Source organism: Chitinophaga rupis (assembly GCF_900109685.1).
GTDB lineage: Bacteria > Bacteroidota > Bacteroidia > Chitinophagales > Chitinophagaceae > Chitinophaga > Chitinophaga rupis.
This window is the reverse complement of sequence record NZ_FOBB01000001.1, coordinates 692,056-749,726: the sequence shown is the minus strand read 5'-3', so window position 1 is coordinate 749,726 and position 57,671 is coordinate 692,056. Positions and strand designations below refer to the sequence as shown.

General features: G+C 47.4%; 54 protein-coding genes and 1 pseudogene (2 of these 55 only partly in view). 31 read left to right on the top strand and 24 right to left on the bottom strand.

Translation table 11 applies throughout. The features are described from left to right. A protein-coding gene (locus tag BMZ54_RS02930; RefSeq protein WP_089906645.1) for a mechanosensitive ion channel family protein crosses the window boundary here: on the bottom strand, positions 1-548 show its 5' portion. Its footprint begins 547 nt before the window's first position; only the first 548 of its 1,095 coding nucleotides appear in the window; the start codon lies at positions 546-548; the stop codon falls past the left edge of the window. Positions 549-907: 359 nt separating this feature from the next. Then, complete coding sequence (locus BMZ54_RS02925) at positions 908-2,071, bottom strand: amidohydrolase family protein (RefSeq protein ID WP_089906644.1); 1,164 nt, start codon at positions 2,069-2,071, stop codon at positions 908-910. Positions 2,072-2,137: 66 nt separating this feature from the next. Between BMZ54_RS02925 and prfA the strand changes: the two genes are divergently transcribed. From prfA to BMZ54_RS02910, 3 genes are all read left to right on the top strand, one after another. Beyond that, positions 2,138-3,205, top strand: coding sequence for a peptide chain release factor 1 (gene prfA / locus BMZ54_RS02920; protein ID WP_089906643.1), 1,068 nt, complete (start codon positions 2,138-2,140; stop codon positions 3,203-3,205). A gap of 69 nt (positions 3,206-3,274) precedes the next feature. After that, on the top strand, positions 3,275-3,862 hold the full coding sequence (locus tag BMZ54_RS02915) for a hypothetical protein (protein ID WP_089906642.1): 588 nt from the start codon (positions 3,275-3,277) through the stop codon (positions 3,860-3,862). A 288-nt stretch (positions 3,863-4,150) separates the two neighbouring features. Continuing rightward, entirely contained in the window at positions 4,151-4,831 is a 681-nt protein-coding gene (locus BMZ54_RS02910) for a YiaD family glycine zipper/OmpA-like lipoprotein (protein WP_089906641.1), read from the top strand. 199 nt (positions 4,832-5,030) lie between these two features. Here the strand turns inward: BMZ54_RS02910 and BMZ54_RS02905 are convergent, their stop codons facing one another. From BMZ54_RS02905 to BMZ54_RS02885, 5 genes are all read right to left on the bottom strand, one after another. Next, a complete protein-coding gene (locus BMZ54_RS02905) occupies positions 5,031-5,435 on the bottom strand; it encodes a VanZ family protein (RefSeq protein ID WP_089906640.1) in 405 nt (134 codons plus the stop codon). Positions 5,436-5,582: 147 nt separating this feature from the next. Beyond that, positions 5,583-5,963, bottom strand: coding sequence for a glycine cleavage system protein GcvH (gene gcvH, locus BMZ54_RS02900; protein WP_089906639.1), 381 nt, complete (start codon positions 5,961-5,963; stop codon positions 5,583-5,585). A 55-nt stretch (positions 5,964-6,018) separates the two neighbouring features. Further along, the gene (locus tag BMZ54_RS02895) at positions 6,019-6,678 is read right to left on the bottom strand and encodes a peptidylprolyl isomerase (protein WP_089906638.1); all 660 of its coding nucleotides are present in this window, start codon (positions 6,676-6,678) and stop codon (positions 6,019-6,021) included. 7 nt (positions 6,679-6,685) lie between these two features. Then, positions 6,686-7,213, bottom strand: a complete 528-nt coding sequence (locus tag BMZ54_RS02890; protein WP_089906637.1) for a GNAT family N-acetyltransferase — start codon at positions 7,211-7,213, stop codon at positions 6,686-6,688. A 3-nt stretch (positions 7,214-7,216) separates the two neighbouring features. Next, a complete protein-coding gene (locus BMZ54_RS02885) occupies positions 7,217-7,555 on the bottom strand; it encodes a hypothetical protein (protein ID WP_089906636.1) in 339 nt (112 codons plus the stop codon). Positions 7,556-7,842: 287 nt separating this feature from the next. Here BMZ54_RS02885 and BMZ54_RS02880 point away from each other — a divergent pair, with 287 nt between their 5' ends. From BMZ54_RS02880 to rsgA, 5 genes are all read left to right on the top strand, one after another. Continuing rightward, positions 7,843-8,844, top strand: coding sequence for an AAA family ATPase (locus BMZ54_RS02880; RefSeq protein WP_089906635.1), 1,002 nt, complete (start codon positions 7,843-7,845; stop codon positions 8,842-8,844). 83 nt (positions 8,845-8,927) lie between these two features. Then, positions 8,928-9,794, top strand: coding sequence for a DUF58 domain-containing protein (locus BMZ54_RS02875; RefSeq protein ID WP_089906634.1), 867 nt, complete (start codon positions 8,928-8,930; stop codon positions 9,792-9,794). A 25-nt stretch (positions 9,795-9,819) separates the two neighbouring features. Continuing rightward, positions 9,820-10,800 (top strand): hypothetical protein, encoded by a 981-nt coding sequence (locus BMZ54_RS02870; protein ID WP_089906633.1) that lies wholly within the window; start codon positions 9,820-9,822, stop codon positions 10,798-10,800. Between the two features lie 134 nt (positions 10,801-10,934). Beyond that, the gene (locus BMZ54_RS02865) at positions 10,935-11,945 is read left to right on the top strand and encodes a vWA domain-containing protein (protein ID WP_089906632.1); all 1,011 of its coding nucleotides are present in this window, start codon (positions 10,935-10,937) and stop codon (positions 11,943-11,945) included. A 12-nt stretch (positions 11,946-11,957) separates the two neighbouring features. Then, entirely contained in the window at positions 11,958-12,887 is a 930-nt protein-coding gene (rsgA, locus tag BMZ54_RS02860) for a ribosome small subunit-dependent GTPase A (protein WP_089906631.1), read from the top strand. Here rsgA and BMZ54_RS32880 read toward each other — a convergent pair. From BMZ54_RS32880 to BMZ54_RS02855, 3 genes are read right to left on the bottom strand one after another with little or no spacing between them, the layout of a single operon-like run. Then, positions 12,884-13,036, bottom strand: coding sequence for a hypothetical protein (locus BMZ54_RS32880; protein WP_156093006.1), 153 nt, complete (start codon positions 13,034-13,036; stop codon positions 12,884-12,886). The two genes, rsgA and BMZ54_RS32880, sit on opposite strands and share 4 nt — an antisense overlap. 15 nt (positions 13,037-13,051) lie before the next feature. Continuing rightward, on the bottom strand, positions 13,052-13,204 hold the full coding sequence (locus BMZ54_RS32875) for a hypothetical protein (RefSeq protein WP_156093005.1): 153 nt from the start codon (positions 13,202-13,204) through the stop codon (positions 13,052-13,054). Between the two features lie 44 nt (positions 13,205-13,248). After that, positions 13,249-13,761, bottom strand: a complete 513-nt coding sequence (locus tag BMZ54_RS02855; RefSeq protein WP_089906630.1) for a gamma carbonic anhydrase family protein — start codon at positions 13,759-13,761, stop codon at positions 13,249-13,251. Between the two features lie 236 nt (positions 13,762-13,997). On the opposite strand from BMZ54_RS02855, the gene BMZ54_RS02850 reads away from it, so the two are divergent. The 8 genes from BMZ54_RS02850 (at position 13,998) to BMZ54_RS02815 (ending at position 20,495) form a co-directional block, all read left to right on the top strand. Beyond that, on the top strand, positions 13,998-15,188 hold the full coding sequence (locus BMZ54_RS02850) for an aspartate aminotransferase family protein (protein WP_089906629.1): 1,191 nt from the start codon (positions 13,998-14,000) through the stop codon (positions 15,186-15,188). Between the two features lie 110 nt (positions 15,189-15,298). Further along, positions 15,299-15,943, top strand: a complete 645-nt coding sequence (locus BMZ54_RS02845) for a hypothetical protein (RefSeq protein WP_089906628.1) — start codon at positions 15,299-15,301, stop codon at positions 15,941-15,943. 50 nt (positions 15,944-15,993) lie between these two features. Next, complete coding sequence (locus tag BMZ54_RS02840; RefSeq protein WP_089906627.1) at positions 15,994-16,290, top strand: winged helix-turn-helix domain-containing protein; 297 nt, start codon at positions 15,994-15,996, stop codon at positions 16,288-16,290. A gap of 54 nt (positions 16,291-16,344) precedes the next feature. Further along, complete coding sequence (creD, locus tag BMZ54_RS02835; RefSeq protein WP_089906626.1) at positions 16,345-17,697, top strand: cell envelope integrity protein CreD; 1,353 nt, start codon at positions 16,345-16,347, stop codon at positions 17,695-17,697. An 82-nt stretch (positions 17,698-17,779) separates the two neighbouring features. Then, a complete protein-coding gene (locus tag BMZ54_RS02830) occupies positions 17,780-19,183 on the top strand; it encodes a B12-binding domain-containing radical SAM protein (RefSeq protein ID WP_089906625.1) in 1,404 nt (467 codons plus the stop codon). A gap of 11 nt (positions 19,184-19,194) precedes the next feature. Beyond that, positions 19,195-19,437, top strand: coding sequence for a hypothetical protein (locus BMZ54_RS02825; RefSeq protein WP_089906624.1), 243 nt, complete (start codon positions 19,195-19,197; stop codon positions 19,435-19,437). Then, positions 19,424-19,798, top strand: a complete 375-nt coding sequence (locus tag BMZ54_RS02820) for a diacylglycerol kinase family protein (RefSeq protein ID WP_238386470.1) — start codon at positions 19,424-19,426, stop codon at positions 19,796-19,798. Before BMZ54_RS02825 ends, BMZ54_RS02820 begins: the two co-directional genes overlap by 14 nt. Before the next feature lie 52 nt (positions 19,799-19,850). Beyond that, a complete protein-coding gene (locus BMZ54_RS02815) occupies positions 19,851-20,495 on the top strand; it encodes a DUF1361 domain-containing protein (protein ID WP_162277454.1) in 645 nt (214 codons plus the stop codon). Positions 20,496-20,594: 99 nt separating this feature from the next. On the opposite strand, the gene BMZ54_RS02810 is transcribed toward BMZ54_RS02815, so the two are convergent. Next, positions 20,595-23,960: a hypothetical protein gene (locus BMZ54_RS02810; protein WP_089906622.1), complete on the bottom strand. Its 3,366-nt coding sequence runs from the start codon at positions 23,958-23,960 to the stop codon at positions 20,595-20,597. 56 nt (positions 23,961-24,016) lie between these two features. Here BMZ54_RS02810 and BMZ54_RS02805 point away from each other — a divergent pair, with 56 nt between their 5' ends. Further along, positions 24,017-24,655 (top strand): MBL fold metallo-hydrolase, encoded by a 639-nt coding sequence (locus BMZ54_RS02805; protein ID WP_089906621.1) that lies wholly within the window; start codon positions 24,017-24,019, stop codon positions 24,653-24,655. A gap of 77 nt (positions 24,656-24,732) precedes the next feature. Here BMZ54_RS02805 and BMZ54_RS02800 read toward each other — a convergent pair whose 3' ends face one another. Beyond that, positions 24,733-26,265: an oligosaccharide flippase family protein gene (locus BMZ54_RS02800; protein ID WP_089906620.1), complete on the bottom strand. Its 1,533-nt coding sequence runs from the start codon at positions 26,263-26,265 to the stop codon at positions 24,733-24,735. A gap of 31 nt (positions 26,266-26,296) precedes the next feature. Next, a pseudogene (arfB, locus tag BMZ54_RS02795) lies at positions 26,297-26,677 on the bottom strand (alternative ribosome rescue aminoacyl-tRNA hydrolase ArfB); the annotation flags it as partial. A gap of 57 nt (positions 26,678-26,734) precedes the next feature. On the opposite strand from arfB, the gene dtd reads away from it, so the two are divergent. Continuing rightward, the gene (gene dtd, locus BMZ54_RS02790) at positions 26,735-27,187 is read left to right on the top strand and encodes a D-aminoacyl-tRNA deacylase (protein ID WP_089906618.1); all 453 of its coding nucleotides are present in this window, start codon (positions 26,735-26,737) and stop codon (positions 27,185-27,187) included. A 61-nt stretch (positions 27,188-27,248) separates the two neighbouring features. Here the strand turns inward: dtd and BMZ54_RS02785 are convergent, their stop codons facing one another. Beyond that, the gene (locus BMZ54_RS02785) at positions 27,249-27,740 is read right to left on the bottom strand and encodes a hypothetical protein (protein ID WP_143080887.1); all 492 of its coding nucleotides are present in this window, start codon (positions 27,738-27,740) and stop codon (positions 27,249-27,251) included. A gap of 66 nt (positions 27,741-27,806) precedes the next feature. Here BMZ54_RS02785 and BMZ54_RS02780 point away from each other — a divergent pair, with 66 nt between their 5' ends. From BMZ54_RS02780 to BMZ54_RS02770, 3 genes are all read left to right on the top strand, one after another. Then, positions 27,807-28,133, top strand: coding sequence for a nucleotide pyrophosphohydrolase (locus BMZ54_RS02780; protein WP_089906616.1), 327 nt, complete (start codon positions 27,807-27,809; stop codon positions 28,131-28,133). Positions 28,134-28,209: 76 nt separating this feature from the next. Further along, positions 28,210-29,136 carry a YihY/virulence factor BrkB family protein gene (locus tag BMZ54_RS02775; protein ID WP_089906615.1) on the top strand — a complete coding sequence of 309 codons (927 nt, stop codon included), beginning with the start codon at positions 28,210-28,212 and terminating at the stop codon, positions 29,134-29,136. 128 nt (positions 29,137-29,264) lie between these two features. Then, positions 29,265-30,692 (top strand): glycine--tRNA ligase, encoded by a 1,428-nt coding sequence (locus tag BMZ54_RS02770; protein WP_089906614.1) that lies wholly within the window; start codon positions 29,265-29,267, stop codon positions 30,690-30,692. A 78-nt stretch (positions 30,693-30,770) separates the two neighbouring features. Here BMZ54_RS02770 and BMZ54_RS02765 read toward each other — a convergent pair whose 3' ends face one another. Further along, positions 30,771-31,499 carry a ferredoxin--NADP reductase gene (locus BMZ54_RS02765; RefSeq protein ID WP_089906613.1) on the bottom strand — a complete coding sequence of 243 codons (729 nt, stop codon included), beginning with the start codon at positions 31,497-31,499 and terminating at the stop codon, positions 30,771-30,773. A 192-nt stretch (positions 31,500-31,691) separates the two neighbouring features. Between BMZ54_RS02765 and mfd the strand changes: the two genes are divergently transcribed. From mfd to BMZ54_RS32680, 3 genes are all read left to right on the top strand, one after another. After that, positions 31,692-35,066 carry a transcription-repair coupling factor gene (mfd, locus tag BMZ54_RS02760; RefSeq protein WP_089906612.1) on the top strand — a complete coding sequence of 1,125 codons (3,375 nt, stop codon included), beginning with the start codon at positions 31,692-31,694 and terminating at the stop codon, positions 35,064-35,066. A 143-nt stretch (positions 35,067-35,209) separates the two neighbouring features. Continuing rightward, positions 35,210-35,941, top strand: a complete 732-nt coding sequence (locus BMZ54_RS02755; RefSeq protein ID WP_162277453.1) for an SIMPL domain-containing protein — start codon at positions 35,210-35,212, stop codon at positions 35,939-35,941. 94 nt (positions 35,942-36,035) lie between these two features. Further along, positions 36,036-36,257, top strand: a complete 222-nt coding sequence (locus tag BMZ54_RS32680; RefSeq protein ID WP_143080886.1) for a hypothetical protein — start codon at positions 36,036-36,038, stop codon at positions 36,255-36,257. 65 nt (positions 36,258-36,322) lie between these two features. Here the strand turns inward: BMZ54_RS32680 and BMZ54_RS02750 are convergent, their stop codons facing one another. The 3 genes from BMZ54_RS02750 to BMZ54_RS02740 all read right to left on the bottom strand — a co-directional run bounded on the left by BMZ54_RS02750 (position 36,323) and on the right by BMZ54_RS02740 (position 41,017). Beyond that, positions 36,323-36,784 carry a hypothetical protein gene (locus tag BMZ54_RS02750; RefSeq protein ID WP_089906610.1) on the bottom strand — a complete coding sequence of 154 codons (462 nt, stop codon included), beginning with the start codon at positions 36,782-36,784 and terminating at the stop codon, positions 36,323-36,325. 348 nt (positions 36,785-37,132) lie between these two features. Beyond that, a complete protein-coding gene (gyrB, locus tag BMZ54_RS02745) occupies positions 37,133-39,112 on the bottom strand; it encodes a DNA topoisomerase (ATP-hydrolyzing) subunit B (RefSeq protein ID WP_089906609.1) in 1,980 nt (659 codons plus the stop codon). A gap of 219 nt (positions 39,113-39,331) precedes the next feature. Continuing rightward, on the bottom strand, positions 39,332-41,017 hold the full coding sequence (locus BMZ54_RS02740) for an AsmA family protein (protein ID WP_089906608.1): 1,686 nt from the start codon (positions 41,015-41,017) through the stop codon (positions 39,332-39,334). Positions 41,018-41,196: 179 nt separating this feature from the next. On the opposite strand from BMZ54_RS02740, the gene BMZ54_RS02735 reads away from it, so the two are divergent. After that, positions 41,197-42,120, top strand: a complete 924-nt coding sequence (locus BMZ54_RS02735) for a helix-turn-helix domain-containing protein (protein WP_089906607.1) — start codon at positions 41,197-41,199, stop codon at positions 42,118-42,120. An 836-nt stretch (positions 42,121-42,956) separates the two neighbouring features. Here BMZ54_RS02735 and BMZ54_RS02730 read toward each other — a convergent pair. Next, the gene (locus tag BMZ54_RS02730; protein ID WP_089906606.1) at positions 42,957-43,421 is read right to left on the bottom strand and encodes a PepSY-like domain-containing protein; all 465 of its coding nucleotides are present in this window, start codon (positions 43,419-43,421) and stop codon (positions 42,957-42,959) included. Positions 43,422-43,673: 252 nt separating this feature from the next. Between BMZ54_RS02730 and ileS the strand changes: the two genes are divergently transcribed. Next, complete coding sequence (gene ileS / locus BMZ54_RS02725) at positions 43,674-46,994, top strand: isoleucine--tRNA ligase (RefSeq protein WP_089906605.1); 3,321 nt, start codon at positions 43,674-43,676, stop codon at positions 46,992-46,994. On the opposite strand, the gene BMZ54_RS33300 is transcribed toward ileS, so the two are convergent. After that, entirely contained in the window at positions 46,978-47,394 is a 417-nt protein-coding gene (locus BMZ54_RS33300; RefSeq protein WP_238386469.1) for a hypothetical protein, read from the bottom strand. The two genes, ileS and BMZ54_RS33300, sit on opposite strands and share 17 nt — an antisense overlap. A gap of 61 nt (positions 47,395-47,455) precedes the next feature. Between BMZ54_RS33300 and BMZ54_RS33295 the strand changes: the two genes are divergently transcribed. Continuing rightward, entirely contained in the window at positions 47,456-48,058 is a 603-nt protein-coding gene (locus BMZ54_RS33295) for a TraR/DksA family transcriptional regulator (protein ID WP_238386468.1), read from the top strand. Positions 48,059-48,155: 97 nt separating this feature from the next. Here BMZ54_RS33295 and BMZ54_RS02710 read toward each other — a convergent pair whose 3' ends face one another. Next, positions 48,156-49,706, bottom strand: coding sequence for a glycosyltransferase (locus BMZ54_RS02710; protein WP_089906603.1), 1,551 nt, complete (start codon positions 49,704-49,706; stop codon positions 48,156-48,158). A 129-nt stretch (positions 49,707-49,835) separates the two neighbouring features. Next, positions 49,836-51,662: an ABC transporter ATP-binding protein gene (locus tag BMZ54_RS02705; RefSeq protein ID WP_089906602.1), complete on the bottom strand. Its 1,827-nt coding sequence runs from the start codon at positions 51,660-51,662 to the stop codon at positions 49,836-49,838. Between the two features lie 151 nt (positions 51,663-51,813). Here BMZ54_RS02705 and rbfA point away from each other — a divergent pair, with 151 nt between their 5' ends. Both rbfA and BMZ54_RS02695 read left to right on the top strand, forming a co-directional pair. Then, on the top strand, positions 51,814-52,188 hold the full coding sequence (rbfA, locus tag BMZ54_RS02700) for a 30S ribosome-binding factor RbfA (RefSeq protein WP_089906601.1): 375 nt from the start codon (positions 51,814-51,816) through the stop codon (positions 52,186-52,188). A 9-nt stretch (positions 52,189-52,197) separates the two neighbouring features. After that, entirely contained in the window at positions 52,198-53,418 is a 1,221-nt protein-coding gene (locus BMZ54_RS02695; RefSeq protein WP_089906600.1) for an ABC transporter permease, read from the top strand. 294 nt (positions 53,419-53,712) lie between these two features. Here BMZ54_RS02695 and BMZ54_RS02690 read toward each other — a convergent pair whose 3' ends face one another. After that, the gene (locus tag BMZ54_RS02690; RefSeq protein ID WP_089906599.1) at positions 53,713-54,555 is read right to left on the bottom strand and encodes a transketolase; all 843 of its coding nucleotides are present in this window, start codon (positions 54,553-54,555) and stop codon (positions 53,713-53,715) included. 411 nt (positions 54,556-54,966) lie between these two features. Here BMZ54_RS02690 and BMZ54_RS02685 point away from each other — a divergent pair, with 411 nt between their 5' ends. Next, entirely contained in the window at positions 54,967-55,908 is a 942-nt protein-coding gene (locus BMZ54_RS02685) for an MraY family glycosyltransferase (protein ID WP_238386467.1), read from the top strand. Positions 55,909-56,218: 310 nt separating this feature from the next. Next, entirely contained in the window at positions 56,219-56,782 is a 564-nt protein-coding gene (frr, locus tag BMZ54_RS02680; RefSeq protein ID WP_089906597.1) for a ribosome recycling factor, read from the top strand. Between the two features lie 155 nt (positions 56,783-56,937). Here the strand turns inward: frr and BMZ54_RS02675 are convergent, their stop codons facing one another. Continuing rightward, positions 56,938-57,671: the 3' portion of a DMT family transporter gene (locus BMZ54_RS02675; protein WP_089906596.1), read on the bottom strand. The gene runs 130 nt beyond the window's last position; 734 of the gene's 864 nt are visible here — the last part of the coding sequence; its start codon lies beyond the right edge, outside the window — the gene reads right to left on this strand; it ends in the stop codon at positions 56,938-56,940.

Here is a 57,671-nt window from a genome sequence, read left to right as displayed (position 1 = left end):
ATACCCAGGCCTGCAATCAGCTTATTCACCAGCTCAGAGCCGAATAAAATGCGTATCAGCACAATTAAACCCAGTATGGAAATAATGGCTTTGAAAAAGTCCCGGAAGAAAACAATGAACTGGTTATCCGTCATATCTTCCGTGAGGTCGGCCTGTTTTTCCAGTATCAGCGCTATGAAATCAATGAGGCGCAGCAGGATCCATAAAATACACACGCAAAAAGCGATCTGCATCAGCGTGCTGGTAAGGTTCTTGAGCGTAAAGCCATTGTACACTGTCACATTCAGCTCCGGCGGAAACCGGAAGTGGTCTATGGTAAGCATAAAGGCCAGCAGCAACAGGAAATATTCCAGCGGGCGTAATAACAGGTGGGCCAGCTCCCTTCTTTCTATCTGGGGCGACAGGTGTTTAACCAGGTTAAAACCCAGGGAAGCGATGCCTTTGGAGAGGAACCGTTTAACGGCAAACACTACCAGCAGCACTATTGCCAGTATGATATAGCTGCGTATAGGGTTGCCTAAGATCAACAGGTCCAGGAAAGATTGCATGTTACAGTATTTCAGGCTGCAAATATAATAGTATAAAAGTATATATATCCCGGGTTTAGCTTTGCACCAGATCGGACAGTGGTAGGAGCGGTATAATTAACAACATTAGAAGTGGTATAAAATGAGGCTGATATTGCTGCGCAATTCGGCTGCAACCCGTGCGCAATTCGGGTCCGGGTTTAGTGGCTAGAGCTATTGGGAATAAAATGATAAGCAGTTTTTAGTTTGGGCCTTTTTCAGGGCTTTCTTATGTCTTTCCCATGAGTTTCTCATGTCTTTCCCTACTAAATCCCATGTTTTTCCCTGGTGAAGTCCTGGTGAATCCCTAGTCAGGAGCATATTTTGTTACACCTTAATTCTTAATTATTAATTTTTAATTCCATCCTTCTGCATTCCTCGCCGATCACCACTATCCCCGGTTGCTTCCCCTGCTCAAAACTTCCATACCGCCCTTCAATACCCAATGCCTTGGCGCCATTCAGCGTAGCCCATTCTAACAGCTCCGCAAGGGGTATCTCCGGGAATTGCGCCCGTATAGCCTGTATCTCCGCCCAAATGGATAACCGGTGATTAGAAGCCAGGCTGTCTGTACCCAGGGTAAGGGTAGCGCCCATGCGGCGCAGCAGCATTATATCCGGCAGGCGGCCTTCAATATACAGGTTGGCCAAAGGGCACAGGCACCAGTATACCGGCAGGGTACGTTGCAGGGCCGCCTGTATATCAGCCGCATCGCTAAAAGTATTATGTACCAGCAGCAGGGGGCTATTGGCTAAATAAGGCAGGCAGGCCTGCAGGCTGCTGGTTTGCGGGGCGGTAAACCCGCTGATGTCCATACCAAAGCGCTGGTAAAAATCCAGGAAGGCACCGGTTTTATGCCGGTACAGCTCATTTTCAGCTGCACATTCCTGGTTATGGATGCTGAGTGGTGTATTATTATCCAACCCCGCCAGCAGCTCAAATAAAGCCGCGCTTACGGAATAAGGGGCATGGGGTACCAGGGAGCTGTTATGCCGGGGCCCGTTCAGCGCCCGGAACTGCTGGTATACCTCCTGGCTTTGAGCCAGCCGCTGGCTGGCAGCTGCCGGAATAAAGCCCATGCACTCTATAAAGGAGTGATAGTAGAGGGGGCTGTTTTGCTTCAAAGGCAGTGTAGTGGTAGTATTGCAAATATCGCCCACGGCTGCAATGCCCTCCTGCCACATGGCCGTTGCGGCGGCCTCCATGGCAGTTGTAGGGTCAACGGCAAAAGTGCCTCTTTGCGTCATTACCGTAGTGAGGAATGTGGGTAAACCGGTTTTTTCCGGTATTACGCCCTGCATATGGGACAGCTCCAGGTGGCAGTGGGTATTTACAAAACCGGGGCAAAGCATGCCATCCAGTAATTGTACACCGTCACCGGCATCTGCCCGGTTCAGTATATCCAGCACCGTGCCTTGCTCATCCAGCACCAGCACCTTGTTTGCGCCTAAAAATTGCCTTCCGTTAAACAGATCCGTGCCGCTTAATTTAACCGGTTGGGACATACCTTGTACTATTTTAGTGAATTGGTGTTAATTTTGTGCCCGCCTAATAAGGCATCAAAGATAAACATGATAGATAAACTCGACGCGATAAAAGGCCGGTTTGAGCAGGTGTCGCTGGCCCTGACCAATCCGGAAATAGTAAGTGATAACAAGAAGTTCAGCAAGCTGAGTAAGGAATACCGGCAGCTGGAAAAGGTGGTAACGGCCTATGACGCCTACCGCAAGCTGCTGGATGCGCTGGCCTTTAATAAGGAAGTGCTGGAAAGCGGCGATGATGAAATGCGCGAGCTGGCCAAGGAAGAAACCGAATCCCTGCACCAGCAGAAGGAGGAGCAGGAAGCAGCCATCCGCAACCTGCTGATACCCAAAGACCCGCAGGACGAAAGGAACGCTATCCTGGAAATACGGGGTGGTACCGGCGGCGATGAGGCCAGCCTTTTTGCCGGCGACCTGCTGCGCATGTACCTGCGCTTTTGTGAGAACAAGGGCTGGAGCGCCAACCTGATGAGTGAAACCCCCGGTGCAGTAGGCGGTTATAAAGAAGCCGTGGTAGAAGTAAGCGGGGATGATGTATATGGCACCCTTAAATTTGAGTCCGGCGTACACCGCGTACAGCGGGTACCCGCTACAGAAGCATCCGGGCGTGTACATACCTCTGCCGCTACCGTAGCCGTACTGCCCGAAGCCGATGAGGTGGATGTGGAAATACGGGATGCCGATATTAAAATGGACACCTTCCGTTCATCCGGCGCAGGTGGGCAGCACGTAAACAAAACCGAATCGGCCGTACGCTTAACGCACATTCCTACCGGAACGGTGGTGGAATGCCAGGAGGGCCGCAGCCAGCATTCCAACCGGGATATAGCCATGAAAATGCTGCGTACCCGTATCTATGAAGCAGCTGTGCGCAAGCATGAGGAGGCTATCGCCTCCCAGCGTAAAAGCCTGGTATCTACCGGCGACCGCTCCGCCAAAATACGTACCTACAACTACCCCCAGGGCCGTATTACGGACCACCGCATTGGCATGACCCTCTATAACCTGGATGCCTTTATGAACGGAGAGATCCAGGAAATGATAGAAGCCCTGCAGTTTGCAGAGAACGCCGAAAAGCTGAAACAAGGTGGAATGTAAAGATCCCCGCCGCCGAACAATTTGAGCACCGGAGCTGTTTTATTACAATAACTCATAAAGCTATACACCATGCTGGACCAACTTTTAAACCTCGTTAAGGAAAACGCACAAAGTGCGGTTATAAATAATCCCGCTGTGCCCAATGAGCAGAATGAGGCGGTTATACATGCTGCTACTGAATCCATTGCATCCGGCCTGCAGGATGAAATGGCCAATGGCAATACCAGCCAGGTAGTAAGCCTGCTGGGCGGCGCCGGTTCGGCAACAGACCCGCAAAACCCGGTGGTGAACAAGCTCTCCGGTAACCTGGCAGGTACCTTGCTGGAAAAATTTAACCTGCCTGCAGGTACCGCGCAGCAAATAGCCGGCAGCCTTATTCCTGCTGTATTAGGCTCGCTGGTAAAGAAAACAAACGATCCTAACGACCATAGCTTTAACCTGCAAAGTATTTTGAATTCCCTTACCGGAGGGCAGGCCTCCGGCATCAATTTGTCCGGCATACTGGGCCGCCTTTCCGGTGGGCTGGATAAGGATGGTGATGGTGATGTAGACCTGCAGGACCTGATGGGCGTACTCTCCAACGGCGCCAAACAACAACAGCAGCAACAGCCTTCCGGCGGTGGTTTGGGCGGCATGCTCAAAGATCTGCTGGGATAAAATCCGTAGTCATACCAGGCTAATTATCCACATAACTGTTATGTGTATAAAATTTATTGTCTGTACTTCCGTAATGTCCAGTAATTTGGCGGCGGAATAATGTGACGGTTTTTGACTTTGGCAAAGAATTTGAAATATAGCTTCTGTCATAAAACGGACACCCCGGGGAAGCCCGGTGTTCCTTACAACAAATCAAAATGACCTGGCCCATTAAATGCTTCTGCAAAACAAGCCGGTAATAATCAGCAACTCAATACAAGAATCCTTAGAAAATTAAAAAATTGTACGATGAAAAAATTGAATGCAATTGTAGCAATAGCCTTATCTGCCACTGTACTTTTTGGCTGCTCCACCTGGCAAGGTATGGACAATACTAAAAAAGGTGCCGTTATTGGCGTAGGCGGTGGCGCAGCCACTGGCGCCGCTATTGGTAAAGCAGCAGGTAACACTGCCCTGGGTGCCATTATAGGCGCTGCAGTAGGTGGTACTGCCGGTGTGCTGATCGGTAAAAAAATGGATAAGCAGGCACAGGAAATTAAAACAGAAGTACCCAATGCTACCGTAGAACGTGTAGGCGAAGGTATTAACGTTACCTTCTCATCTGGTGTGCTGTTTGGCTTTGATAAAACAGATCTTTCAGCCACTGCGCAGGATAACATTAAACAGCTGGCGCAGGTGCTTAACAAATACCCGGATACTTATGTACGGGTAGAAGGGCATACCGACGATAAGGGTACCGACGAGTATAACATGACCCTGTCTCAAAAGCGCGCTAATAACGTGGCTGCTTTCCTGAAAGCACAGGGCATTGCCGCTAACCGCGTACAGGCCTACTGGTATGGTGAAAGCCAGCCTAAAGTGCCTAATGATTCTGAAGAGAACAGGGCTAAAAACCGCCGCGTAGAGTTTGCGATCTATGCCAATGAAAAAATGAAAACAGAAGCTAAGAACGATGCTGGCAAGCAATAAATAACATCACTTATTTCTTATAAGGCCTGATGGTGCAAACCTGTCGGGCCTTATTGTTTTTAGGGGAACGGTTAAATCGTATTACGAAATTGTTAAGCGTTGCTGCTTTTAATTACAGCGGCATTTTCCTGGAATAGTGATACGGAAATAGCAGCAGGTAAGGTAATGCTGGTAATATTGAAGCTAAAGAAGAAAGGAATTATTTAATGGCGTTATTGGTACCCGGTTTCAGGAACCAGCGCCGGAACAGGCGGAAGATCCATACACCGGCAATAGCGCCCAGCGCATCTGCAGCCGCGTCCGTCATGTCAAAGCTGCGGTCTACCGTCATGTACTTTTGAATATACTCAATAGACAGGCCGTAAAGGGCCGCAAACACTACGAACATAAAAAGGGTGGTTGCGGAAAAACGGCCTTTATGCCAGTAAACTCCCAGGCACAGGAAAAATACCATACCGCCAAACAGGCCAAAGTGCACTATTTTATCCATATGTATCCGCTCCATCCAGCCTTCATGAGGAATATCCTTGCCGGGCAATGTACACATCACCAGGATAAAAAAAAGCCACACAATAGCCGGAATGTAATAACGAATTGTCTTCATGAATGGTTAAACGAATGTGCAGGTATGCAGATGTGCAAATGAGTTGTTGTGTCTTATAGATGATGTTCACTGTATAAGCATGCAGATGTGCAGGTGAGCAATGGCGTTATTGGCACATTTGCCTGGCTGCACATCTGCAAATAAATATTATTCTCCCACCAGTGCCTGGTAAGCTGCTGCATCCAGCAGGGCTTCTACATCAGCAGGGTTCTTAACGGTCATTTTTACCATCCAGCCCTCACCGTAAGGGTCAGAGTTCACCAGCTCCGGGCTGTTTTCCAGCTCCTGGTTTACTTCATTGATAGTGCCTGCAACAGGCAGGAACAGGTCAGAAACCGTTTTCACAGCTTCTACGGTGCCAAATACTTCTTCTGCGTTCAGGCCTTTGCCTACAGTAGGAATATCTACAAATACAATATCCCCTAATTCCCGTTGCGCAAATTCAGTGATACCGATGGTGGCTATATTGCCTTCCAGCAATATCCATTCATGATCTTTTGTGTAACGCAGATTTGACGGAAAGTTCATAGTTAGTTTGATTTTGGCGGTAAAAGTAAGGAAATTACAATACTCTCCAATGCGGTTAGAACAGCAGCCACTTTTTCACCAGCCGTATCTTCATGGGTACATCCGTTAAGGGACGGTCGTTCCCATCTGTTTTCATGTCTGCGATCTTATCGATCACTTCCATCCCTGCTATTACCTGTCCAAAGATGGTGTAGCTCTGATCCAGTTGCGGCGTGCCGCCTATAGTTTTGTAGATCTCCCGCTGGTCTACCGGTATTTTACGGCCACCCAGGCGTCCCTGCTCCAGCTGGTCCAGCTCCGCATCCGTCCACTTTTTGCCCTGCACAATATAGAACTGGCAGCCGGATGATGCCTTAGCCGGGTTATCATCCCGCGCAGCGGCCAGCACACCTTTTTTGTGAAACAGGTCCAGGCGGAACTCTGCCGGCACCGTATAGCCGTTCTCCCCGTTACCCAGCATAGCGCCGGGCTGCGCGTGTTTGGATTCCGGATCGCCACCCTGTATCATAAAGCCTTTTATTACGCGGTGAAACAGTATGCTGTCATAAAAATGCGCTTTCGCCAGCTTAATAAAGTTATTCCGGTGCAGGGGTGTTTGATCATACAGCTGAATGATCATGGTGCCATACGGGGTAGTTACTTTTACCTTGCGGTGTTTGCTCATGGCTCCAAAGCCGGTGGATAGCAACAGTAATAGCAGTAGTAGTTTTTTCATAAGATTATTAACAGCTCTTTTTTAATAACCAGTCTGTATCTGATTGCTGGCCTACTTTAAAAGTGTGCTCGCCGAATTTTTCAAAACCTTCTGATGCATAAAAGCGGAGGGCTTTGGTATTGTGCTCCCATACACCCAGCCAAATGGTGGCTGCCTGGTGCTCCCTGGCCATGGTATAGGCATGTTGTATTAATGCTTTGCCCAGCTTATGCCCCTGGTAAGCTTTCAGCACATAGATCTTTTCCAGCTCTATGGGCGATGGCAGCTGCGTATGCGCCGCATCATCCGGCTGTTTGCCCAGGTTCAGCTTTAAAAAACCGGCTACATTCTCATCATAGTAAAGCAGGTAATACAGGCTGCCCGGCTGCAGCAGCTGCTCACGCAGGGTGGCAGCATCCTTTCTTTCCTGCATAAAAACAGCCAGGTCATCCGGTTGGTGGGTAGGCCCAAAAGTTTCCATAAAGGTTTGCTGCTCCAGCTGCACCAGGGTATCCAGCATCTCGGGTTCCACTGGTTTAATGACAATGGGTTGCATGGTTCATTCTTCTCCCTCTTCCTCAAAATACGCAATGATATGCTCCTGCAGAAATCTTTCCTGCTCGGCCATACCCATCTTGGGAATAGGCGCTGCTTCCTTAAAATGTGGCCACCCGTCTTGGTCATAGCCGTCCAGCTCGTAATAGCCGCTTTGGCTTAACAGGGTGCAGGTAGCAACATGCATCAGGTCCTGTTTCTGCTCTTTGGTATATTTCTTTTTCAGTTTTCCCAGCTCCTGAATGCCTATCAGGAACAGGATAGCTTCCATATTCGGCTTCTTACCAAAACGCTCGGTTAACTGGTTAATAACCCCGTTCCATTGCTGCTCAAAATCGCTCATAACTATATATGTGATTGTCAGGTAATGATTTGTTACAGCCGCAAAGGTACGTTATAAAAAAAGATGATATAAATATGGCAGGGCTTTATTAACTTGGGGCCGCCGGGTTAATTACGAATTATTCAATTATGAATTACGAATTTTGACCATTTACCACATCAGTTTACAGTACGTAATTAATAATTCTTAATTATATTAACAGCACTTTAACTGCCTAACCTGGCTGTGCTACAGCGTTTTGTGGGTAGAATGTTTATTTTAGCAAACTTGAAAAACACATACATCGCATGGAGAATACATCGCAAGATATCCGTCAATTGAACGAAAAGATCCACCAGGCCAGCGCATTCGTTGATCTGTTGAATATTGAGCTGGGAAAAGTGATAGTTGGCCAGCGCTACATGGTAGAACGCCTTTTAATTGGCCTGCTGGCCCAGGGGCACGTGCTGCTGGAAGGGGTGCCTGGTCTGGCAAAAACCTTGTCCATCAAGTCTTTATCATCCGCTATTAACGCAAAATTCAGCCGTATACAGTTCACACCGGACCTTTTACCGGCCGATGTGGTAGGTACCATGATCTATAACCAGCAGCGCAATGAGTTTGTGGTGCGTAAAGGGCCCATCTTTGCCAACTTTATCCTGGCAGATGAAATTAACCGTGCCCCGGCAAAAGTGCAGAGCGCCCTGCTGGAAGCCATGCAGGAAAAACAGATCACCATTGGCGATACTACCTTTAAGCTGGAAGAGCCTTTCCTGGTACTGGCCACCCAGAACCCGATAGAGCAGGAAGGTACCTACACCCTGCCCGAAGCACAGGTAGACCGTTTTATGCTGAAAGTAGTGATCGGCTATCCCACCAAGGAAGAAGAAAGACATATCATCCGCCAGAACCTGAACCCGGACGGCATGAGCGCTATTAATCCGGTAATAAACCCGGCCGATATTGTGCAGGCCCGCAAGCTGGTAAGGGAAGTGTATATGGATGAGAAGATAGAACGTTATATACTGGATATTGTATTTGCCACCCGCCATCCGGAAGAGTATAAGCTGCAAAAGCTGAAACCTTTGATCTCCTACGGCGGATCGCCCCGTGCCAGCATTAGTTTGGCCTGGGCTGCAAAATCCTATGCGTTCATGAAACGCCGCGGATATGTGATACCGGAAGACGTGCGCAGCATTTGTTTTGATGTAATGCGCCACCGCGTAGGCCTTACCTACGAAGCAGAAGCAGAGAACGTAACCTCTGAGAATATCCTGAGCGAAATACTGAATGCCGTTGAAGTACCATAAGATAGTTGGCAGTTATAAGTGGGCAGTTGGCAGTCGGTATTAATTATTCATTCTTAATTATTAATTATTAATTCTTAGGTCGGGTGGATACAGCAGAAATACTCAAAAAGGTAAGACGCATAGAAATGAAGACCCGGGGGCTCTCCAACCACATTTTTTCCGGGGAGTACCACAGCGCCTTTAAAGGAAGGGGCATGTCGTTCAGTGAGGTTAGGGAATACCAGTTTGGAGATGATGTACGGTCTATTGACTGGAATGTAACAGCACGGTTCAACCATCCTTTTGTAAAGATCTTCGAAGAGGAAAGAGAGCTCACCGTAATGCTGCTGGTGGATGTAAGTGAAAGCTCTGTGTTTGGTACCGTGCACCAGAATAAACGCAACCTTACAACGGAAATATGCGCCGTACTGGCCTTTTCCGCTATCAATAACAACGATAAGGTGGGGGTGATATTTTTTAGCGATGGGGTGGAGAAATACATTCCCCCCAAAAAGGGCAAATCACATATCCTGTTCATTATCCGCGAGCTGCTTTCTTTCAAACCTAAAAAGAAAGGCACCAATATCCGGGAAACCCTCCGCTTCTTTAACAATGCCGCCAAAAAGCGGAGTATTGTTTTCCTGCTGAGCGATTTTCTGGCAGGCGACTACCAGGATGCATTGACCATCGCCTCCCGCCGGCATGATATGGTGGGTATACACGTGTATGACCAGCGCGATAAAGAGCTGCCGCCGGTAGGCCTTATACAGGCCGTGGATGCTGAAACAGGCGGCCGCCAGTGGGTGGATGCGGCTGATAAACGGGTGCAGCAATATTACACCCAGCAGTTCCTGCAGCACACACAATACTGCCGCAGCGCATTCCTGAAAAGCGGGGCTGAGCTGGTAAGTGTGCGTACCGACGAAGATTACGTAAAAGCATTGCAAACATTTTTCCTGAACCGGGCATAAGTTTTAAAGCGGAGCAAAAACCATCATGCAAAAAAGAATAATCTTACAGCGTATTTTTTTATGTGTATTGCTGGGATACCTGTGTCCTTTCCGCTTGCTGGCCCAGGACCATTACCAGGTAAAGGCCCTGGCCGATACCGATAAAATACGTATAGGCGAACAGGTTAAGCTGGAGCTGTCTGCCAAAGTGGATCTGAACCAGCTGAAAGCCGCCAGCCTGCGGCTCACCTTCCCTAACCTGCCGGATTCTTTTAATCACTGGGAGGTAGTAGACCGCTCTAAGCTGGATACCGTTACCAACGCCGGTAATAACGAAACTTTTTTTAAACAAACCTTTACCCTTACCAGCTTTGACTCCGGCCGCTGGGATATACCCGCACTGCGGTTTGATGTATTTTCCCCTGCCGGTATGGTGGACTCTGCTTTTTCGCAGCCCATTGGTATAGATGTAAACACCGTTACGGTAGATACTACCAAAGCATTTAAGCCTATTAAAAGTGTGCGCACCGTGGCCTGGAACATTTGGGATTACTGGCTGTACATGGCTATTGGCGCAGCGGTAGTGCTGTTGGCGTTAGGGCTGTGGCTATACTTCCGTAAGCGCCCGGTTAAGGAAAAAGTAGTACCTGCAGCGCCGCTGGAACCAGTGTACGACCGTACCCTGCGCCTGTTAAAAGAGCTGGATGCAGAAAAGGTATGGCAGCAGGGTAATGTGAAAGAATATTATACAAGGCTCACAGATATTTTGCGTACCTATTTTGAGGAGCAGTTTGGCATAGCTGCGCTGGAACAAACTACGGCAGAACTGTTGCAGAACATAAAACCGGTGACCATCCTGAACCAGCAGCGCGATAAGCTGCGGGCGCTGTTATCGCTGGCCGACCTGGCTAAGTTTGCAAAGCTGCAGCCTACACCGCAGGAGCACGAAGAAAGTATGCACAAAGCCGTTGAAATAGTGGAGTGGACCAAACCAGCCGCTAAGCCGGCTGAAGCGCAGAACGCTTAATGCAAAAAGCTGAAAGCACAAAGCGTAAAGCAGAAAGCATAAAGCAAAAGGCCGGCAGCAAAACATAATCAGCTTTATGCCTTATGCTTTCAGCTTTCCGCCTAATTCGTAATTGATAATTCGTAATTGAACTAATGGACCTGTCGATCTGGAAAAATATAACATTTGCCTATCCCTGGTGTTTCTGGTTATTGTTACTGGTACCGTTACTTATTTACTGGTATTTTAAACAACAGCAGCGGCAGCAGGGCGCTTTGCAGGTATCCTCCATACAGGGCCTTAAAGGGCTGCCGGTATCCTGGAAAGTACAATTCCGGCCGGTGCTGCTGGTACTGCGCGTGCTGGCTTTTGCAGCCCTGGTTACAGCGCTGGCCCGCCCGCAAACCAGCAATACCTCTGAAAACATTGACAGTGAGGGTATAGACATTGCCCTGAGTATAGACATTTCCGGTAGTATGCTGGCAGAAGACCTGCAGCCTAACCGCCTCGAAGCCGCCAAGAAAGTAGCTGTGGATTTTGTGAATAAACGCATCAGCGACCGTATTGGCCTGGTGATCTTTTCCGGCGAAAGCTTTACGCAATGCCCTATCACTACCGATCATGCCGTGCTGGAAAACCAGATCATGCAGGTAAAAAGCGGTATGCTGCAGGATGGTACTGCCATTGGGATGGGACTGGCCACCGCGGTAGACCGTTTACGCAGCAGCAAAGCCCAAAGTAAGGTCATTATCCTGCTTACGGATGGGGTGAACAATACCGGCCTGGTAGATCCTATTACCGCGCTGGAAATAGCCAAAGCCTTCAAGATCCGGGTATATACCATTGGTATTGGTACCTATGGCAAAGCGCCTTTCCCCATGACCATGCCGGATGGCAGCATACAAATGCAAATGCAGGATGTGCAGATCGATGAGCAGCTGATGAAAAAAATATCTTCTGAAACCGGCGGCAAATACTTCCGCGCTACCAATACCGTGGCCTTACAGCACATTTACGATGAAATTGATAAGCTGGAAAAAACCAAGGTAGAGATCACCTCCTATAAACGTTACGCAGAACATTTCTTCCCGCTGGCCATGCTGGCCCTGGCCTGCCTGCTGCTGGAAGTGGTGTTGCGGTACACGGCTTTCCGGAGTTTACCGTAACTTCGCCCCTTCATGCAAGGAACCGTTTACAGATCGACCGGCAGCTGGTACCAGGTAAAAACACTGGATGGCGGGTTTTACCAGGCCCGTATGAAAGGTGTTTTTAAGATGGATGAGGACATTACCTCCACCAACCCCATTGCCGTGGGCGACATTGTAGAAGTAGTGGAAGAGGAAAAGGAGGCCGCCAATGCCATGATCACGGAAATTGCGCCACGCCGCAATTACATTGTCCGTAGCTCTCCCCATAAAAGATCGCACAAACATATTGTAGCCGCCAACCTGGATCAGGCAGTGCTGGTATGCACCATTAAGGAGCCCCGCACTTCCCGCGGGTTCATAGACCGGTTCCTGGTAACGGCCGCTGCCTACCACATTCCGGCCGTTCTGGTGTTTAATAAAAAAGACCTGCTGAAAGAAAAGGACCGGGAAAAATTCCTGGAAATGGCAGATGTGTATACGGATATTGGCTATCCTGTGCTGCTCATTTCTGCGGCTAAGGGCGAAGGGATAACCGAGGTACAGGAAATGTTGAAAGATAAGGTAACCTTAATGTCCGGCCACTCCGGGGTAGGCAAATCCTCCCTTATTAACCAGCTGCTGCCCGGTATGCAGCTGCGTACAAAAGAAGTAAGCGGCTGGAGCGGTAAAGGCCTGCACACTACCACTTTTGCAGAAATGTTTGACCTGCCGGATGGTGGGCAAATAATAGATACCCCCGGTTTGCGGGAGTTCGGGATCATAGACATCCCTAAAACAGAATTATCGCATTACTTCCTGGAAATGCAGCCCTATATTACGCAGTGTCAGTTCAATAACTGCCTGCATATCAATGAGCCCGGCTGCGCGGTAAAGGCCGCCGTAGAAGAGGGGGAGATAGATACAGATAGGTACATCAGCTACGCTACCATCCTGGAAACCATAGAAGAAGAACGTTATTAACCCCGTTTCTTGGGTTTATTCAGCTCATCCAGCACTTTTTCCGCACCCCAGTTCTTTTTGGGTTGAGGACAGCCGGTTTTCTGTGTTTTGCAGGCGCTCATGGTCAGCAGGCCGGCAACAATCAGCAATAGGGTAATTTTGTGTCGCATAGGGTATGGAATAGCTTAGAATACGCGGCTGTCCATTTGTTTACGGGCCTTCCGGTTATCGCTTTTATTGCCTTTGGTATAAAAGTTATTGGCGGGACAGCCGTTTTGCGTAGCACACCCGGCAGCCACCATAGCGGTAAGCCACATCAGGAGTAAAAATTTCTTCATAGGTATCTGTAATTTGTAATTTACTGCAATATAATGATTTTTTACTATTTGAACCAGCCTGAATACATGAGGTAATTGTTAGCAATCCGGTCTATTTCGCCGCTGATCAGCTCCTGGCTGATGTCTTTTACCTTTTTAGCCGGCACCCCGGCATAAATAGTTCCTGCTTCTACCTGGGTACCTTCCAGCACCACCGCCCCGGCGGCAATAATGCTGTTGCTGCCAATACGGGCATTATCCATTACAATGGCGCCCATGCCTATCAGCACATTATCATCTACAGTACAGCCATGCACAATGGCGTTATGGCCTATGGATACATTGTTGCCAATAATGGCTTTTGTTTTTTCGTAGGTGCAGTGAATAACGGCGCCGTCCTGTATATTCACCTTATTGCCTATACGAATACTGTTCACATCGCCCCGCACCACGGCATTGAACCATATGCTGCAATCGTTGCCCATAGTTACATCGCCTACAATGGTAGCGTTGGGTGCAATAAAACAGTTGCTGCCAAATTCCGGCTGTATTCCTTTTACTGGTAGTATAACAGGCATCATTATAGATTTAATAGCAGTTAGCAATTAACAATTAACAATTAGCTTTTAGCTGTTAGCTGCAAGTTATTGGTTAACCGCTACAAATAATAATCCATAATGGCCCATCAGGCATAACGCAAATTTTTTCTATTCTATTATAACCAGCCATTTTTCTTTCCCCAAGCTAAACGCTAAACGCTAATCGCCAATAGCTAAAAGCTAAAAGCTTGTATAATTACTACCTTCGCATTTGTATGAACAACCGGCAGCTTTTTTTACGGCATGTAGCACAAACTTCCGATGCACCGCTGGCACTGGAGATCACCAAAGCCCAGGGAATGTATATGTGGGATGCAGCAGGCAAGCGCATCATGGACCTGATTGCAGGTATTAGTGTATGTAATATAGGGCACTGCCATCCCAAAGTGGTAAAAGCCATACAGGATCAGGCGCAGCAATACATGCACCTGCTGGTGTATGGCGAGCTGGTACAATCGCCGCAGGTAGCTTTTGCGGCCAGATTAACGGAGAATCTGCCCACTGCGCTGGATAGTGTGTACTTTACCAACTCCGGTACAGAAGCAGTAGAAGGCGCTATGAAGCTGGCCAAACGATATACAGGCCGTACGGAGATCATTGCCTTTAAGAATAGCTACCATGGCTCTACCCAGGGCTCTTTGAGTATTATGGGGCAGGAGGAATGGCGCAATGCCTACCGCCCCCTGCTGCCGGATATTCAGCACCTGGATTATAATGACTTTAGCTCACTGGAGCATATTACTGCCCGCACCGCCTGCGTAATTGCAGAAACCGTGCAGGCAGAAGCAGGCGTACGCCCGCCCCAACAGGAATGGTTACACGCCCTGCGCGAAAAATGCAGCCAAACCGGCGCCCTCCTGGTGCTGGACGAGATACAATGTGGACTGGGCCGCAACGGCGCCTTATGGGGTTTTGAGCGGTTTGGCATTGTCCCCGATGTGTTATTGCTGGGCAAAGCCCTGGGCGGTGGAATGCCGCTGGGGGCCTTCATTTCCTCCCGTGATATTATGTGGAGCCTTACCCATAATCCGGTGCTGGGACATATTACCACTTTTGGCGGCCACCCTGTTAGCTGCGCCGCCGGCTTAGCCGCCCTGAATGCCTTGCTGGATGAAGATATTATTCCATCTGTTAAAGAAAAGGAGCAGCTTTTTCACCAATACCTGCAGCACCCCGCCATTAAAGCAGTACGCTCCCAGGGCCTGCTGATGGCAATTGAATTAGCGGACTTTCCCTTTAATAAAAAGGTGATTGATGAATGCATCAGCCAGGGCCTGCTCACCGACTGGTTCCTGTTTGCACCGGAGTGTTTGCGCATAGCGCCGCCATTGATTATTAGTAAGGAGGAGATCAAAGAGGCTTGCGGGGTAATTGTAGCGGCGTTGGACAAAATGAGCGGGCAGTAACTTTAACAAATCCAATCCCAATGATTCTCAATCATTTTCACACCTAACACTTCAAATAATTTTGTTAATCCAATATTTCCATTAACTTTGAATTACAAAGTGCTTTCTATATGAATGAACAGCAGCATCTGGAAACGTTAAGTGATATTAAACGCATAATGGAACGTAGCAGCCGTTTCATATCCCTTAGCGGCTTAAGCGGCGTATGGGCCGGCATTTGCGGCCTGGCCGGCGCCACAGTGGCCTACCTCTGGATCCATAGCTACTATCTTGCCTGGGATACCCGTGGCAGTTACTACGATGCCGACTACGCTATACTGCGTTATAAGCTGATCATCCTGGCAGCTGTGGTATTAGGGATCACCCTGGCTGGCGGCGCTTATTTTACCTGGCGCAAAGCACGCCGTAATAACCTGCCCATTTGGGATGCTACCTCCCGTAAAGTGGTAGTAAACCTATGCCTGCCACTGGTAACCGGTGGTTTTTTTATACTGGGGTTAATGTATAATAACCATGAGCCTTTAATAGCCCCGTCCTGCCTGGTGTTCTATGGCCTGGCCCTGGTAAATGCCAGCAAATATACACTCACGGATATACGTTATTTAGGTATTACAGAAATTATACTGGGTATCCTGAATATCTTCTTTTTACGCCGCGGCCTTTATTTCTGGGCCCTGGGCTTTGGCGTGCTCCATATAATATATGGCCTTGTAATGTGGTGGAAATATGAAAGAGGAGTGAATGCAGAAGGCTGAAAAACAGAAAGCATATTTTTCTCCAATTAATTTATGGAAATTGTGATGCAATGAATCCAATAGGTAATCTCAATAAATTATTCGACAGCCGCATTCGCCTGGGCGTGATGAGTGTGCTCATGGTGAATGAGGAGGTGAGCTTCAACGACCTGAAGCAGGTGCTGGAAGTAACAGACGGCAACCTGGCTTCCCACCTGACCACGCTGGAGGAGAACGGTTACCTGAAAGTGCACAAGGGTTTTATTGGCCGTAAGACCAATACCACCTATTCCATTACCAAAGCCGGGGAGAAAGCCTTTAAAGGTCACCTGGCTGCGCTGGAAAATATGATCCGGTCTATAGAGTGAAATTTTTTTTATCCCTATACTTTGAAATACAAAGTGCTTTTTAAAACTTAAAACATGGAAACACCGCAAACCAACGAGAGGCAAACATTTATGCAACGTAATTCCTACTCCATTAAAGCCCTGGTAATTGGCTTCCTGGTATTGGTATTGCTTATTCCCACCGCCATGATCATGGGCCTTATTTCTGAACGGGAGCACCTGCAAACCGATGCTACTAAAGAAGTAAGCAGTAAGTGGGCCAATGAGCAAACCATCACCGGCCCGGTGCTGGTAGTGCCTTATACGGAGCTGAATGAGAAAAAAGAGCTGATTCGCAAACAAGCCTGCTTTTTACCGGACAAGCTTAATATCAACGGGCAGCTGGCGCCGGAGATCCGCAAGCGGGGTATTTATGAAGTAGCCGTGTACAGCTCTCAGTTACAGCTGAGCGGAGTCTTCACGACACCCGACCCCGTGGCGCTGAATATACCGGCTACCAGCTTTTTGTGGGATGAGGCCTATCTGTCGATCGGTATTACAGACATGCGCGGCATCACCAACCAGCTGCAGGTATTATGGAACGGGCAGCCGTATGTTTGCAACCCCGGTACTCCAGCTGTTGACTTGCTGGGCAATGGTGTGCAAACACGCATTCCTTTAAGCGCTATGGTAGCCAATAGCGATACGGCCAGCTTTTCCATTAACCTGGGTCTTAAAGGATCCGGCCTTATCTATTTTTCACCGGTAGGCAAAACTACCCGGGTAAATATAAATGCCCCCTGGGCTAATCCCAGCTTTGATGGCTCTGTGTTGCCGGAAAAGCGCGATATCACAGCTAAAGGCTTTACCGCCAGCTGGCAGGTGCTGCACCTGAACCGCAACTTCCCGCAAAGCTGGAGTGTGGGAGATAAATATGATATTAAAGATGCGGACTTTGGCGTAAAGCTTTTTTTACCGGTAGATGGTTATGCCAAATCCATGAGGGCCGTGAAATACGCGATACTCATTATCGGCCTTACCTTCCTGCTGTTCTACTTTATAGAGCTGCTGCAACATCACAGCGTTCATCCATTACAATATATACTCATCGGCGTGGCCCTATGCATTTTTTACACTTTGCTGATTGCCCTTGCCGAGCAGCTGAATTTTAACCTGGCATATATCATTGCCACCCTGTTAACCCTAAGCCTGGTAACCGCTTACGCGGCCAGCGTGTTCAGAAAAGCTGGTACCACGCTGGCTGTAGGCGGCACCCTGCTTACGTTGTACGGGTTTATTTATGTGATCATCCAGTCAGAAGATCAGGCATTACTCATGGGCAGCCTGGGCTTATTCAGCATCCTTGCCATCGTCATGTACTTTAGCCGCAAGATCCGCTGGAATACATTGGGCGGTAATATCGCATACGATCAAAATGCAAACGCATGATAAATGTTTCCTGCACAGAGAGAGGTATATGCGGAGTTAAACCCATGAAAGAGGTTCATAGAGACAATCAAAAACTACACGCGTGAAAATTAAAATGATCCTGCCGGCATTAACGGAAGCAAAAAGCCCCTACTGGCGCCCCATTAAGTACTCCCTGTTTCCTCCACTGGGATTGGCTACCCTGGCGGCTTACTGCGATGCGGATGATGAGATCACCCTGCAGGATGAGCATGTGGAAACACTGCAGCTGAATGATGATCCGCAGCTGGTGATCATACAGGTATACATTACCAATGCGTACCGCGCTTATGCCATTGCAGATCATTACCGTAGCAAAGGTTGTTATGTGTGCCTGGGTGGGTTGCATGTAACGTCGTTGCCGGAAGAGGCTATGCCTCATGCGGACAGTATCTTCATCGGTCCCGGTGAAGATACTTTTCCGCAGTTCTTAAAAGATCTTAAGCAGCGGCGCACGCAAAAGATCTACACTTCACAGCAACGTACACTGCACAGCATACCACCTATACGCCGGGATCTGATCAGGCGAAACCTGTACCTGGTGCCCAATTCCATTGTAGTGTCCAGGGGCTGCCCACACCATTGCGATTTCTGTTACAAGGATGCTTTTTTTGAAGGCGGCCGCTCTTTTTATGTGCAAAAGGCAGATGAGGCCCTGGCGGAAATAGACCGCCTGCCGGGCCGCCACCTGTACTTCCTGGACGATCACCTGCTGGGCGACCGTAAGTTTGCCGCTGCTTTGTTTGATGGCATGCAGGGTATGAACCGGGTGTTCCAGGGCGCCTCTACCGTAGAAGCTATTTTACGCGGCAACCTCATAGAACAGGCTGCAGCAGCGGGTTTGCGCAGTGTATTCATAGGTTTTGAAACCTTCAGCAATCATAACCTTCAGCAAAGCAATAAAAAGCAGAATATCGGGAAAGACTATACGGAGGCCATCCGCCGCCTGCACGACCTGGGGATTATGATCAACGGCAGCTTTGTATTCGGGCTGGATGATGATAATGAAGATGTGTTTAAACGCACGGTAGACTGGGCGGTGAACAATGGTATTACCACCTGCACCTTTCATATCCTCACCCCTTACCCTGGCACGGCCTTGTATAAACGAATGCAGCAGCAGGGCCGTTTGCTGCACAGCAACTGGGACCTGTATGATACCCGGCATGTGGTGTACCGCACCAACGGCCTTTCAGCAGAGCAGCTGGAGCGGGGCTACAACTGGGCCTACCGCAATTTCTATAGCTGGCGCAACATTACCAGCGCCAGCCTGGCGCATACGGAGCTAAAACATATGCTGAAACATTTTGCCTACGCCGGCGGCTGGAAAAAATTTGAACCACTATGGAACTTCATTATCAAAACCAAAGGGCTCAATCAAATGCTGCCCCTGCTGGAAGCTATTCTGTCAAAAGTGCCCGGGCGGCAAACACTGAAACATGGCCCGCTGCAACATTCGTTCAATTAAAAGAACATGTTATGCAGCGGTACTGGTTTAAAAAATATGGCTGGGCATACATTCCCATTAGCATAACCGGCAGCCTAGTAACTATTGCTGCCATACTGCTAACAGGGGCCTGTGTCTGGATATTGGACCGCCAATGTTCATCCCTTAGCGATGCGCTGATCCACTTTTTTATTTATTTTACCTGTATTGCTTTCTGGTGGAAATGGATTGCAGAAAGCACGGCCCAAAAACCTGACAACCATGATGCCTCCTAAAAACAGCTACCTGCACCGCCGCCTGCACAGTTTCCGGTATGCCTTCAGCGGCATTGCTGCTTTTATAATATCAGAGCCGCATGCCCGTATACACGCTGTAGCCACGATGCTGGTAATAGCGCTGGGAGCCTGGAGCCATATTACCGCAGTGCAGTGGATAGTCATTAGTATTGTTACCGGCATGGTATGGATAACGGAAATGCTGAATACCGTTATCGAAAAAATGATGGATCATTTGTCGCCGGACTATCACCCCCGCGTAAAATGGATCAAGGATGTAGCGGCCGGCGCCGTGCTCATAGCCGCCGTGGTAGCCGTAATTACCGGTGCGGTGGTATTTCTGCCGGTTTTCTTTAAATAGCGGTTTTGAAACCAAGCCATTATTCAACATTTCAATTAAGCATTAAATGCGTATGCAATTACCTACCATAGCAGGTAGCAGCAGAAAGGCCCTGTGGTTGGCTGTTACTTTTAGCATAACATTATTAACGTTCCGCTGCATTCATACCGGCAGCTGGCAATATACCTTTCTGCTATGGAACCTGTTCCTGGCCTGGGTGCCCTATTACGTAACCTGGATGATGCGGCGCCTGGACAGCAGCAAATGGCCTTTACCGGTATGGATACCTGTGTTTTGTTTGTGGCTGCTATACCTGCCTAATGCACCTTATATACTTACAGACCTGTATCATTTACCGGAAGGCGGAGCACCTATGTGGTTTGACCTGATATTGATCCTGTCTTTTGCCTGGAACGGCCTGCTGCTGGGTTTTATATCCATTAAGCAAATGCAGGGTATGTTTATGAACCGCTTTCCCAAATGGCCGGTACAGCTGTTTATTTTACCGGTAATGCTTTTATGCGGCTGGGGCGTATACATTGGCCGTTACCTGCGCTGGAACAGCTGGGACCTGGTAGTGCAGCCAGTGCCGCTGCTGCGGGAAACATGCGCTATGGTGCTGCACCCAATGGAGTATAGTCATGTATGGGGCTTTACTGTTTGCATGGGTTTGTTCATGCATATTCTTTACCACTTAAGATCTGCCACGCCTAAATAAAAAGAATTATCTATTGTCCGGATACCCTATATCAATTAAAAAGGGGGTGTATCGTTTTAATGATACACCCCCTTGCTGTATAAAGATGATTGTATTTGCTTAGAAATCCACGCCCATACCAAAGTACCAGATCGGGTTGCCGCGGAAGAAAGCGATCATCGGCCAGCCGGCATCTACCCGCAGGAAATAACCTGCAATAGTAGTGCGGGCGCCAAAACCATAGCCGCCTACAAAGGGGCCCAGGAAGCCTTCTTTGATCTTCACTGTTACACCATCGCTGCCGTTGTAATAAGTGTAGTTGGCATCTTTAAAGTTCAGCGTCTTATTCCAGGCAGTACCCAGGTCTATGAAAGAGGTGAGCTGGAAGTTGCGCAGGAAGGCAGAGTTAATGGGCTTCTCAATAAAGGTGGCAAACACCGGCAGGCGCAGCTCTGTATTGAACAGCATTACATTATTACCATTCTTGGCATTTTGCTTATACCCGCGCATGTTCACCGCCAGCGTCTGGAAGCCGTAGTTGGCCGTCAGGTCTACCGGTGTGTTGGTATTGATCTTCGGGTTCAGCCAGTTGTCTACACCACCCAGGTAATACAGCAGCTTGCGGGTACCCCATGAAAGGTCGGCAGAGAAGCGGGTGGCCCATATAAAGTTGCGGTATATTTTTTCATAGTGCCGCACATCAATACCCATGTTGTAGGTGAATTTGCCTTTACCCGCTGCGGTGGGGTTAAAGAAGCCATTCAGGTCACCGGAAAGCTGGGCGTTCATATCGCCATAGATCTTATAGCGGGTACCGTTCCAGATATTAATAGCCGGGTTAATGGTATTGTCATACACATATTCCAGGCGTACCAGCGCATAGTTTTCGCTGAAGTCCTGCACTTTCAGGCTCTGATCGTCAGATGCCAGTATCACCATACGGTCATTACGGAAGCCGGTTTGCAGGCGCAGGCTGCGTACCTCGTCAAACGGATAGCGTACTTCCAGCTGGTACAGGTTGGTCTTCAGCTTAATGGGATACTGATCGCCCAAAGATGCCTTATCTACCTTACGGTAATAAGTGAATTTATAATCAAACCGTTTTTTAAGGTAAGCAAAAGAGGCAAAGTATTCCGTACCATCCAGGGAGGAAGGTATGCGGAAGCCGCCGCTGAACTTATAATCTTCCATCAGATCGCTTACGCCTATACGAATTAAGCCGTTCACCGGGTCTGTTAAGCGGATGGGGCTTACCGGAGGGCCTGTAAAGGGCTGGTACTTGTTAATAAGCACGGAGTTATCTATCTGTGCAATCAGGTAGTCTGATGAGAATTTGAGCTTATACGGCAGCAGGCGCGCTTTTTTCAGCACAGCTTCTATCTGTGGTATTGAAATGGGCGGTATGCCATCTTTCACAGCTGCGCTGCTGTCTGCCGGTTCATTTCCAAATTCGTTCTGGAAAAAGTCAGGCTTCTTAACAGTATCCCTGGGTGGCTGCTGTCCGTGGTAGGTAGGCAATCCCATACGAATGCTGTCCTGGTGCATCTGGTACTGGCGGAAGGCGGTAGGCCGGGCCGTTACATTACGTTTACGCAAGGCCGTAGTATCTACCTTCAGCTTCACCAAACGTTTAAAATTGTTAATGGCCGTTACTTCAGATACCATTCCCTGGTCGCCTGCTATACGGGATTCCTTAATACCATATTGGTAGTTGCTTACCGGGAATACGTAGGTTGAATCTTTAGTGATGGTAATTGCTGCCACGGAATCCGGAGCAGTAGCGCCATATGCGGATAATGCAGAATCCAGCTCAGAAGGCTCCGGGTTATGAAGGATCTCTGAACCAACAAAGAATAAGCTGTCCACACCCGCTCTTTCTGATTTAAAGAAACCGGCAAAGCGGTTACGGATCCCATTTTCGTCCGTTACAAATGTAAAGTGTGTGTTATTATACTGCATGGGCAGGCGCGCATCGCCATACTTCATATCTGTTAGCTGGGAGATCTGTTTTTCAGAGGTCTTGTTCCAGTTATCAACCAGGAATACATTATACCGGCCGCCAGGCAGCACGGTATCTGCACTGCGTGCAGTGGGCGAAGGGCGGTTGGATGAATAAATGATACCGCTTTTACCCGGGAAGGCCACAAAAGAAGGGTCCAGGTCATCATACACGTCGTTGGTGATCTGTTCTGTTTTGTAGTTGCTGATGTTATAGGTGAAAATATCCGTATGCCCGTTCTTAACAGCAGAGAGCAGCAGGGTATTATCAAATTCAAAGAAGTACTTCATATCTATCACCCGGTCAAACATGTTCAGGTCCTGTTTGGTGGTGATCTTGCTGATCAGATCATACACCATCAGGCGGGTGCGGCCTTCATATTCATAAACAACGGCAATGCGGTTACCCTTCTGGTTCCAGGCTATTTGCGGGTAGTTGGGATCCAGCTGGTTGGCCAGCTGTTTTACACCGCTGCGCAGCAGTATTTTCGGTTTATTGTCGCCTACCTGTATCTGCACGCGGTACAGGCCTTTCTTAAATTCTACTACAGCGTAGGAATTATTCCGGGGATTGGCCTGGAAACGGTAAAAGTCGGATTTACCTATCTCGCGCGTTACCACGGTGCGGCCACGGGCTATTTGCCGGCGGCGACGGTTATCCTGCTGGTATTTCCTGAGGTTGTACGTCATGAAATCTTCCATAGCCTTTTTGGGCGTTTGGCTCAGCACCTGCTCAAAACCTCTTTTCAGCCCACGGTTTATGCGGGATATGTACATGAGGTAGGGCACGGCATCTTTTCCGTATTTGCTCTCCACATAAAACCAGAATGCATGGCCGGCCAGCAGGGGATGGTCATATGCAAGGGAATTGAACTTGGTATATTTACCGGATTGCAGGATGGCTTTCAGCTCTTCATCTTTTTCCGCATTCCAGTTCTCTGCCGCATAGGCAATAAAGCCGTCTGTAAACCATTTGGGGAAATCTATCAATACAGCATTACCGGCAAACTCGCCGATATCCTCACCAAACAAAAGGGTTTCCAGCATTACGCGGGCTATGCCCTGCCGTATCTGGTTCTGCAGGTGTTTATGGTCGCCATCAAAATAAACGATCATTTTATTACCCACCAGTTTAGTAACCCCGCCGGTGTTCTGCCAGTCTACACCAATACCTATGTTGGACTGCTTCATTTCCCCAAAGCTGTTATATACTACTATATTCAGCCTTTGACGGAAAGAGAACTCCATGAACTGTTCCAGCGAGGGTAACTCCTTCTCGGCTTCCTGGGCCACATACTTACCCAATTCCAGCCCGTTCTGACTAAAATAGGTGTTGAAATGCCGGGTTTGATAGTACCGCCACTTGAAATTCTTGTGCTGTACACGGTTTTGCCCGAATTCAACAGTATTGGTCTGTGCCTGGGATAGAAAATACGTGGTTAGTAATAGGGTACCGGTGAAGAATAACCTGGTAGTAAATCTGTTCATACAGAAAGTATTGATAATATTGTATCTGAATTAAAATTAGCAAAAATCGGGTAACAATGATTGAAATCAAATATTTCCCCTACAATCCATTCGAGGAGAACACCTATTTGCTTATTAACGAAAAAAGGGATTGCATAATTATAGACCCTGGCTGTTATTTTGAGGAAGAAAGAAAAGAATTACTGGAGTATATCGAAAAAGAGGGGTTAAATGTTACCCGCCTGCTAAATACGCACTGTCACCTGGATCATATTTTTGGGAACCGCCTTATAGCAAAAACCTTTAATGTAGGGCTGGAGATCCATAAGCTGGAACAGCCGGTGCTGGATCGTTCCCCCCAGGCAGGCGCTATGTATAACGTACCTTTTGAACCTTCGCCTATGCCTGCCCGTTATATGGAAGAAGGGGAAAAAATAACCCTGGGCGCCTATGAGCTGGAGGTGCTGCTTACACCCGGGCACTCCCCGGGCAGCGTATCATTCTACTGCGCGCAGGAACAGTTTGTAATTGCGGGCGATGTGCTCTTTTACCAGAGCATTGGCCGTACAGACCTGCCGGGTGGCCATCATCAAACCCTTTTGAACAGCATCCGTCAAAAGCTGTTTGTATTACCCGATGCGGTAAAGGTGTATCCCGGGCATGGCCCTGCCACTACTATTGGGTTCGAGAAACTACACAATCCTTTCCTGAAATAATTAATAATGAAGAATGAATAAATAATAATCGTTATGCATGCACTTCATGTACATGCAGGCCCCTTTATTATTTATTGCTATCGGAGGTACTTCCCAATGAAGGGCAGCCGCTGAAACTCTTTGCGCTCCATGCGCAGTATAAACCAGCCGTATGCTGCAAATAAAAGGGTAGCTACGATCAGCGAAAGTGGTTTTAAAGCATATATATTTCCGGGGGAAAGCAGGTGGGTATTCAGTAAGTGGAACACATACCAGGTAACTACCGCCAGGGTAATATAGGTAAGGATCCTGGGCAGATGGTAAGGTACCGGGTAATGTTTTTGCCCCCATACATAACAAACTGCCATCTGAATAAAGTAACATACCATAGTGGCCAGCGCAGCGCCATAATAGCCCATAATAGGTATCCACCAGTAGTTAAATAAAAAGGCCAGCGCAGCGGTGATCAGTGTAATAACAGCGCCTGCCCGCGTACGGTCCGTAAGCTTGAACCAGATGGTAAGGTTATAATAAATACCCAGGAACATATTGGCCAGCAGCAGCACCGGCACTATGCGCATACCCTGGTAGTAGAAAGGTTTGCGTAAAAATATCTTCCACACATTCAGGTACAGGCTTACAAACAGGAACATAAAACAAAGCAGTATTACAAATAGCTTCATAATACGGGCATATATCCGCTGCGGGTTTTCGCCCTCCGCCTGTTTAAAGAAATAAGGTTCTGCCCCTAACCGGAATGCCTGTATGAACATGGTAATGAGGATGGCCAGCTTGTAATTGGCGCTGTACAGCCCTATGATCACCTTTTTAGCTTCCATATCATTGCCCGGCAGGAACTGTGGCAGAAACCAGGCCCGGTCAAAGGTTTCATTTACCATACCGGCCATACCTACAATGATCAGCGGCAGGGCATATTGTACCATTTGCTTCCACAGGGCAGCATCAAACTTCCATTCGATCTTTAAGATCTGCGGCACAAATAGCAGCAAGGTAAGGCCGCTGCCCAGCATATTGCTCAGGTACACATACCCCAGCGGATCTGCATTCACCTGCACATTGGGCACCCAGTGGTGGCCTGCCTGGTAAAGCAGGGGGCACAGGTACAGGAAAAACACGTTAAAGAAAACAGTGGCGGCAATACCGGCTATACGAATGGCGGCATAACGGATGGGCCGCCCCTCCAGCCGTAGCTGTGCAAAGGGAATAGCCGTTAGCGCATCAAACGCCATGACCAGTATTATATAGTAATAAAATCCGGGATGGGCTGTTAACCCCGCCAGGTTACCCGCATAGGAATGGGCTACCGGGCCGCGTAATAAGAATAATATAAGGGTCACGCTTACCGTGGAGATCAGCAGGGAAATAGTAGCGCTGCTGAGCACCTGCTGCCGGTTATCCTTTTTGGCAAAGCGGAAAAAGGCCGTTTCCATACCATAGGTAAGCACAATATTCATGAAGGGAATGTAGGCATACACGTTGTTCATCTCCCCAAAGTCGGCAGGGGTAATTATTCCCAGGTAAAATGGCGTCAGGAAATAGTTGAGCAGTTTGCTCGCTATATTACTTAATCCGTAGTAAATGGTTTGTCCTGCCAGTGATTTAATGCTCAATGCCCTGAATTTTGATCAAAAGTAAGCGTTATTATTCCATCCCGCCCCGCCGCATTTGTTTTTTATCCGACAGGCGTTTTTTGAGCTGCAGCCGCTTTTCTATCATTGCTTTGCTGGGTTTGGAAGCCTTTCGTTTTTTAGGAACTATTAAGGCTTTATGTACCAGCTCCTGCATTTTTTTAACTACCAGCTGCTTATTGGCCAGCTGGGTGCGGGCCTCCTGGGAGCGTACCTGCAGCACGCCTTCCGCATTAATACGGTTGGCCAGCTTTTCCTGTATTAGGGTTTTTTGTTCAGGGGTTAACAGGGCAGATGCGGGTACATTAAAATAACCTTCCACCATGGTTTCCACCTTGTTCACATTTTGTCCGCCCTTGCCGCCGCTGCGGGCGGTGCGGAAACTGATCTCACTGGAAATATCCGGTTGCATGTATGCAATTTATTAACTTCCGCACAAAAATTATTGAATATGCGGGCAGTTATACAACGGGTAACACAGGCATCTGTTACGGTTGACGGGAAAATTACCGGTGAAATAGGGCCGGGACTGCTGGTATTCGTGGGTATTGAGGATGCAGATGGCCAGGAAGATATTACCTGGCTGAGTAATAAAATAACAAACCTGCGCATTTTTGGCGATGAAGCCGGGGTAATGAACCTGTCCGTTAAAGAAATTGGTGGCGGTATTTTGCTGGTAAGCCAATTCACCCTGCACGCCAGCACTAAAAAAGGCAACCGTCCTTCGTATATACGCGCCAGTAAGCCGGAAATTGCCATTCCCATGTATGAAAAAATGATTACGCAGCTGGGGCAGGACCTGGGCAAACCCGTGCAAATGGGCATTTTTGGCGCAGATATGAAAGTAGCCCTGCTAAACGACGGGCCGGTGACCATTACCATAGATACCCAGGCAAGGGAGTAATCCCCGGCAGATTATAACACGCCACGCTGCGCAATGATAGCTGCTTCGTATACGCGTGCCCTTAAGGACAGGGAACTTTTACAAAAGGTGTTGTATCAAATTTTATATTGGCTGGGTCTTTTTCAAAAACAGGCGCACCCTGTTCATCAAAAGAAGCGGGCAGGCCTGCGTACAGACGCTCTCCATCCAGCTTAAATACCTCCTGGCGGGTGCTCATCATACCTTCGCTCATAAAATGGTATTGCACGGTAATGATGTTGCCTTGTAAGCTGCCTTTAATGTCTCCTTTATTGGAATCCTTTTCATAACGGTGGTATTCCAGCTGCCCACTAATGCTGTCATTGGCGGCTTCCAGGTGCAGAAAGGCGGTATCCTTCCCTACCACCTGCGTAAAACATTGCAACCCGGTAGCTAAAGGGCTGGTGCTGGCAGTAGTTGCAGTATCGCCTTGTGTAAGGGTGCTGTCACTGGTGTGGTCAGTAGTAGTACCGCTTTGCTGGCAGCTAACCGCCAGCGCGGCGCCGGCTATTAATAAAAGGGAAAATGGTTTCATATGCATACAATAGGTTGCCGCTAATATAACCCAATCCTTTATCTTTAAGGAAATAAAGCCATGAGCATGACCATACAGGAAGCCCAGGAAAAAATAGATCAATGGATCAACACCACGGGTGTGCGTTATTTCAGTGAGCTCACCAATATGGCCATTTTAACGGAGGAAGTAGGCGAAGTAGCCCGTATTATGGCCCGCCAGTATGGCGATCAATCCGCTAAAGAAACCGATAAAAAGAAAGACCTGGCCGATGAGCTGGCGGATGTGATGTGGGTGCTGCTCTGCATTGCCAACCAAACCGGCATTGATATGACGGTAGCCCTGGAAAAGAATTTTGATAAAAAGAACATCCGGGATGCTACCAGGCATCAGCAGAATGAAAAACTGAAATGATCCGCTCAGGCCCTGAACCTGCCTTGCAGGTACGATTTTGGATCACCACATGTTGTCAGCCTGAAAAATTCTACATATGCAGCTCTCTACCGGGATAAAAACTTACTGGACTATACTTAAACAAACCTTCAGCGATTTTATTGACGACAAGGTGCTGAAGTTAAGTGCCTCCCTGGCCTATTACACTATTTTCTCCGTGGCGCCCATGCTGATTGTGATCATTTTTTTCTGCGACCTTTTCCTGGGCCGGGAAGCCATAGAAGGCACCCTGTACAGCCAGATCAAGGGCCTGGTAGGCAGCGAGGCCGCCATCCAGGTACAGCAAATGATCCGGAATGCCTCCCTCTCGCAGGATATGAGCTGGGCCACCATCGTGGGTTTTGTAACGCTGTTCATTGGCGCTACCGGCGTGTTTGCAGAAATACAGGATTCCATTAATACCATCTGGCGGCTAAAATCCAAGCCCAAAAAGGGTAAAGGCCTGGTGCGCATGATTATGAACCGCCTGCAGTCCTTTTCACTGGTAATAAGCATGGGGTTCATACTGCTGGTATCCCTGGTAGTGAATGGTATCATAGAGATCTTTAACCAGCGCCTGGCCAATCTGTTCCCGCAGGTAGGCATGGTTGTTATTTACCTGGTGAACCTGGCCATTACCTTTGCAGTGATCACCGCCCTGTTTGCTGTTATCTTTAAAGTATTGCCGGATGCCCGTATCCGCTGGCGTGATGTGATCATAGGCTCCATTGCCACGGCCATCCTGTTTATGCTGGGTAAGTTTGCCATCGGGGTTTACCTGGGTGCCAGCAAGGTTGGCTCTACCTATGGCGCCGCAGGTTCCATCGTTATAATCCTCCTATGGGTATATTATTCGGCAGCTATCCTTTACTTTGGGGCAGAGTTTACCCGGGTATATGTACAGCACTTTGGGGCCCGCATTTACCCGAATGAATATGCCGTATGGATCAAGCAGGTGGAGGTGGAAGAGGAAACAATGAATTGATGCGCAGGTACGCAGAGAATGACTTCAACTGGCTGACCATCAATACATTAAAATAATTTTAATCCATTTGCACATCTGCATATTCGCACATTTGCACATTCTCACATTCCCCTTATCTTTGCGCCACTATGGCAACAGATCAGAACAAGTTCCAGGCGATCATATCGCATTGTAAAGAATACGGATTCGTTTTCCCATCCAGTGAAATATACGACGGGCTAAGCGCGGTATATGACTATGGTCAGTACGGTGCACAGCTGAAGAAGAATATACGTGACTATTGGTGGACGAGCATGACCCAGATGCACGAGAACATTGTGGGCATTGATGCCGCCATTTTCATGCACCCTACTACCTGGAAAGCCTCCGGCCACGTGGATAATTTCAGCGATCCCATGATCGATAACAAGGATAGCAAAAAACGCTACCGCGTAGATCACTTGCTGGAAGCGCATGCAGAAACCCTGACCCCGGAAGCCGGCGATGCCCTGTTGCAAAAAATGAACGACCTGCTGAAAGAGAACGACTACGCAGGCCTTAAACAGCTCATAGAATCCAACAATATAAAATGTACCGTAAGCGGTACCAATAACTGGACGGATGTACGCCAGTTCAACCTCATGTTCTCTACCCAGCTGGGTAGCGTAACAGACGAAGCCAGCGAAATATACCTGCGCCCGGAAACAGCCCAGGGTATTTTTGTGAACTTCCTGAACGTGCAGAAGACCGGCCGCATGAAAATTCCGTTTGGTATTGCCCAGATAGGAAAGGCTTTCCGGAATGAGATCGTAGCCCGCCAGTTCATTTTCCGTATGCGCGAATTTGAGCAAATGGAAATGCAGTTCTTCATTCGCCCCGGCTCCCAGAAAGAATGGTATGCCTACTGGAAAGAAGAACGTATGAAATGGCACCAGAGCCTGGGCACACCCGCCACCAGCTACCGTTTCAAAGACCACGAAAAGCTGGCTCACTATGCAGATGCTGCCGTGGATATTGAATATGAATTTCCCATTGGCTTTAAGGAAGTGGAAGGGATCCATAGCCGTACAGATTTTGACCTCAAAAACCACCAGGAATACAGCAAGAAAAAGCTTCAGTATTTTGATCCGGAGATTAACCAGAATTACATTCCCTATGTAATTGAAACCTCTATCGGGTTAGATCGTATGTTCCTCTTAACCGTATGCAATGCCTACGAAGAGCAGGACCTGAGCACCCCCGAAAAGGCGGACAGCCGCGTGGTAATGCATTTCCCGGCAAAATTGGCCCCCATTAAGCTGGCCATCTTCCCACTTACCAAAAAGGATGGTTTGCCTGAAATAGCCCGTCAGCTGATGGATGAATGCAAGTCTTCCTTCTATTGTTTTTATGAGGAGAAAGATGCCATTGGTAAGCGCTACCGCCGCCAGGACGCCATCGGTACGCCTTTCTGCGTAACCATTGATCACCAGACGAAGGAAGATAACACAGTTACTATCCGCTACCGCGATAGTATGGAGCAGGAGCGTATTCCGCTGGCTGAAGTAAGGGAGCGTGTGCTGAAGGCTATTCTGTAACTTTTATGTCTACCACCCGCTATGGCGGTTATCCCGTTCCCTGGGCAAAAGATAGTATAGGTTTTAACTGCTGATCCCTTAGTCGTACAGTTCCAGGTGTATGTCCTTACGGTCATATCCCAGGTCCAGTATGCGCTGCCTGGCCTCATTGATCATATTCTTCCAGCCGCACAGGAAAAAATTAGCGGGTTTATTGCCGCCTTCCAGCATTTCTTCATAAATAGTGTGTACGTATCCTTTACGCCCGGTCCAGTCTGTACTGTCCTCACGGGATAAGGTTGGCAGGTAGTAGAATCCCGGATGTGCTGCCTGCAGTTCTCCCATTTCGCCGGGGTATAGCAGGTCTTTAATATAGCGGCTGCCGTAAATGAGGTAAATATTTTTATGCGGAATGTTGTGCAGGTGAATGTATTTAGCCATAGACCGGAACGGCGCAATGCCGGTACCCGTGCACACCAGGAACAGGTCTTTATCCAGCACCTCCGGCAGCACAAATTTGCCCAAAGGCCCACGCAGCAATAGGCTGCTGCCTTCCTTTATTTCATTGAAAAGGTAAGTGGTGCCGGCCCCGCCTTCCAGCAATACGATCACCAGCTCTATTTCATTGCTGCCATTCGGGTGCGATGCAATGGAATAGCTGCGCCATCGTTTATGCTTGTTCTCATGAATCGGGAGGTCCAGGGTAACGAACTGTCCGGGCTTGAAATCAAAAAGGTCCATATCCGGTATCTGTATCCAGAAGCGGCGTGTATTGTAGGTTTCATCTACAATTCTGGTAACCGTACCGTTGTACCATTGCTCCAGCATATGGGGTGTATTTGTGTTATTAAATATAGGGAAAAAAGTCGATGGTCCGTGGTCCACAGTCCATAGCCCTTTTCAAAAGCTTGTGTACTACATGGTAATGCCGGAAAAGGATCGCACCACTACAATATGTACCAGGCAATGGACCATGGACTATAGACCATGGACTAAAAAATTACTATCTTTGCACCCTTCATGAATCTACAGGGTGTTTTACAGCTTTTTCAACGAGACCCCCGCCTGCAGCAGCTGGTGAAAGGGCTACATATGCCCGCTCCGCAATATTTCCAGCTTACAGGCCTTACCGGCAGCGCTGTTAACTTCGTAGCTGTTACCGCCTGGGCAAATATGGAAAATGCGAATCACCTTTTTATTTTAAATGATAAGGAAGAGGCAGCCTACTTCCATAACGACCTGGAACAGCTAAGCCAGGCGCTGGATATTTTCTACTTCCCGGATTCCTTTAAAAAAACCGGCCAGTTCCAGGAGCTGAACAGCAGCCATAGCATGCTGCGTACAGAAGCCCTCATGAAGTTTTCAGGCGGCGTTATCCGTAAAAAAATACTGGTCACCTATCCGGAAGCTTTGTGGGAAAAGGTAGCCGGCTCTACCGCTTTTAACACCAACATGGTGCAGTTAAAGGTGGGCGATGTGTTGAAGGTAGATGATCTGCTGGAAAAGCTGGTTGGCTGGGGTTTTCATTACACTGATTTTGTGTATGAGCCCGGCCAGTATGCTGTGCGTGGCGGTATCCTGGATATTTATTCTTTTGGCAACGATAAGCCCTACCGTATTGAGCTGTTTGGGGAAGATATTGATTCCATCCGCCTGTTTGATCCGGAAACGCAGCTGAGTGAGCGTAAGCTGAACCAGGTAACGCTGATCGCCAACATGGATACCCATGCTAAAGATCACCATAAAACCGCGCTCACAGAATTTCTGCCGGCCAATACCATGGTGTGGATGAAAGACCCGGGTTATGTGCAGGAGGTGATACAGCAAATGGAGCAGCGCCTGGACGATTGGCTGCAAACCGGCAATAAGGTAAAGGTGGATGAAGATGAGGACATGATGCTTACGGAAGATGATTTTGTAAAAGCATCCGTGCTCATGGAGCAGCTGTTACAGCGCCACTGTGTAGTATTTGGCAACCGCAACTGGTGGCAGGAAACCGGCCGCCCTGCTACGGTTATAACCTTTGAAACGCAGGAGCAGCCGGTGTTTAATCGGCAGTTTGAAATGCTGTTAAAAGACCTATCGCAGCATAACAATAACAAATACACGTTATTCATATTTGCAGAAAATGCCCGCCAGCTGGAACGGCTGCGCAGCATTTTTGAAGACCTGAAAGCGCAGTTCGTTTTCTATCCCATACCCGTAGCCATTGGCCATGGGTTTATAGATCATACTTTAAAGCTGGTATGTTATACCGATCACCAGATCTTCCAGCGCTACCACAAGTACAAGGTAAAACAGGCCTATAACAAGAATAAGGCTATTACCATGAAAACCTTGCGGGAGCTGCAGTCCGGCGATTTTGTAACGCACATTGATCATGGCGTAGGCATGTACAGCGGCCTGCAGAAAATAGAGGTAGGCGGTAAAATGCAGGAAGCTATCCGCATTATTTACAAGAACAACGACCTGTTGTATGTAAACATCAACTCCCTGCACAAGATCAGCAAGTACACCGGTAAGGAAGGCGTGGAACCGCGCGTGAATAAGCTGGGCAGCGATGCATGGGATAAGCTGAAGGAAAAGGCTAAAACCCAGGTAAAGGATATTGCCAAGGACCTTATACGCCTGTATGCCGCCCGTAAAGCGCAGCAAGGCTTTGCCCACTCGCCGGATACCTATTTGCAAACAGAGCTGGAAGCCTCTTTTATTTATGATGATACACCGGACCAGAGCAAGGCTACTGCCGATGTAAAGCGCGACATGGAATCACCACACCCTATGGATAGGCTGGTGTGTGGCGATGTAGGTTTTGGTAAAACAGAAGTAGCCGTACGGGCAGCCTTTAAGAGCCTGGTGGATGGTAAGCAGGCCGCTATACTGGTACCCACTACCATCCTGGCTTTTCAGCACTACAAAACATTTTCAGACCGCTTAAAGGATTTCCCCTGCACGGTCGATTACCTGAACCGGTTTAAATCAGCCAAGGAAAAGAAAGAAACCCTGCAAAAGCTGGCAGAGGGGAAAATTGATATCATTGTAGGCACACACGCCCTGTTAAGTAAGGATGTGAAGTTTAAAGACCTGGGTGTGCTGATTGTGGATGAGGAACAAAAGTTTGGCGTATCAGCCAAAGAAAAGCTGAAGCAGATAAAGGTGAACGTAGATACGCTCACACTAACGGCTACGCCTATACCGCGTACGCTGCAGTTCTCCCTCATGGGTGCGCGCGACCTCTCTATCATAAACACACCGCCGCCTAACCGCCAGGCCATTGAAACAGAAGTGCATGTATTTGACCATGACCTGATCCGCGATGCTATTTACTTTGAAGCAGAACGGGGCGGGCAGGTATATTTTGTATACAACCGCGTACATGGTTTGGGTGAGATGGCATCCCTTATCCGCGGCCTTTGCCCCGACCTGGCTGTTGCTACGGCGCATGGGCAAATGGAAGGTCATAAGCTGGAGGAGGTGATCCTGGATTTTATAGACCGTAAGTATGATGTGCTGGTATGTACCAACATAGTAGAAAGCGGAGTGGATATTCCCAATGCCAATACCATTATCATTAATAACGCGCACCATTTTGGCTTAAGTGATCTGCACCAGCTGCGCGGGCGCGTAGGCCGCAGCAATAAAAAGGCCTTCTGCTATTTATTGGCGCCACCGGTAAGCACCTTACCGGCCGATAGCCGCAAACGCCTGCAAACACTGGAACAGCACAGTGAGCTGGGTAGCGGCTTCCAGATCTCTATGCGCGACCTGGATATACGCGGCGCCGGTAACCTGTTAGGCGCAGAGCAAAGCGGCTTTGTAGCGGAAATAGGTTTTGATATGTACCAGAAGATCCTGGATGAAGCCATCCGCGAGCTGAAGCAAAATGAGTTCCGTGATCTGTTCAAGGAACAGCTGGAGCAAAAGAAAGATTTTGTCAGCGATTGTACCATTGATACCGACCTGGAAATACTGATCCCCGACAGTTATATAGAAAGTATTCAGGAACGTTTGAACCTGTACCAGGAATTAGATAACATTACCCTGGAAGATAAGCTGAAGGAATTTACCGCCGGCCTGCAGGACCGCTTTGGGCCTATGCCACAGCCGGTAAATGACCTGCTGACCATGATCCGTTGCCGTTGGATGGCCATAGCCCTGGGCTTTGAGAAAATGATGCTGAAAGAAGAAACCCTGCGCTGTTATTTCATTAACAACCCGGATTCCCCTTACTTTGAATCACCCACCTTTAATCATATACTCACCTATGTGCAAACGCGCGTAAACAATGCCCGTTTAAAACAGGTAGGTAAGAATTTTATGCTGGTAGTAGAGCGTATCCGCACTATGACAGACCTGTACAACTTCCTGAAAGCAATGGAAGACGCAAGAAATTAACTACGTGTAACATAATCCCCCGCCCATCCGTTCCACCCTCCGTAGCATCATTAAAAACTTTTTTTAAACCCTTTATGGAATCCATCCCGCAACCTGCATCATGCTGTTGTAAAAAGGAATACACATCATTTAAAACAAATCATATGAAAAAGGTAATGTTAGTATTAGCCGGATTATTGTTAACAGTAAGCACCTGGGCACAGCAAACAGATAATAAACCTCCCGTAAAGAAGATAGAGGTGAACGGCTCCGCAGAAATGGAGATCACCCCGGACGAGATCTATCTCAGCATCACGCTTAAAGAATACTATCAGTCAAAGAACAAAACCAATAAGGTAGACATCAGTACCCTGGAAAAACAGCTGCAACAGGCAGTGGCAAATGCAGGCATTCCCAAGGAAAATCTTACCATTGAAAATGTATCTGGTTTTAATCCCGACTGGTGGAGGGGCAAAAAGAAGAACGATCCTGATTTCCTGGCAGAAAAGAGATACCGTTTAAAGCTTAACAGGCTGGATAAAACCAATATTATACTGGCAGGGGTAGATGATGAAGGCATCTCTAACGTAAACATTTCATCTTACACACACAGTAAAATGGAAGAGTATCGCAAAGAGGTAAAAATGAAAGCCATACAGGCAGCTAAAGCTAAAGCCACCTACCTGTTAGGCGCTATTGATGAAAGCATTGCCGGTATACTGGAAGTGCAGGATATAAATACAGATAATTACAGTGATGTAGTAAGGCCCTACCAGCAGGTAAATACATATATGATGGCACAGTCACGGGTAGCACCGGAAGCTGCAGAATCTGACATTGATTTCAAAACCATTAAGATCCGTGCAGAGGTAAGGACTGTGTTTACTATTAAATAAATTAATTAAGTTCTCTTTAACAATAGATGCCATGCTGTGCAATACAGCATGGCATTGTTTTGGTATAACCTATGTGTCACCAAAACCTTATGTTATGCGTAGTCAGATTAAAATCGGAGAACATGCAATAGAGTCCAGTGTTTTGTTGAAAGGTATTGGACTGGGGCTGGCAATTACAGCCGGTGTGCTGGGATGGATGTGGAGAAAAAAGATAAAGGGTAGCGTACAGGAGCATGTACGGCACTATGGTAGTAATAATAACAACGTATTCAAGAGAGCAGGCCGCAGATGGCCGCAGGCAGTGCCTGTTAAGTAATTAAAAAGCCCCGCCTGGAAAGGCGGGGCGTGTCGATGGAAAAAGATTTCAAAAAAAACGATGATCTAGTTAATGTTGACTTTAAAAGTCCCGTCCGTTAATGGCTTTTCTGTTTCACCACTTTTACTTAATGTGCCGGAGAAAGTACCTTCGGCACGTTTACTATTAATGCTTGTAATTTGTACGTTTATAGTTGATACGCCTATATAACCTGATTCCGTTGAATCTGTTACTGGCATCAACGATGCTGCAGAACCACCATAAGTGCCTACTGGCATTTCACCATCCGGTGAAGTGATCATAAGCTGCATGTGTTCCTTAAAATTATTGGTAACCCCATCGATCACCAGTGTTTTCTTACCGGTAATTACGGTATCAGAGTAGTAAGCGGAAGTGCCGCTGGATACATATTGTTTACCCTCGAATGTAAATGAAAATATCGCTTCAGGTTGAGCATCGTCCTTCTTACAGGCGCTGAAGATCATTGCAGCCACCATAAAAATGGCCGCCACTCGGGATAATTTCATAGGTATAGGTTTATCGCTTTATTGCTTTCGGTATAGGTATAAATCTGAGTGCAAGATAGTAATATTTGCAATAGATTACATAAATAACCTATAAGTTTTTTTAATAAAATAACGATTTTCGCTATAGTTTTTTGATAATCAATAATCTGGCTTTGCTAAATTGGTTCAGCAATATTAACATGTTGAAACGCTTAATTATAGGCATTTTTCACGGATGAGTTTGACCAACTTGCTGTCCCTCCACCAGTTGTAGCATTTAGCTAAAACGGGTGCATTAATTAGTATATATAAACAAAAACCCCGGGCATTATACCCGGGGTTTTATTTATAACGTATAACGATATACGGTTAAGCGTCAATTTTAGCGTATTTGGCATGGGATTCTATGAATTCCCTGCGTGGAGGTACCTCATCACCCATCAGCATACTAAATACACGATCTGCTTCCGCAGCGCTTTCAATAGTTACCCGTTTCAGCGTACGGTGCTCGGGGTTAAGGGTAGTTTCCCACAGCTGCTCTGCGTTCATTTCACCCAAACCTTTATAACGCTGTATCACTACATTCTCTTCCTTCCCTTCACCGGCTATGCGGCTTACCGCAGCCTTGCGCTGTTCTTCCGTCCAGGCGTATTCCTGTTCCTTACCCTTTTTAACCAGGTATAATGGCGGTTGTGCAATGTATACATACCCTTGTTCTACCAGGGCTTTCATATAACGGAATACAAAGGTCAGGATCAGGGTTGCAATGTGGCTGCCATCCACATCGGCATCGGTCATAATGATCAGCTTATGGTACCGCAGCTTGGTCAGGTTCAGCGCTTTATCATCTTCCTCCGTACCAATGGTCACCCCCAGTGCGGTAAAAATGTTCTTGATCTCCTCGTTCTCATAGATCTTGTGCTCCATAGCTTTTTCTACGTTCAGGATCTTACCCCTTAATGGCAATATAGCCTGGAAAGCACGGTTGCGGCCCTGTTTAGCGGTACCACCTGCGGAATCTCCTTCCACCAGGTACAGCTCACATTTTCCGGGATCATTTTCAGAGCAGTCAGCCAGCTTACCGGGTAAGCCGCTGCCGGTTAACACGCTTTTGCGTTGTACCAGCTGCCTTGCTTTACGGGCGGCTTCACGGGCCTGTGCGGCCAGCACTACTTTGTTGATCACGATTTTGGCCTCGCGGGGATGCTCTTCCAGGTAAGCATTCAGCACATCTGCAACAGCGCTGTCCACTACACCCATTACATCAGAGTTACCCAGCTTGGTTTTGGTTTGGCCTTCAAACTGCGGCTCCGGCACCTTTACGCTAATAATAGCGCTCAGCCCTTCGCGGAAGTCATCACCCGTAACCTCGATCTTTGATTTCTCAAACAGCTTGTTCTTATCGCCATAGCTTTTGAATACACGGGTAATGGCGCGGCGGAAGCCTGCCACATGTGTACCGCCTTCTATGGTATTGATGTTATTTACGTAAGAGAAAATGTTCTCACTGAAAGAGTCATTGTACTGCAATGCTACTTCTACCGCCACATTGGAGCTTGGCTCATGCGCTTCTATAAAAATAGGAGTGGGCAGTAAGGAGTTACGGCGGCCATTACGGTCCAGCATCTGCACAAATTCTACAATACCGCCTTCACTGTAAAACGTTTCACTGACTACGTTGCCCGCATCATCTTTCTCGCGTTCATCGATCAGCTCAATCTTTATTTTACGGTTCAGGTAAGCCAGCTCGCGCAGGCGCCCGGCCAGTATTTCCCGGTTGTAGATAATATCCTTGAAAATTTCAGTGTCCGGCTTAAAATGTACAATGGTACCTGTGTCATCGGCCTCACCGATCTCCCGTACAGCATATTGCGGTGCGCCACGGTGGTATTCCTGTTCAAATATTTTTCCTTCGCGGTGCACAGTTACATGCAGCACAGAGCTTAATGCGTTTACGCAGCTTACACCTACCCCGTGCAAACCACCGGATACTTTATAAGTGTTCTTATCAAACTTACCACCCGCGTGCAATACGGTCATTACTACTTCCAGGGCAGAACGGCCTTCCTTGGTGTTCATACCGGTAGGAATGCCGCGGCCATCATCTTTACAACGTATGGAATTATCTTCGCAAATGGTAACTTCAATATTCTTACAATAACCTGCAAGCGCTTCATCTATGGCATTATCCACTACTTCATACACCAGGTGGTGCAACCCCTTAACACCAATATCGCCTATATACATGGCCGGCCGCTTGCGTACCGCTTCCAGGCCTTCCAATACCTGAATACTATCCGCATCATATGTGTTGGTGGCGGCAATTACTTGCGCTAATTCTTCGCTCATATCTTGATGTAAAAATGCTAATTGATTAAATGTCTCGTGAATTGTGCAAATATACGGAAAATGGGCCTCATTTCAATAAAAAACAGGCAGTTTTTGGGTGGCATGGATGCCTTTTTTGAATGCGGGCACACGGCAGTGCAGGGTGTGTATAGATGGTGTACAAATAAAATAAGAATATGAGGATAATATCAGATTTTTCGACTATTCATAAAAGCATTTTTAGAGCTTAATATTTGCAGCAATAGCGGTTTCTTTTACACCGGCAAATAATGTTTTCCAAACCAGGTTAAAGAACGATTTCTGTGGATCGCGTGTATACTTCACATGGGCTACCTTAACCGCTGCCCCATTATCCGAAGGGTTGCTGTCATTAATGGCAATCGCATTGGCAAACAGGCTAAGCAAGCCTTTGCGTTTAAGCTGCTGCGTATCATCATCCTTTTTTAAGATGCTTATTTTTAAATGATCATATATCAGCTTCACATCAGCAGTAGCACTCTTTTCATTACCCTGCATGCTGAAAGTAAGGTCATGTATCTGGGCCGATTTTACCTCTACCAGCGCCAGTGGCCTTGTTACGGGCGTAAGCTGCCGCCCGTCCATATTCTTTAGCTGGCCGGTAATGGCAAAAGCGCCATGAGGCTCCCCCAATAAGAAATCAAAGCGAGCCCGCAGCATACCGCTTTGCATAAATACGGCATCCATATCCGCCACCAGGTGTTTATTCTTTGCGATCATGGAATCAATGTTGGTAACATTCCGGAAAATGCCATGCACCTGTTTAAACAGCAGGGTGCCTGTTTGCAGGGATTTAGGGTTCACCTCTGCATAGGAAAGCTCCACCTTTTTGCCTATCAGCGTATCTACATAAACGGGTATTGCCAGCTTTTGCAGCAGCTGATGCGGGAATTGCCCTGTCTTGATCTCGCCGGAAGGGGGCAGGCTGCGGTTATGGTAAATTTCAATGTTGCCATTTTCAATTTCCACATGCCTTGCCCACAGCTGCTGTTGTTGCAGTAGGGCATAGGGCTGCAGCTCCTGTACCAGAATGTTATTCAGCCGTACATCATAACGGTCGCGCTGGTATTTTATCTTTCGGTCAAATGCAGCCTTTTCATAACGCGGCTCTACGCGGAACTGGCCCAGGCGCAGCGTACGTTCTGCCGCATTATAGCTCACATCCCGCACGATCATCCAGTACAGGCTATCTTTTGTACGGTGCCGGTAGGCACGTAAATGCAGCTCATAATTACGTGCATATAAGAACCTGGATGGATCTTCCATAGCTACAGAATCGATCAGCAGATCATTTACATGTATGCTCAGGCGGTGTAGCTGGGTAATGATCAAGCCACTGTCTTTCTTGATATACGTATATTTCAGGTTAGTGCTATCCAGCCGCAAAGAGCCGATGGATAAGGATCTGATGCGGCCAGATATATTTTCATATGCGGAGCGGTGCCGGCTGGTATCAACATTCCGCGCATTTTGTTCCAGCACAATACTGGGTTTTTCCAGCACCAGGGATCCGGCGCTTAGCTCCTTCTTTATAAAATACCGCCAGGCTTTAAAGAAGCTTACGGATACACGATCTGCGCTGAAGGAATATAACATGGAAGGCGCCTTTTGCTGCGCCTGTAAATGATGATAAACCGCAGTATCGGTTATCAGGCTTACGCTGTCAATAGTAAGGCTGCCGCTGAGAATATTCAGCTTTACTTTTTTATAATTGAGCACATACAGGCTATCCGACATTTCTGTTGTGTAATCTTTTAACTGGCTGCGTAGCTTATTGCTCCAGTGCTGGCTCAGGTATAAACCCGTACCCACAACTACTAACACTAACGCCCCTATGATAATAAAGATTATCTTGAGATACTTTTGCAGGCGGGAGGAATTCTTCATAACGGTTAGTAGTACGAAATCCATACCAAGGGCATTCATAATGAATATGAAAGGGCTGGTGGAGCCTGCTGTGTAATTTAATCCACAACTATCACCCGATTGTCATTGTTACCCCACTAATTTGTTAAGTAAATGTGAATCCATAAATTTGTGAGGTTTTTAATTACAGTTAATTGGAGATGAAGGAGCTACAGGACATATTATCACTGGCCATACCACAACCGGCAATGAGCGACCAGCTGCAGCTTGCAGAGCAGGATGCCGTGAACGTACCGGATTGCCTTGATTTTACCCTGCAGCGCTTTACCTACGATAAACCTTTACCCGTTGAGGATGTAGCCATGGTGGTGTACCAGCCGGCCAAAAGAGGCCAGTCTGCCGCCGTGGAGCTGCGTTACTGTGTAGCCGGTAACCGTTACTGCCAGAACCCCTCCTGTACAGATGAGCTGTGCGCCAAGGGCCAGAAAGGCAACTGTAAAGAGAAGGTGGCCTCCGTAGACATGATCACCGTGCGTTTTCAGCCTGCCTTTATTCAATCCCTGCAAAAGGGCGCTACCACCACTACCTTATTTGAATTACAATCCCGCAAGCCTTTTGTAAAAACCATACAGCCCTGCACCAAATCCAAATCGGTGCTGGAACAAATGGTACATCATAATTACGAAGGGGTGCTGAAGCATATTTTTCTGCAAAGCAAGGCGCTGGAGCTGCTGTTATTCAGCTCTGACCAGTTCATGCAAAATGACCCGGACGAGCGTTATGGCTGCCGTTTCCTCACCCACATGGAGGACCGGGAAAAGATAGAAAAAGCCCGCAGCATTTTGCTGGAGCAGCTGGATGCCCCTATTACCATCCGCGACCTGGCCCGCCGGGTAGCTATGAACGAGTGTTACCTGAAAAAAGGCTTTAAAGCCATGTACGGTACCACCATTTACGATTACTTCCAGAAAGAACGGATGGAAAAGGCCAAGAGCCTCCTGTATGAAAAAGGAATGTCCGTTTCCGATGTAGCCATTCTCATGGGCTATTCCTGCATTTCCCACTTCTCTACCGCCTTTAAAAAGCATACCGGCTTAAAGCCCTGCGAGCTGCTGCTGCGTTAAATTAATGGGCAGCTGTTTCAGATGTACAGCTATGCAAATGAATGCGCTGATGTGCTAATACACTGGATTTGCCAGATCTACACCATAGTTACCTTACCAGTACACAATTTACCCTATTCCCTTGCACACCTGCATATACGCACATTCTATAACTATATATTTATCAATTCATTAATTGAACATCTATCCTCATTTGCATTTCTGCATATTCCCATCTTTCCAACCTTTTCCCTTTTCGATCATTTCTTTTCCCGATCTCGTAAGCACTCCCGGATAATTCGGCGTTTCTTTGTATCACGATCGGCAGATATCTATCCCGATTTTATAAGCTTCCTTATCAGATTTGACCATTGGAGGGAGGCTTACCAGGCAAAAAGTGAGTAAAGCCATACATTCTTGCACAATCTTCAAACACCAATGACCTTAGTGCATATTGCCGGTAAGTTTCCCGCCATTATACCAGAAGCCATCGCAGATACAGCGGTGGCTTTTTGTATTTAAATACCAGATATGATCACTGGCCAATATGACAGTATGAAATCAAAATGTATTACTGATGTGGTCGTTGAGGTAGCTGTATTTTGCAAACAAACATTGCCGGAAAACCGGAGCTTCAATTAATCTTAAGCAAGGTCATAACAAATTTGAATAAAGCTGCCGAAAATGTGGGCGCCCTCAGGCTTATTAACAACGTAAAAAGTGTGGTATTGCAGTAGTAATTACAACAACAACTGTGAGTAATCTTCCTCAGTTTTCTACAAAAAGAAAACCCCGCCCAAAAGAGCAGGGTCTGTCCTATTTATCCCTATACCTATGAAATACTTATTTGTGTGTAGTTATTCTGTAATGGTACCAGCTTCATTGATCAAAACCGACTTTTCTGTACCATTATCCTGAATATTCACTTTATAGTAAGCAGCTACATCTGCTCTTTCTATTTTCCAGCCGTCTTTTACGGTGGCTGTTGGATACTTTGTTTTCAATGTGCTGGCTACTGTTTCCGGTAGCTGCTCAGCTTTATACTCACTGCGGGTGGCTATCCAGTTGCCATCTGCCGAATATTCTGCGATTGTTTTTACATCTTCTTTGGAGAAATTTGCTGTCCAGTTGCCTGAACCACCTTTACTCCATTTTGCATCGGTGACACCTGCAAAATTTTGTTCAAAAGCACCTTTTACAGGATCGGGAGCCACAACCACTTTCGCAGTAGTATGCTTTACTTTTTTAACCGATTTGTGTTGTGCAAAAGTTATGCCGGAAGTGAACAATGCAGCGCAAAAAAATAACATCAACTTTTTCATATAAACGATATGGTTTTGTCCGTTGGGTTAAGGTTTTGAACTTAAATTTTCTTCCAGGCTCTTGAACTAAAACAGTGCCAAAAAAGCAAAACTATGGATTCCGAGTGTAAAAGTAAGAAAAAAATTAAAAAAACATATACTGGTCCACTCTTTTTAACGCTTTTTCCGATTTTGGTGCCGCCCTATTTCGTAACTTTGCACAATTTTAATTAAAGATTTGTCTTATTAACGCCAAAAGGCGGAAATTGTTTTATGGCCAGTCAATATCAGGAATATAACCAGTTGAACTTACCGCAGATAGGAAAGGAAGTACTACAGCAATGGGAGGCACAGCAAGCGTTTGAGCAAAGCGTAACATTAAGGGAAGGCGCTACACCTTTTGTATTTTATGAAGGCCCGCCCAGCGCCAATGGTATGCCTGGTATTCACCACGTAATTTCCCGTACATTAAAAGACCTGGTATGCCGCTATAAAACCATGAAGGGCTTTCAGGTAAAACGCAAAGGCGGCTGGGATACACACGGCCTGCCGGTAGAGTTGGGCGTGGAAAAAAGCCTGGGCATTACAAAAGAAGACATCGGCAAAAAAATATCTATAGAAGAATATAATGATACCTGCCGCCGGGAGGTATTAAAATATAAAGATAAATGGGACGAGCTGACCCAGAAAATGGGCTACTGGGTTGATCTGAAGAAGCCCTATGTGACGTTTGAGAATAACTATATCGAAAGCCTGTGGTGGTGTTTGCAGCAGCTGTATAAAAAGGGATACCTGTATAAAAGCGTAAGCATACAACCTTACTCACCCGCTGCCGGTAGCGGCTTAAGCTCTGCTGAGCTGAACCAGCCCGGCTGTTATAAAGATGTAAAGGATACTACCGTAGTAGCCATGTTTAAAGCCGTGGAAGGCGACCGTTCCCGCTTTCTGTTTGAAGCAGCCGGTACCGACCAGGTATTTTTCCTGGCCTGGACCACCACCCCCTGGACCCTGCCATCCAACCTGGGCCTTACAGTAGGCGCTAATATAGAATATGCGCTGGTGCGCACTTTCAACCCCTACACCCACTTGCCGGTATGCGTAATACTGGCTAAAGACCTGGTAGACCGTCACTTTAAAAAAGAAGGGGAAGACGGTGATTTTGCAAATTATAAAGAAGGTGATAAAATAATTCCCTGGCAGATCCTGTCCGTTTTCCGGGGCAGCCAGCTGGAAAATATCCGCTATGAGCAGCTGTTGCCCTATGTACAGCCGGAAGAGGGCGATCCCTTCCGGATCCTGATAGGCGACTTTGTAACTACAGAGGATGGTACCGGTATCGTGCATACCGCCCCGGCTTTTGGTGCAGATGATAACCGCGTAGGTAAAAAGTATGGCATCGGCATTCTCACACTTGTAGACAAGCAGGGGAAATTTTTGGACACTGTGGGTGAGTTCGCTGGACGATATGTGAAAAATTACAAAGACGATCCACAGTATAAGGATGTAGATGTTGACATCGCTGTAAAACTTAAAAAAGAAAACCGCGCATTTAAAGTAGAAAAATACGAGCACAGCTATCCCCATTGCTGGCGTACTGATAAACCGGTATTATATTATCCGCTGGATGCCTGGTTCATTAAAACCACGGCCCTGAAAGACCGGATGGTAGAGCTGAATACCACTATTAACTGGAAACCGGCCTTTACCGGCACCGGCCGTTTTGGTAACTGGCTGGAGAATATGGTGGACTGGAACCTGAGCCGTAGCCGCTTTTGGGGTACTCCGCTGCCGATATGGCGTACAGAAGATGGCAGTGAGGAAAAATGTATTGGCAGCATAGAAGAGCTGAATACTGAAATAAGGAAGGCCAGTGAAGTACTGGGCGGCGATGTAAATAAACATTACCTGCACCAGGGCATCCTGGACCTGCATAAACCGTATGTGGATGATATTATACTGGTAAGCGCCGATGGTAAACCCATGCGCCGCGAGCCGGACCTGGTGGATGTTTGGTTTGATAGTGGCGCCATGCCCTATGCCCAATGGCATTTCCCCTTTGAGAATAAGGATGTTTTTGAGCAGAACTTCCCGGCCGATTTTATTTGTGAAGGCGTGGACCAAACCCGTGGCTGGTTCTATACTCTGCATGTACTGGGCGCTTTGCTGTTTGATAGCGTAGCTTATAAAACCGTAGTATCCAATGGATTAGTGCTGGATAAGAACGGTGTTAAAATGAGTAAGCGCCTGGGTAATATAATAGATCCGTTTAAGACAATAGAAGAGCTGGGCGCAGATGCTACCCGCTGGTACCTGGTAACCAATGCCAGCCCCTGGGATAGCATGAAGTTTGATACAGACGGTATAAAGGAAGTACAGCGCAAGCTGTTCTCCACCCTGTACAATACCTATAACTTCTTTGCGATGTACGCCAACCTGGATAATTTCTCATTCAGGGAAGCTTATATTCCGCTGCAGCAGCGGCCGGAAATAGACCGCTGGATCATTTCAGTCCTGAACACCCTGGTAAAAGAGGTTACTGCCTACCTGGATGATTATGAGCCCACCCAGGCAGGCCGTGTAATACAGGAGTTTGTAGATGAGCATTTAAGCAACTGGTACGTACGTTTATGCCGCCGCCGTTTCTGGAAAGGGGAGTATGAGCATGATAAAATATCTGCCTACCAAACCTTATATGAATGCCTGGAAAAGATAGCGCAGCTAATGGCGCCGGTATCACCGTTCTTTGCAGATTGGTTATTTGGCAACCTGAACAAGGTAGGGCAGCGTTCCACCGCTGCTTCCGTACACCATACCGATTTTCCGGTACCGGTAGCGGAGGCAATAGATAATGAGCTGGAAGAAAGGATGCAGTTAGCGCAGGATATATCATCTCTGGTACTATCCTTGCGTAAGAAGGTGAACATTAGGGTACGGCAGCCTCTTCAAAAGATACTAATACCGGTACTGAACCCTCACATGCAGGTACAGGTTGAGAAGATCGAACACCTGATAAAAAGTGAAGTGAATGTAAAAGGTATTGAGTATCTTACGGAAACGGAGGGCTTCATCAAGAAAAAGATTAAGCCCAATTACAAGGCGCTGGGTAGCAAGATGGGAGCAAAAATGAAAGCTGTAGCAGCTGCTATTAGCGCTTTCACGGATGCAGATATAACAGTATTAGAGCGCGATGGGGTTTACAACCTGCTGATAGACAGTGAACAACTACCGTTACAACTGTCTGATGTGGAGATTATTTCCGAAGACATACCCGGGTGGACCGTAGCTAACAAAGGCGCATTAACTGTTGCCCTTGATATTACCATTACACCACAGTTGCAGGATGAAGGGCATGCCCGGGAGCTGGTGAACCGCATACAAAAGATCCGGAAGGATAGCGGCTTTGAATTAACGGACCGGATTATGGTAAAAGTGGCAGCATCAGATACGCTGAAGTCGGCGATTATTCACTATAATGACTATATTTGCACGGAAATTTTGGCAGATAGCTTGGAAATAGTGCCGCAATTACAAGATGGTACCGAAATAGAGGTGAATGACCTTAAATTCAATGTATTAGTTAACAAAAAAAGCTAATCCCCATGGCAACAAAGAAGAAAGTTGCTAGCAAAAAGACCCAAAGGACAGCTCCGGCTAAGAAAGCGGCAGTAGTAGCAAAAAAAGCAACTGCGGCTAAAAAGCCTGCTGCCAAACCGGTAACTGCGAAAAAGGCAGCTCCGGCACCTAAAAAAGCAACTGTTAAAAAGGCAGCGCCCAAGGTAGCGGTAAAACCTGCTAAACCTGCTGCCACAAAAGCCGTGGTTAAAAAGGCTGCAGTTTCTAAATCGGCGCCCACTAAGAAAGCTGTCGTCACCAAAACAACCGCCGCACCCCCGGCCAAACAACTTGTCAAAAAAACAATCGCGCCTGCTGTAAAGCCGGTTGCAAAAAAAGTTCCTGCTGAAAAGCAGAAAGTGGTAGCTAAAAGTGTTCCCACTGAAAGAGAAAGTGAAGTAGTAAAATCATCGATTTCAAAGCAAGAAGAAAAAGAAGTTATAATGCCAGTAAAGAAGTCAGATAAGGAAAAAGAAACCGGTAAAAAAGTAGCCGCGGAAAAAACCGAAAAGACCGAGAAGGTTGAAAGGGTTGAAAAAGCCGCTACTCCGGCCAAATCGGAAAAGCCGGAAAGGACCGAGAAGAAAGGTTCTAAGTCGGCTGCCACGCTGGTCTCCTACCAGCCGGAGTTTACTAAATCCGTGCTGGATCAGCCGGATGCTCCTACCGGTCCGGTATATCGCTATAGCGATTCAGATCTGCAGGAGTTCAGGGACCTGATTACGAAAAAGCTGGAAGCAGCTAAAAAAGAGCTCGTGTACCTGCAGGGCCTTATTACCCGCAAGGACGAAGCCGGTACGGATGATACCGAAAACAAATATATGAGCATGGAAGATGGCAGCGGCTCCCAGGAAAGAGAGCAGCTGAACCAAATGGCCAGCCGCCAGATCCAGTTTATTGATCACCTGGAAAAAGCAATGGTGCGCATAGAGAACAAAACCTATGGCATTTGCCGCGTAACCGGTAAGCTTATAGACAAAGCCCGCCTGCGCGCAGTACCACACGCTACGCTGAGCATTGAAGCCAAGCTGGCCAAAAGCAAATAGTAATTAATAATTAATAATTAATAATTAATAATTAAGGGGAAGTGTTGTGTGAGCAACACTTCCCCTTATTAATTGAAGTACTTCCCTGTATTAATTATTAATTCAGCAGTGCTGCAGGTTTTTGTTCATCGTTCTTCTTAAGCTGCCGGGCCGCCAGGTATACCAGTCCTGCGCCGGCCAGCGCTACCAGGCTGCCAATGCCAATACGGCGTACCTGTTTTTTACTAATGGGCGGCAGCTTTAAACGGAACTTTTCCGGGCTGGCCTGCGCTATGCTCAGCAGCGGCGACATGTAAGGGCCGGGAATGATCTTATCAGCTACTTTTTCAATACACTCCACCTCCGTATCAAAGGCCACACCTATACCTGCTTCCTTCAGCAGGTCAGATCCTTCTACGCCGCTGCCTACATAAATAATATTCTGCGGCATTACGTGGTATTTGTGCGCTATATAAGGCAGTATGTTCTTTTTGTTATAACGCAGCAATCCATCTGTACCATCCTCACTGGGCTGCCGGAAATATTCCGGTATGCTTAGCTCGCCGGTGGCCACGCTATCATATAAATGCAGGCGGTTGGCAAATACAAAATCCATCCCCAGCTTATTCTTAATATGGCGGGCCACACATTCAAATCCGTCGGTGATCAGGCCGCAGGCATAGCCTCTCTTTTTCAGCTCATGCACCACCGCTTTAAGATCCGGCACCACGGGTATGGCATCTGCCACTTCCAGCAGCTCTGCCAGGTTACGGTCGCGGAACAGGGCAGCGGTATGCTCCAGTATGGTTACCGGGTCGCTGTAGTGTTCCAGTATTTGCTGCAGGGATACCTCGCAGTCAAAAGCATGTGCGGCCAGCTGCAGGTAATCCTGGGTAAAAACGGCTTCATCCAGGTTAAAGATCACCATCTTATGCAGCTTGTCAATAGATTCCAGGATGGAGTATTCCATTTGCTCCCGTATCAGGTTAATATTACCCAGGGTTTCCAGGTTCTCCTGCGGAAGGTTCATGTGTTCTGCCTTGTGTAAGATAGTGCGGGAAACCTCGCGCGACATTTTGCTCAGCTGCTCCCAGGTTTGCATGGCATTTTCGATCTTTCCGATATTAGCTTCTGTTATGCGGGCGCCCAGCACATGCATATCTATCAGCAGGCCAATATCTACCCCGTAATCATTTTCAAACTGCACACGGGAAAGGAATGATTTGCGCGCTGCTATCATACCACTCAGCGGCTGTTGAAAATGCGCCAGCTCCGGGAATAAAATGCTTAACAGGGGTTTGGCTACCAGCTGCGTAACGCGGCCGGCCTGCCGGGTAAAATAAGATTTAACAAAATCAGATTCGTCGTTAATGATGGGATCGGTCAATAATTCCACAATATTTTCCGGATAGGTGAGGATGTCCCCATCTATATACATCACAATGTCATATTTAGCGGCCATCAGCCCTTCCCGCATGGATATACCTTTGCCGCGCTGGCTGCTGGTAATTACCCGTACGCCTTCCTTCATGGCTTCTTCAACAGTGTTATCCCGGCTATTATCATCAACTACAATGATCTCTACCTTGCGTGTGGTCTTTTTAACTAATCTGATAACCTGCCGTACTGTGGCCCCTTCGTTTAAAACTGGAATAACGATTGAAATCATAGGGAACGCTTTGTTTTGTTATGGGTGAAAAAAAAGTGTACCTAAAAACTCTTCCAAAATGGCATAGTGTAGCGCTACCATGCCTCAAAAATGGTACCAACAGGGGTAGTGGCAGCAGGGGTGAAAAGCTTACTTAAACTCCTGCATTTCAACGAGTCGTCTGTATATTCCGTTCAATGCAATTAATTCATCATGCGTACCCCGTTCTTTTATTTCACCTTTGTCCAGCACAGCTATTTCATTCGCATGTTGTATAGTAGAAAGGCGGTGGGCAATTACCACCGTAGTGCGGTTCTCCATCAGTTTATCCAGCGCTTCCTGCACCAGCTTTTCAGATTCAGTGTCCAAAGCGCTGGTAGCTTCATCTAAAATTAATATGGGGGGATTCTTGAATATGGCCCGGGCAATGGTCAGGCGCTGGCGCTGGCCGCCGCTCAGCTTCATGCCACGGTCGCCAATGCTGGTTTCATAGCCTTCATCCAGCTGCACAATAAATTCATGCGCATTGGCAATTTTAGCGGCCTGTATCACCGCTTCCTTATCGGCATTGGGCTGGCCAAAAGCAATGTTATTGAACACGGTATCATTAAACAAAATAGCCTCCTGGGATACCATGCCCATTAAGCCGCGCACGTTTTCCATTTGCAGGTCGCGTATGTCCTGCCCGTCAATGCTGATGCGGCCTTCTGTAACATCGTAAAAACGGGGCAGCAGGTCGGCCATGGTTGACTTGCCGGCGCCGCTCTTACCTACCAGCGCTACCATTTTACCTTTCTGAATGCGGAGGTTTATATTTTTCAGCACATCCTGCTGCTCATAGCGGAAGGTAACGTTCTGATACTCGATCTCTTTCTCAAAACTACGTATAGCCGCGGCGTTAGGTTTATCCTGTATGGTGCTGGGCACATCCAGCACACGCAGCACACGCTCGCCGGCAGCCAGGCCGCGGGGCATTACCGCAAAGGCATTGGCAATATTCTTTGCCGGTGCAATGATCTGGAAGTACAGCGCAATGTAGGCAATAAAGGCGGCGGCTGTAAGCTCGCTACGCCCGGTAAGTATAAGATTGCCCGCATACACCATGATAATAACGATCACCAGCACACCCATGGTTTCAGACAACGGGGAGGCCAGCTCCCGCTGGTTTTGCATAGCCCTTACGGTCTCGGCATAATCCCCGTTTTCACGGGCAAATTTCTTTTTCATGAAGCCCTCTGCATTAAAGGCCTTGATAATACGTATACCCGATAACGTTTCCTCTGCCGTATTTACAATTTTACCCAGCAAATGCTGGCTTAGCGTCCCCTTTTTCTTTAGCTTGCCGGTGATCAGGGAGATCAGGTAGCCCGAAACAGGAAACACCAGTAAAGTGAATAGCGTAAGGGTTTTAGAGAGAATGAACAAGGCAATGAATGTGGAGATAACCTGCAGCGGATCCCGGAAAATGGTTTGGAGGGAGGTTACCACAGAAGCTTCTACTTCTACCACATCGCTGCTGATGGTGGACAGCAGATCGCCTTTACGCTCCTGCTGAAAAAAGCGCAGGGATTGGGTGCTGAACTGTGCATACAGCTTTTCACGCATCCTCATCACCATGGTTACACGCATGCGGGTAAGCACCTTCTGGCCCAGGAAGCCAAACAGGTTCTTAAGCAGCACTGCTACCAGCACCACTATGCACACATATACCAGCATACCAAACTTGCCGGTAGTATTCATATAGTAAGTGAGGTAGTAGTTAAAAACATCCTTAAAATAATCTATAGAAAGCGAGAATTTGGGTAAGTGTGTTACAACGGCCTGCTGCCCCGTGGCAAACAGCGCATCCATCAACGGCATTACAAGGGTGAAGCTGAACAGGCTGAAAATGGTATAAAGAAAAATATATACTATATATTCCGGCACATAATGGTGATAGGGCCGGGATAATTGCAGTAAGCGAAAAAACGTTTTCATTCCTAATTATTTGTCTTTTCAGCGGCAATACGGAACCCCGCATTAACCATGCAAGGTTTCATGTATCTTTGCCAGATCAGAATAAGTGCGCAAGTTACTATATTATACGGTTGTATGGTGATACAGCCGTACGACCATACAACTTTACATTATGCAGGAAACTAAGAGGCAGAAACAAGTAGGACAGTTATTACAGAAAGAGCTGAGCGATATTTTTCAGCGGATGGGGTACAACGTTATTGAAGGCGGTATGATATCGCTTTCTGCCGTACGGGTTACACCCGATCTGCTGGAAGCCAGGGTATACCTGAGCATGTTCCAGATAAAAGACAGCGCCGATATGATGGAGCGCATCAAGGAAAGGGGCTGGGAGATCCGCAAGGAGCTGGGCATGCGTGTGGGCAAGCAATTGCGCCGGGTACCGGAGCTTTCCTTTTTCCTGGATGATACACTGGATTACGTGTTCCGTATGGAGGAGCTGTTCAAAAAAATTAAGGACGACGATGCCGGTAAGGAAAACAAGTAAATACTTCTAATGATCTGGCAGTTTGCTTCCCGGTATTTCAGGGCCAAAAAATCAACCAATGCTATTAACATTATAGCATGGGTAAGTGTGGTAGCCATTGGCGTTGGCGCCGGTGCGCTTATTGTTATCCTCAGTGTTTTTAATGGTTTTGAAGGGCTGGTAAAGTCCCTGTACTCCTCTTTTTACCCCTCTGTTAAAGTAAGCCCGGTTACAGGCAAAACCATTTTGCTTAGCCCCGCGCAGCTAAAACAAATAGCTGCTGTAAAGGGAGTGGCACATTACTCCGCAGTAATAGAAGAAAAAGCGGTGATGCAGTTTGGCGAGGAAAAGACCATTGCTACACTGAAGGGGGTAGACAGCCATTATAATGAAGTAACCCGTGTAAAGGAAAAAGTGGTACGCGGCCACTTTGATACCGGTGACGAGAACGCATACCGCGCCGTATTGGGCATAGAGCTGGAAAGCGCACTGGGCGTGGATGTGGAGCGTAGTATGGTACCGGTGGATGTATATGTGCCCCGCCGCAGCGCCGGTGGGCTGCTGCCCAATGAAGCGCTGAACAGCAGCTATCTGTACCCTGCCGGCGCCTTTGCCATTCAGCAGGAGTTTAACAGCAAATATGTTATTACCAATATTGATTTTATGCGCAAACTGCTGGAGCTGGGGCCCAATGAAATGTCAGCCCTGGAAATTGCCACAGCCAATGGTACGGAGGATATCGTGCTGAAACACAGGCTGGAACAGCTATTAGGGCCGCAGTTCAAAGTCCAGACCCGCTATGAGCAAAACCAGGCGCTGTATGCTATTATGCAAACGGAAAAGTGGGCCGTGTACGTGATCCTTAGCTTTATACTGATCATAGCCGCATTTAACATGATCGGTTCCCTGTCTATGCTGGTCATTGAAAAGCAAAAGGATATTACTATCCTGAAAGCTATGGGCGCGCGGCAGCAGCTGATCATGAAAATATTTTTGGCAGAGGGCTTGATCATTGCGGGGATAGGAGCAGGCCTGGGGTTTGGACTGGGCGCGCTGGTATGCTGGATACAGCAGCAGTTTGGCGTTATAAAGCTGGAAGGCGCTTCTTTCCTGGTAGATGCTTATCCCGTAAGCATGCACCCTATGGATTTTGTGCTGGTAAGCATTACGATTATTGTAATCGGCATCGGCGCCAGCTGGTACCCGGCAAGGCGGGCATCGATGTTGGGGATAGAGCTGAAGGCAACGTGAGGGTGAGTTGAATTACGAATTATTTAATTACGAATTACGAATTGGGTACTGCTGATAGCAGGCCTTTTCGGTAAAGGAATAAATAACAAAAGGGAAGATCGTTATCATTAACGACCTTCCCTTTTTATTTAAAAGCACTGATTACCAATCAAAAATTACAAACAGGTACCACAACATCCGCTGCATTCCATTCGTAATTATTCATATCATAATTACTTTCAATGGCATTCCCCGCTTGATGGGGCAGGCTATGTCCCGCCAAGCGGGATCGTAATTAAATAATTCGTAATTAAATTAATAGTCTCCTAACGATGTAGCCGGCAGCTGCTCCAGGGCTTTAGCCAGTTGCTCGTCGCTGGGGGCAATACCATGCCATTCATGGTGGCCTTCCATAAAGTCAACCCCTTTACCCATCACAGTTTTCATCATTATGGCAATAGGTTGTCCCTTACCGGTAAGGCTTTTAGCCTTTTCCAGGGTAGCTACCACCTCATCCAGGTCGTTACCGTTTTCCAGTACGATCACGTTCCAGCCAAAAGCTTTGAATTTTGCCGGCAGGTCGCCCAGGCCGCCAATCTGGTCGGTAGGTCCGTCAATTTGCTGACCGTTCCAGTCAACTGTAATGATCAGGTTATCCACTTTATGGTGGGGGGCAAACATAATAGCTTCCCAAACCTGTCCTTCTTCCAGCTCGCCGTCACCATGCAGGGAAAACACCAGGCCTTTATCGTTATTCAGCTTTTTGGTCAGTGCAGCGCCTATAGCCACGCTCATACCCTGGCCCAGGGAGCCGCTGGCGATCCGGATACCCGGCAGGTGCTCATGGGTAGTGGGGTGGCCCTGCAGGCGGGAGTTAAGTTTGCGGAAAGTGCTCAGTTCTTCGGTGGGAAAATAACCTGATCTGGCTAATGCGCTGTAATACACCGGGGAAATATGCCCGTTGGACAGCACAAACATATCCTGATCCTTGGCATCCATGTCAAAGGGCTGGGGGGTATGCTGCATTACCTTAAAAAATAAGGCGGCAAAATAATCGGTGCATCCCAGGGAGCCACCAGGGTGGCCGCTTTGCACGGCATGTACCATGCGTACAATATCCCTTCTTATCTGAGTGGCAATTTCTTGAAGCTTCGGCATGATAGTTGCAATTTTTTTAAAATGGCAAAACTAAGAGATATTTACCAAGATTTAGAGAGCGAGATCCACAAACTTTTACGAAATTAGTGTTCGGGTAGTCACGGTTTTTTAGTTTTTGAATTTTATTGATATTCATTTAATTGAATTTAATATCTTTGTATAATCTAGTATTATAACCCCCTACTGATGGAGAATGTATTAATTGCAAGCGTCCTAAGTTTTGTTGTCACTTATTTTGCAATCCCGGTACTGATCAGGGTTGCAGAATTAAAGCACTTGTACGACGAACCGGATGAAAGAAAATCGCATAAGACCAATATTCCTACCTTAGGGGGTATCGGCTTCTTTTCGGGCTTTGTGATGGCAGCCGCGGTATGTGCACCGTCGTTGGCAAATTCCCCTTTTCAGTATATGATAGCAGCCTTCTTTATCATCTTCATGGTGGGTTTGAAGGACGATATCATAGGGCTGTCCCCGTTAAAAAAGCTCATAGGTCAGCTGATCGCCTCTTTTGCGGTAATATATCTGGGTAACCTCCAGATCAACAGCATGTATGGTTTTCTGGGTATCAATGCTTTACCCCCTCACTTCGGGCTGTTGCTCACGTATTTTACTTTCCTGGTAATTATTAATGCCTTTAACCTGATAGATGGGGTAGACGGCCTGGCCGGCAGCATTGGTATGCTGGTATCCTGTATTATGGGCACTTACTTCCTGTACGCCGGCGAAACGCTGTATGCAGTACTGGGATTTGGCCTGGCCGGCGGGTTGGCAGCTTTCCTGATCTACAATATTTCCCCGGCACGTATTTTCATGGGCGATACCGGCTCTCTGCTGGTAGGCCTGGTAAATGCCATCCTTATAGTAAAGTTTATAGAAGTAGCCGGTAACCCGGCTGCGAAATTGCCGGTTAATGGTGTACCGGCAGTAGCTTTTGCCATCTTGATAGTACCCCTGTTCGATACGCTGCGGGTATTTTCTATCCGTATGCTCAAAGGCCGGTCTCCTTTCACGGCAGACCGTAATCACATTCACCATTACCTGCTGGAACTGAAGCTGAACCACAAGCAAACCACCCTGGTGGCTGTGGCCTCTAACATAGTATATGTAGCTGCTGCCTTTGCGCTGCAGGATCTGGGTACAAACTACCTGCTGCTGCTGGTAACCGGTTCTGCCGGTATCCTGACCATTGGGCTGTACCTGGCCAAGAAAAAGAAGGCTGCACCCAAACTTACACCCGCAACAGTATTACCAGCTGTTACACCGGCAACCGTAACCGTGAACAAAGAGCCGGTTATTGCCAAACCCAAAATACTGAGGGTAAACCCCGAAGGTATGCTGCAAGACAAATAATGCTAAACGCTAAACGCATAAAGCTGAACGCCTGATACTTCATAGTGTCAGGCGTTTTTGCTTAAGGAGTATTGCATTAGCAGGCAACATGCAGCTGATGTATATCACTGCCTGGGACTCAGCTTTGTGCTTTCTGCTTTAAGCTTTCCGCTTTCTCCCATCCTCTATATACTCTCCGTGTTTTATATGTTAACTATTGAATTGTAGCAGCTACGCATTCAGCGTTCCGCGTTCCGCATTTAGCCTTCCGCGTTCTTTGACGATTAAAAGAAATCCTGTAGGTTTGCAGGCACTTAACTAATTTTTTGCTATGCAAGACGATCTAGCCTTAATTATGGAGGATGCTACAGATTCCATGGAAAAAGCCATTAAACACCTGGAAGTAGAGCTCACGAAGATCAGGGCCGGTAAAGCAAATCCCCAGATACTGGATGGTTTATCCGTTGACTATTACGGTTCCAGTACCCCGCTTAACCAGGTGGCCAATGTAAGCGTGGCCGATGCACGCACCCTTACTATTCAGCCCTGGGAAAAGAACATGATACAGCCTATTGAAAGGGCTATCATAGCGGCCAACATTGGCCTTAACCCGCAGAACGATGGACAGATGATCCGTCTATTCCTGCCTCCTTTAACAGAAGAGCGCCGCCGGGAGTTTGTAAAACGTGCAGCCGGTGAAGGCGAGCAGGGTAAAGTATCCATCCGCAGCATTCGCCGTGATGCTATTGAAAACATTAAGAAACTGCAGAAAGAAGGGTTAAGCGAAGACATTGCCAAAGATGCCGAAGCCGATATTCAAACCCTCACGGATAAATATATTGTCCTGATAGACAAACATTGCGCTACCAAGGAAAAAGAAATTATGGCCATTTAATAAATGTGCTAAACGCATAAAGCTGAATGCCTGATACTCCAAAGTGTCAGGCATTTTTGCTTGGGTAAGTTTTTAGCATGCCGCAATGTAAGCTCCTCCCCATGTTCCGCATTTAGCATTAAGCGTTAAGCATTCATCGTTTAGCACATTTAAACCTATTTCTTGTTCACCAGGTACACCCCTCCCAATATTACTCCCAAACACAGTACCTGCACCCAGCCGATCTGCTCACCTGCCAGTAAGCCCCAGCCAATAGCCACTACCGGTAACGCATATGTGACCATGGATGCGAATACAGAACCGGCCTTTTGTATCAGTATGTAAAACAATACAGTAGCAATACCGCTGCCCAGCACACCCAGCGTAGTAGCTGCGGATAAGGATATCCACGGCGCATGCGGGCCGGCGAACAGCGGAAAAAAGTTGCTGAACAGCAATACCGGGAAAGTGAACAGGGCACAAAAGAATAATGCAATAGAGCTTAGCTGTACAGAGCTGAAACCCTTCAGATAATGGTGTACCAGGCTAATGTTCACCCCATAACAAACCGTAGCCAGTAGTATGAAAAAGCCGTAATACCAGTACCCGGTGTTAACGCCATTGGCCGCAAATAAGCCCACCACACCTAACAGGCCAATGCTAACGCCGATCAGTTGCTTCTTTTCAAAGGGGCTTTTAAAAATAACCAGGCCTGCCAGCAGCGCCATTAACGGGGTAAGCGCATTCAATATGCCTGCCAGCGCGCTGTCTATGCGGGTTTCCGCCAGGCAAAACAAATAAGCAGGAATGCCATTGCCCAATATGCCCGATAAAATGATCACCGGGATCTTATTACGCGGTGTTTGCCTTATGTATTTGAAAAAAAATGGCAGCAGTGACAGGCCGGCAG

Bases quoted from the DNA above. Each gene is read 5' to 3' on its own strand.
- BMZ54_RS02925 (WP_089906644.1), bottom strand. From the start codon at position 2,071: ATGTCCCAACCGGTTAAATTAAGCGGCACGGATCTGTTTAACGGAAGG.
- prfA (WP_089906643.1), top strand. From the start codon at position 2,138: ATGATAGATAAACTCGACGCGATAAAAGGCCGGTTTGAGCAGGTGTCG.
- BMZ54_RS02915 (WP_089906642.1), top strand. From the start codon at position 3,275: ATGCTGGACCAACTTTTAAACCTCGTTAAGGAAAACGCACAAAGTGCG.
- BMZ54_RS02910 (WP_089906641.1), top strand. From the start codon at position 4,151: ATGAAAAAATTGAATGCAATTGTAGCAATAGCCTTATCTGCCACTGTA.
- BMZ54_RS02905 (WP_089906640.1), bottom strand. From the start codon at position 5,435: ATGAAGACAATTCGTTATTACATTCCGGCTATTGTGTGGCTTTTTTTT.
- gcvH (WP_089906639.1), bottom strand. From the start codon at position 5,963: ATGAACTTTCCGTCAAATCTGCGTTACACAAAAGATCATGAATGGATA.
- BMZ54_RS02895 (WP_089906638.1), bottom strand. From the start codon at position 6,678: ATGAAAAAACTACTACTGCTATTACTGTTGCTATCCACCGGCTTTGGA.
- BMZ54_RS02890 (WP_089906637.1), bottom strand. From the start codon at position 7,213: ATGCAACCCATTGTCATTAAACCAGTGGAACCCGAGATGCTGGATACC.
- BMZ54_RS02885 (WP_089906636.1), bottom strand. From the start codon at position 7,555: ATGAGCGATTTTGAGCAGCAATGGAACGGGGTTATTAACCAGTTAACC.
- BMZ54_RS02880 (WP_089906635.1), top strand. From the start codon at position 7,843: ATGGAGAATACATCGCAAGATATCCGTCAATTGAACGAAAAGATCCAC.
- BMZ54_RS02870 (WP_089906633.1), top strand. From the start codon at position 9,820: ATGCAAAAAAGAATAATCTTACAGCGTATTTTTTTATGTGTATTGCTG.
- BMZ54_RS02865 (WP_089906632.1), top strand. From the start codon at position 10,935: ATGGACCTGTCGATCTGGAAAAATATAACATTTGCCTATCCCTGGTGT.
- rsgA (WP_089906631.1), top strand. From the start codon at position 11,958: ATGCAAGGAACCGTTTACAGATCGACCGGCAGCTGGTACCAGGTAAAA.
- BMZ54_RS32880 (WP_156093006.1), bottom strand. From the start codon at position 13,036: ATGCGACACAAAATTACCCTATTGCTGATTGTTGCCGGCCTGCTGACC.
- BMZ54_RS32875 (WP_156093005.1), bottom strand. From the start codon at position 13,204: ATGAAGAAATTTTTACTCCTGATGTGGCTTACCGCTATGGTGGCTGCC.
- BMZ54_RS02855 (WP_089906630.1), bottom strand. From the start codon at position 13,761: ATGCCTGTTATACTACCAGTAAAAGGAATACAGCCGGAATTTGGCAGC.
- BMZ54_RS02850 (WP_089906629.1), top strand. From the start codon at position 13,998: ATGAACAACCGGCAGCTTTTTTTACGGCATGTAGCACAAACTTCCGAT.
- BMZ54_RS02845 (WP_089906628.1), top strand. From the start codon at position 15,299: ATGAATGAACAGCAGCATCTGGAAACGTTAAGTGATATTAAACGCATA.
- BMZ54_RS02840 (WP_089906627.1), top strand. From the start codon at position 15,994: ATGAATCCAATAGGTAATCTCAATAAATTATTCGACAGCCGCATTCGC.
- creD (WP_089906626.1), top strand. From the start codon at position 16,345: ATGGAAACACCGCAAACCAACGAGAGGCAAACATTTATGCAACGTAAT.
- BMZ54_RS02825 (WP_089906624.1), top strand. From the start codon at position 19,195: ATGCAGCGGTACTGGTTTAAAAAATATGGCTGGGCATACATTCCCATT.
- BMZ54_RS02820 (WP_238386470.1), top strand. From the start codon at position 19,424: ATGATGCCTCCTAAAAACAGCTACCTGCACCGCCGCCTGCACAGTTTC.
- BMZ54_RS02815 (WP_162277454.1), top strand. From the start codon at position 19,851: ATGCAATTACCTACCATAGCAGGTAGCAGCAGAAAGGCCCTGTGGTTG.
- BMZ54_RS02810 (WP_089906622.1), bottom strand. From the start codon at position 23,960: ATGAACAGATTTACTACCAGGTTATTCTTCACCGGTACCCTATTACTA.
- BMZ54_RS02805 (WP_089906621.1), top strand. From the start codon at position 24,017: ATGATTGAAATCAAATATTTCCCCTACAATCCATTCGAGGAGAACACC.
- dtd (WP_089906618.1), top strand. From the start codon at position 26,735: ATGCGGGCAGTTATACAACGGGTAACACAGGCATCTGTTACGGTTGAC.
- BMZ54_RS02785 (WP_143080887.1), bottom strand. From the start codon at position 27,740: ATGAAACCATTTTCCCTTTTATTAATAGCCGGCGCCGCGCTGGCGGTT.
- BMZ54_RS02780 (WP_089906616.1), top strand. From the start codon at position 27,807: ATGACCATACAGGAAGCCCAGGAAAAAATAGATCAATGGATCAACACC.
- BMZ54_RS02775 (WP_089906615.1), top strand. From the start codon at position 28,210: ATGCAGCTCTCTACCGGGATAAAAACTTACTGGACTATACTTAAACAA.
- BMZ54_RS02770 (WP_089906614.1), top strand. From the start codon at position 29,265: ATGGCAACAGATCAGAACAAGTTCCAGGCGATCATATCGCATTGTAAA.
- BMZ54_RS02765 (WP_089906613.1), bottom strand. From the start codon at position 31,499: ATGCTGGAGCAATGGTACAACGGTACGGTTACCAGAATTGTAGATGAA.
- mfd (WP_089906612.1), top strand. From the start codon at position 31,692: ATGAATCTACAGGGTGTTTTACAGCTTTTTCAACGAGACCCCCGCCTG.
- BMZ54_RS02755 (WP_162277453.1), top strand. From the start codon at position 35,210: ATGAAAAAGGTAATGTTAGTATTAGCCGGATTATTGTTAACAGTAAGC.
- BMZ54_RS32680 (WP_143080886.1), top strand. From the start codon at position 36,036: ATGCGTAGTCAGATTAAAATCGGAGAACATGCAATAGAGTCCAGTGTT.
- BMZ54_RS02750 (WP_089906610.1), bottom strand. From the start codon at position 36,784: ATGAAATTATCCCGAGTGGCGGCCATTTTTATGGTGGCTGCAATGATC.
- gyrB (WP_089906609.1), bottom strand. From the start codon at position 39,112: ATGAGCGAAGAATTAGCGCAAGTAATTGCCGCCACCAACACATATGAT.
- BMZ54_RS02740 (WP_089906608.1), bottom strand. From the start codon at position 41,017: ATGAAGAATTCCTCCCGCCTGCAAAAGTATCTCAAGATAATCTTTATT.
- BMZ54_RS02735 (WP_089906607.1), top strand. From the start codon at position 41,197: ATGAAGGAGCTACAGGACATATTATCACTGGCCATACCACAACCGGCA.
- BMZ54_RS02730 (WP_089906606.1), bottom strand. From the start codon at position 43,421: ATGAAAAAGTTGATGTTATTTTTTTGCGCTGCATTGTTCACTTCCGGC.
- ileS (WP_089906605.1), top strand. From the start codon at position 43,674: ATGGCCAGTCAATATCAGGAATATAACCAGTTGAACTTACCGCAGATA.
- BMZ54_RS33295 (WP_238386468.1), top strand. From the start codon at position 47,456: ATGCCAGTAAAGAAGTCAGATAAGGAAAAAGAAACCGGTAAAAAAGTA.
- BMZ54_RS02710 (WP_089906603.1), bottom strand. From the start codon at position 49,706: ATGATTTCAATCGTTATTCCAGTTTTAAACGAAGGGGCCACAGTACGG.
- BMZ54_RS02705 (WP_089906602.1), bottom strand. From the start codon at position 51,662: ATGAAAACGTTTTTTCGCTTACTGCAATTATCCCGGCCCTATCACCAT.
- rbfA (WP_089906601.1), top strand. From the start codon at position 51,814: ATGCAGGAAACTAAGAGGCAGAAACAAGTAGGACAGTTATTACAGAAA.
- BMZ54_RS02695 (WP_089906600.1), top strand. From the start codon at position 52,198: ATGATCTGGCAGTTTGCTTCCCGGTATTTCAGGGCCAAAAAATCAACC.
- BMZ54_RS02690 (WP_089906599.1), bottom strand. From the start codon at position 54,555: ATGCCGAAGCTTCAAGAAATTGCCACTCAGATAAGAAGGGATATTGTA.
- BMZ54_RS02685 (WP_238386467.1), top strand. From the start codon at position 54,967: ATGATAGCAGCCTTCTTTATCATCTTCATGGTGGGTTTGAAGGACGAT.
- frr (WP_089906597.1), top strand. From the start codon at position 56,219: ATGCAAGACGATCTAGCCTTAATTATGGAGGATGCTACAGATTCCATG.